This window comes from bacterium, assembly GCA_019695305.1.
Taxonomy (GTDB): Bacteria; UBA10199; UBA10199; order UBA10199; family JAIBAG01; genus JAIBAG01.
Window position 1 is genome coordinate 1 of record JAIBAG010000017.1, and the last position, 51,978, is coordinate 51,978.

At 40.6% G+C, this 51,978-nt stretch carries 53 protein-coding genes and 1 other RNA gene; 16 read left to right on the top strand and 38 right to left on the bottom strand.

The annotated features are described in order from the left end of the window. On the bottom strand, positions 1 to 919 hold a 919-nt coding region (locus K1X76_08565), incomplete at its 3' end, for a TIGR01212 family radical SAM protein (GenBank protein ID MBX7149127.1). A gap of 456 nt (positions 920 to 1,375) precedes the next feature. On the opposite strand from K1X76_08565, the gene K1X76_08570 reads away from it, so the two are divergent. The 5 genes from K1X76_08570 (at position 1,376) to K1X76_08590 (ending at position 7,589) form a co-directional block, all read left to right on the top strand. Further along, positions 1,376 to 2,965 (top strand): hypothetical protein, encoded by a 1,590-nt coding sequence (locus K1X76_08570; protein MBX7149128.1) that lies wholly within the window; start codon positions 1,376 to 1,378, stop codon positions 2,963 to 2,965. 153 nt (positions 2,966 to 3,118) lie between these two features. Further along, positions 3,119 to 4,465 (top strand): deoxyribodipyrimidine photo-lyase, encoded by a 1,347-nt coding sequence (gene phrB, locus K1X76_08575; protein MBX7149129.1) that lies wholly within the window; start codon positions 3,119 to 3,121, stop codon positions 4,463 to 4,465. 30 nt (positions 4,466 to 4,495) lie between these two features. Next, positions 4,496 to 4,801 carry a DUF962 domain-containing protein gene (locus K1X76_08580; GenBank protein ID MBX7149130.1) on the top strand — a complete coding sequence of 102 codons (306 nt, stop codon included), beginning with the start codon at positions 4,496 to 4,498 and terminating at the stop codon, positions 4,799 to 4,801. A 6-nt stretch (positions 4,802 to 4,807) separates the two neighbouring features. Further along, complete coding sequence (locus K1X76_08585) at positions 4,808 to 5,608, top strand: DUF3142 domain-containing protein (GenBank protein MBX7149131.1); 801 nt, start codon at positions 4,808 to 4,810, stop codon at positions 5,606 to 5,608. Continuing rightward, complete coding sequence (locus K1X76_08590) at positions 5,583 to 7,589, top strand: hypothetical protein (protein ID MBX7149132.1); 2,007 nt, start codon at positions 5,583 to 5,585, stop codon at positions 7,587 to 7,589. Before K1X76_08585 ends, K1X76_08590 begins: the two co-directional genes overlap by 26 nt. On the opposite strand, the gene K1X76_08595 is transcribed toward K1X76_08590, so the two are convergent. Beyond that, the gene (locus tag K1X76_08595; protein MBX7149133.1) at positions 7,586 to 8,332 is read right to left on the bottom strand and encodes a cyclase family protein; all 747 of its coding nucleotides are present in this window, start codon (positions 8,330 to 8,332) and stop codon (positions 7,586 to 7,588) included. The two genes, K1X76_08590 and K1X76_08595, sit on opposite strands and share 4 nt — an antisense overlap. Before the next feature lie 27 nt (positions 8,333 to 8,359). Between K1X76_08595 and smpB the strand changes: the two genes are divergently transcribed. Next, on the top strand, positions 8,360 to 8,815 hold the full coding sequence (gene smpB / locus K1X76_08600; GenBank protein ID MBX7149134.1) for an SsrA-binding protein SmpB: 456 nt from the start codon (positions 8,360 to 8,362) through the stop codon (positions 8,813 to 8,815). 43 nt (positions 8,816 to 8,858) lie between these two features. Then, positions 8,859 to 9,365 carry a hypothetical protein gene (locus K1X76_08605; GenBank protein MBX7149135.1) on the top strand — a complete coding sequence of 169 codons (507 nt, stop codon included), beginning with the start codon at positions 8,859 to 8,861 and terminating at the stop codon, positions 9,363 to 9,365. A gap of 1 nt (position 9,366) precedes the next feature. Here K1X76_08605 and K1X76_08610 read toward each other — a convergent pair whose 3' ends face one another. Both K1X76_08610 and K1X76_08615 read right to left on the bottom strand, forming a co-directional pair. Further along, on the bottom strand, positions 9,367 to 10,029 hold the full coding sequence (locus K1X76_08610) for a site-specific DNA-methyltransferase (protein ID MBX7149136.1): 663 nt from the start codon (positions 10,027 to 10,029) through the stop codon (positions 9,367 to 9,369). A 41-nt stretch (positions 10,030 to 10,070) separates the two neighbouring features. After that, positions 10,071 to 10,688 (bottom strand): glutathione S-transferase family protein, encoded by a 618-nt coding sequence (locus tag K1X76_08615; protein ID MBX7149137.1) that lies wholly within the window; start codon positions 10,686 to 10,688, stop codon positions 10,071 to 10,073. 180 nt (positions 10,689 to 10,868) lie between these two features. On the opposite strand from K1X76_08615, the gene K1X76_08620 reads away from it, so the two are divergent. Next, entirely contained in the window at positions 10,869 to 11,972 is a 1,104-nt protein-coding gene (locus K1X76_08620) for a hypothetical protein (protein MBX7149138.1), read from the top strand. Positions 11,973 to 12,366: 394 nt separating this feature from the next. Here K1X76_08620 and K1X76_08625 read toward each other — a convergent pair whose 3' ends face one another. The 3 genes from K1X76_08625 to lexA are packed head-to-tail and all read right to left on the bottom strand — an operon-like array spanning position 12,367 to position 14,601. After that, positions 12,367 to 13,017 (bottom strand): hypothetical protein, encoded by a 651-nt coding sequence (locus K1X76_08625; protein ID MBX7149139.1) that lies wholly within the window; start codon positions 13,015 to 13,017, stop codon positions 12,367 to 12,369. After that, entirely contained in the window at positions 13,014 to 13,925 is a 912-nt protein-coding gene (locus K1X76_08630; GenBank protein MBX7149140.1) for a nucleotidyltransferase, read from the bottom strand. The genes K1X76_08625 and K1X76_08630 overlap by 4 nt, the downstream gene beginning before the upstream one ends. Before the next feature lie 46 nt (positions 13,926 to 13,971). Beyond that, positions 13,972 to 14,601: a transcriptional repressor LexA gene (lexA, locus tag K1X76_08635; GenBank protein MBX7149141.1), complete on the bottom strand. Its 630-nt coding sequence runs from the start codon at positions 14,599 to 14,601 to the stop codon at positions 13,972 to 13,974. 242 nt (positions 14,602 to 14,843) lie between these two features. Here lexA and K1X76_08640 point away from each other — a divergent pair, with 242 nt between their 5' ends. The 5 genes from K1X76_08640 to K1X76_08660 all read left to right on the top strand — a co-directional run bounded on the left by K1X76_08640 (position 14,844) and on the right by K1X76_08660 (position 19,852). Next, positions 14,844 to 15,656 carry a HEPN domain-containing protein gene (locus tag K1X76_08640; GenBank protein ID MBX7149142.1) on the top strand — a complete coding sequence of 271 codons (813 nt, stop codon included), beginning with the start codon at positions 14,844 to 14,846 and terminating at the stop codon, positions 15,654 to 15,656. Between the two features lie 46 nt (positions 15,657 to 15,702). Beyond that, positions 15,703 to 16,599, top strand: coding sequence for a hypothetical protein (locus K1X76_08645; GenBank protein MBX7149143.1), 897 nt, complete (start codon positions 15,703 to 15,705; stop codon positions 16,597 to 16,599). After that, a complete protein-coding gene (locus K1X76_08650; GenBank protein MBX7149144.1) occupies positions 16,596 to 17,492 on the top strand; it encodes a DNA adenine methylase in 897 nt (298 codons plus the stop codon). The genes K1X76_08645 and K1X76_08650 overlap by 4 nt, the downstream gene beginning before the upstream one ends. Positions 17,493 to 17,830: 338 nt before the next feature. Continuing rightward, positions 17,831 to 18,292 carry a hypothetical protein gene (locus tag K1X76_08655; protein ID MBX7149145.1) on the top strand — a complete coding sequence of 154 codons (462 nt, stop codon included), beginning with the start codon at positions 17,831 to 17,833 and terminating at the stop codon, positions 18,290 to 18,292. A gap of 24 nt (positions 18,293 to 18,316) precedes the next feature. Continuing rightward, positions 18,317 to 19,852 carry a recombinase family protein gene (locus tag K1X76_08660; GenBank protein ID MBX7149146.1) on the top strand — a complete coding sequence of 512 codons (1,536 nt, stop codon included), beginning with the start codon at positions 18,317 to 18,319 and terminating at the stop codon, positions 19,850 to 19,852. A gap of 71 nt (positions 19,853 to 19,923) precedes the next feature. Here K1X76_08660 and K1X76_08665 read toward each other — a convergent pair whose 3' ends face one another. The 10 genes from K1X76_08665 to K1X76_08710 are packed head-to-tail and all read right to left on the bottom strand — an operon-like array spanning position 19,924 to position 26,143. Next, positions 19,924 to 20,607, bottom strand: a complete 684-nt coding sequence (locus tag K1X76_08665) for a DUF4145 domain-containing protein (protein ID MBX7149147.1) — start codon at positions 20,605 to 20,607, stop codon at positions 19,924 to 19,926. Between the two features lie 40 nt (positions 20,608 to 20,647). Then, positions 20,648 to 21,820 (bottom strand): hypothetical protein, encoded by a 1,173-nt coding sequence (locus K1X76_08670; GenBank protein ID MBX7149148.1) that lies wholly within the window; start codon positions 21,818 to 21,820, stop codon positions 20,648 to 20,650. Positions 21,821 to 21,873: 53 nt separating this feature from the next. Next, on the bottom strand, positions 21,874 to 22,401 hold the full coding sequence (locus K1X76_08675) for a hypothetical protein (protein ID MBX7149149.1): 528 nt from the start codon (positions 22,399 to 22,401) through the stop codon (positions 21,874 to 21,876). 2 nt (positions 22,402 to 22,403) lie between these two features. Then, positions 22,404 to 22,709: a hypothetical protein gene (locus tag K1X76_08680; protein MBX7149150.1), complete on the bottom strand. Its 306-nt coding sequence runs from the start codon at positions 22,707 to 22,709 to the stop codon at positions 22,404 to 22,406. Between the two features lie 7 nt (positions 22,710 to 22,716). Continuing rightward, positions 22,717 to 23,016, bottom strand: coding sequence for a hypothetical protein (locus K1X76_08685; protein ID MBX7149151.1), 300 nt, complete (start codon positions 23,014 to 23,016; stop codon positions 22,717 to 22,719). Positions 23,017 to 23,057: 41 nt separating this feature from the next. Beyond that, positions 23,058 to 24,368 (bottom strand): DUF3987 domain-containing protein, encoded by a 1,311-nt coding sequence (locus K1X76_08690; protein MBX7149152.1) that lies wholly within the window; start codon positions 24,366 to 24,368, stop codon positions 23,058 to 23,060. After that, on the bottom strand, positions 24,368 to 24,682 hold the full coding sequence (locus tag K1X76_08695) for a hypothetical protein (protein ID MBX7149153.1): 315 nt from the start codon (positions 24,680 to 24,682) through the stop codon (positions 24,368 to 24,370). The genes K1X76_08690 and K1X76_08695 overlap by 1 nt, the downstream gene beginning before the upstream one ends. Next, the gene (locus K1X76_08700; protein MBX7149154.1) at positions 24,670 to 24,912 is read right to left on the bottom strand and encodes an AlpA family transcriptional regulator; all 243 of its coding nucleotides are present in this window, start codon (positions 24,910 to 24,912) and stop codon (positions 24,670 to 24,672) included. The genes K1X76_08695 and K1X76_08700 overlap by 13 nt, the downstream gene beginning before the upstream one ends. A gap of 53 nt (positions 24,913 to 24,965) precedes the next feature. Continuing rightward, complete coding sequence (locus K1X76_08705; protein MBX7149155.1) at positions 24,966 to 25,559, bottom strand: hypothetical protein; 594 nt, start codon at positions 25,557 to 25,559, stop codon at positions 24,966 to 24,968. Positions 25,560 to 25,603: 44 nt separating this feature from the next. Further along, the gene (locus K1X76_08710) at positions 25,604 to 26,143 is read right to left on the bottom strand and encodes a hypothetical protein (GenBank protein MBX7149156.1); all 540 of its coding nucleotides are present in this window, start codon (positions 26,141 to 26,143) and stop codon (positions 25,604 to 25,606) included. Between the two features lie 105 nt (positions 26,144 to 26,248). Between K1X76_08710 and K1X76_08715 the strand changes: the two genes are divergently transcribed. After that, entirely contained in the window at positions 26,249 to 26,461 is a 213-nt protein-coding gene (locus K1X76_08715) for a helix-turn-helix domain-containing protein (GenBank protein ID MBX7149157.1), read from the top strand. 67 nt (positions 26,462 to 26,528) lie between these two features. After that, positions 26,529 to 28,214 (top strand): hypothetical protein, encoded by a 1,686-nt coding sequence (locus K1X76_08720; GenBank protein MBX7149158.1) that lies wholly within the window; start codon positions 26,529 to 26,531, stop codon positions 28,212 to 28,214. Positions 28,215 to 28,223: 9 nt separating this feature from the next. On the opposite strand, the gene K1X76_08725 is transcribed toward K1X76_08720, so the two are convergent. The 10 genes from K1X76_08725 to K1X76_08770 form a co-directional block, all read right to left on the bottom strand. Continuing rightward, the gene (locus tag K1X76_08725) at positions 28,224 to 29,465 is read right to left on the bottom strand and encodes an integrase arm-type DNA-binding domain-containing protein (protein ID MBX7149159.1); all 1,242 of its coding nucleotides are present in this window, start codon (positions 29,463 to 29,465) and stop codon (positions 28,224 to 28,226) included. A gap of 175 nt (positions 29,466 to 29,640) precedes the next feature. Then, positions 29,641 to 29,993: a transfer-messenger RNA gene (ssrA, locus tag K1X76_08730) on the bottom strand. 183 nt (positions 29,994 to 30,176) lie between these two features. Further along, positions 30,177 to 30,740 (bottom strand): heme-binding beta-barrel domain-containing protein, encoded by a 564-nt coding sequence (locus K1X76_08735; GenBank protein MBX7149160.1) that lies wholly within the window; start codon positions 30,738 to 30,740, stop codon positions 30,177 to 30,179. Between the two features lie 14 nt (positions 30,741 to 30,754). Further along, a complete protein-coding gene (gene hemL / locus K1X76_08740; protein MBX7149161.1) occupies positions 30,755 to 32,044 on the bottom strand; it encodes a glutamate-1-semialdehyde 2,1-aminomutase in 1,290 nt (429 codons plus the stop codon). Between the two features lie 3 nt (positions 32,045 to 32,047). Then, entirely contained in the window at positions 32,048 to 32,389 is a 342-nt protein-coding gene (locus tag K1X76_08745; GenBank protein ID MBX7149162.1) for an endonuclease domain-containing protein, read from the bottom strand. A gap of 115 nt (positions 32,390 to 32,504) precedes the next feature. Next, positions 32,505 to 33,131 carry a DedA family protein gene (locus tag K1X76_08750; protein ID MBX7149163.1) on the bottom strand — a complete coding sequence of 209 codons (627 nt, stop codon included), beginning with the start codon at positions 33,129 to 33,131 and terminating at the stop codon, positions 32,505 to 32,507. Then, positions 33,128 to 34,639, bottom strand: coding sequence for a GMC family oxidoreductase (locus K1X76_08755; GenBank protein ID MBX7149164.1), 1,512 nt, complete (start codon positions 34,637 to 34,639; stop codon positions 33,128 to 33,130). Before K1X76_08755 ends, K1X76_08750 begins: the two co-directional genes overlap by 4 nt. 2 nt (positions 34,640 to 34,641) lie before the next feature. Next, a complete protein-coding gene (locus tag K1X76_08760; protein MBX7149165.1) occupies positions 34,642 to 35,043 on the bottom strand; it encodes a hypothetical protein in 402 nt (133 codons plus the stop codon). Further along, complete coding sequence (locus K1X76_08765; protein MBX7149166.1) at positions 35,043 to 35,804, bottom strand: SDR family oxidoreductase; 762 nt, start codon at positions 35,802 to 35,804, stop codon at positions 35,043 to 35,045. The genes K1X76_08760 and K1X76_08765 overlap by 1 nt, the downstream gene beginning before the upstream one ends. 1 nt (position 35,805) lies before the next feature. After that, the gene (locus K1X76_08770) at positions 35,806 to 36,828 is read right to left on the bottom strand and encodes an NAD(P)-dependent glycerol-3-phosphate dehydrogenase (protein MBX7149167.1); all 1,023 of its coding nucleotides are present in this window, start codon (positions 36,826 to 36,828) and stop codon (positions 35,806 to 35,808) included. 285 nt (positions 36,829 to 37,113) lie between these two features. On the opposite strand from K1X76_08770, the gene K1X76_08775 reads away from it, so the two are divergent. Then, positions 37,114 to 37,482: a PilZ domain-containing protein gene (locus K1X76_08775; protein ID MBX7149168.1), complete on the top strand. Its 369-nt coding sequence runs from the start codon at positions 37,114 to 37,116 to the stop codon at positions 37,480 to 37,482. Between the two features lies 1 nt (position 37,483). On the opposite strand, the gene K1X76_08780 is transcribed toward K1X76_08775, so the two are convergent. The 11 genes from K1X76_08780 to K1X76_08830 form a co-directional block, all read right to left on the bottom strand. Beyond that, a complete protein-coding gene (locus tag K1X76_08780; protein MBX7149169.1) occupies positions 37,484 to 38,218 on the bottom strand; it encodes a ZIP family metal transporter in 735 nt (244 codons plus the stop codon). After that, positions 38,215 to 38,847, bottom strand: coding sequence for a class I SAM-dependent methyltransferase (locus tag K1X76_08785; protein MBX7149170.1), 633 nt, complete (start codon positions 38,845 to 38,847; stop codon positions 38,215 to 38,217). The genes K1X76_08780 and K1X76_08785 overlap by 4 nt, the downstream gene beginning before the upstream one ends. Before the next feature lie 15 nt (positions 38,848 to 38,862). Beyond that, the gene (locus K1X76_08790; protein ID MBX7149171.1) at positions 38,863 to 39,138 is read right to left on the bottom strand and encodes a 4a-hydroxytetrahydrobiopterin dehydratase; all 276 of its coding nucleotides are present in this window, start codon (positions 39,136 to 39,138) and stop codon (positions 38,863 to 38,865) included. A 54-nt stretch (positions 39,139 to 39,192) separates the two neighbouring features. After that, a complete protein-coding gene (locus tag K1X76_08795; GenBank protein MBX7149172.1) occupies positions 39,193 to 39,594 on the bottom strand; it encodes a PilZ domain-containing protein in 402 nt (133 codons plus the stop codon). 52 nt (positions 39,595 to 39,646) lie between these two features. Beyond that, complete coding sequence (locus K1X76_08800) at positions 39,647 to 46,564, bottom strand: hypothetical protein (protein ID MBX7149173.1); 6,918 nt, start codon at positions 46,562 to 46,564, stop codon at positions 39,647 to 39,649. Positions 46,565 to 46,727: 163 nt separating this feature from the next. Beyond that, positions 46,728 to 47,642, bottom strand: coding sequence for a quinolinate synthase NadA (gene nadA / locus K1X76_08805; GenBank protein MBX7149174.1), 915 nt, complete (start codon positions 47,640 to 47,642; stop codon positions 46,728 to 46,730). Next, a complete protein-coding gene (tatC, locus tag K1X76_08810) occupies positions 47,643 to 48,353 on the bottom strand; it encodes a twin-arginine translocase subunit TatC (protein ID MBX7149175.1) in 711 nt (236 codons plus the stop codon). It lies immediately after the preceding gene. Continuing rightward, positions 48,350 to 48,598, bottom strand: coding sequence for a twin-arginine translocase TatA/TatE family subunit (locus tag K1X76_08815; GenBank protein ID MBX7149176.1), 249 nt, complete (start codon positions 48,596 to 48,598; stop codon positions 48,350 to 48,352). The genes tatC and K1X76_08815 overlap by 4 nt, the downstream gene beginning before the upstream one ends. Before the next feature lie 68 nt (positions 48,599 to 48,666). Beyond that, entirely contained in the window at positions 48,667 to 49,572 is a 906-nt protein-coding gene (locus tag K1X76_08820) for a cation diffusion facilitator family transporter (protein MBX7149177.1), read from the bottom strand. Positions 49,573 to 49,634: 62 nt separating this feature from the next. Further along, entirely contained in the window at positions 49,635 to 50,357 is a 723-nt protein-coding gene (locus K1X76_08825; GenBank protein MBX7149178.1) for an arginyltransferase, read from the bottom strand. Continuing rightward, the gene (locus tag K1X76_08830; GenBank protein MBX7149179.1) at positions 50,290 to 51,897 is read right to left on the bottom strand and encodes a radical SAM protein; all 1,608 of its coding nucleotides are present in this window, start codon (positions 51,895 to 51,897) and stop codon (positions 50,290 to 50,292) included. The genes K1X76_08825 and K1X76_08830 overlap by 68 nt, the downstream gene beginning before the upstream one ends. Positions 51,898 to 51,978: the final 81 nt, after the last annotated feature.

Sequence of the window (51,978 nt, forward strand, 5' to 3'; positions counted from 1 at the left end):
CCCGCCCCGCCCCAATCTTCTTCCCCTGCCAAGTATCCAAGCGTTCCAACTCCGCATGAATAGCATTTAAAGCATTCCACTTATTCACCGACCACTCCGGCGCTACCGTTAACCGCCGCGGCCCATGCGCCACCAAACGTTGAATCACGATATCAGGCCTTAAATGCTCCAAAAAATCCACCGCTATTTGTGTATATTCCTGTAAATCTAATGGCTGATAATGGCCCGAAGCATAAATTTTTTCGAGCGCTGTATCTTTAAACACCACCATGTTGTGAATTTTAATGGCATCAATTGGAAAATTATTCATAAACAACGCTTTTTCTTTAGAATCTTCAAAGGTTTCACCCGGCAAACCCATAATCACATGGGCACAAGTTTTAATGCCGGCCGCATGTAGCTTTTTTACCGCCTGCGCAAAATCATCATTAGTATGGGCGCGATTTAATCGGCGGTTAACATCTTCGCGGTGCGACGGCATACCCAGCTCTACCCACACGTCGGTTTGAGCGTTAAATTCTTGGAGCAAAGTAACAATGTCATCCGTCATGCAATCGGGCCGGGTAGAAATCATAATGCCAACAACTTCGGGGTATCTTAAAGCCGCTGTATAATAGTCTTTAAGCTTGGGGATGGACGCATAAGTATTGGTGCCATTTTGGAAATACACATAAAAGCGAGTAGATGGATAACGACTTTTTAAATAATCCCGTCCTTTTTTAATTTGTTGAGCAATGGAGGGAATGTCTTCCTTAATGGTGAGCCCTTCATAAGAAGCATCCGAACAAAAGGTACAACCACCCCGCGCTTTAGTTCCATCTATATTAGGGCATGTCATGCCCGCATTAACAGTAATGCGATCAATACGATGACCGTATTTCTTTTTTATATACTCGTGGAAAGCATGGTAACGCATCATTAAGACAGCTCTAACGAGAATGACATGCTTTTACAAGTACTAGCACCCACTGTAAGTGGGTACCAGTACTTGTAACAACACATGACAACTGTGTTGTCATGTGTTTAACAAGTACTAGGCAAAAAGGGACAGTTCTTAAAAAGATTTTCATTTTGAAAATAACCTATCTCAATAACTTATTTTATACCCCCTTGTTTCCCAACACATAAAAAAAACACCTACTTTTCATGACTTAAATAATATGGGTCAATTTTACATCAGTTTTTTACCTAATTTACCCTGGTATTTTAGATCACCCTCCTTTTTTATGGGGTAAATAATTACCCTATAAATATATTCTACTATTTTCTAAAAAACTATAAATATATGAAAAATAACATTTTTTATTAAAAATGATCTTGGCACAGCCCTTGCTCATTAAGGCCTTACAACTGAAGTCCCTTGAGGAGCAAAGGCATGCAATTGATCAAAAAAATAACCCCAACCATCCTAACTATCACCAGTCTTTTTGTATTATCTGCCTGTGGAGGGGCTGCCGGTGGAGGATCTAGTAGTTCCGGTGGAGGATCCTATTCGGGTGCCAATTTAGAAGGTGGCGCCGTAACTCAAGTAACATTAGATAGTAACAACACTGGTTCCATCACCTTCCCCGACTCCTCCCCAACAGCCGAATATGTTTTAGCCATGTATTCTTATGATGATAGCGGCTCCAGCAGTGCCTTTGAAATTGCCAACAGTTTATCAGGCCCTGATGCCTTGGAACAAATTATAACCCGCAGCCAAGATAACAATGAAAACATGACCGAAGATTTTCACGGTTGGTTGCGAGATCAAGAAAGCCTCCTTCCTCCCAACGAAGACAACAATGCTCAAACACGCAGCGCTGGCATTACCCGCGCTGTAGAAGAACCAATTGGCAATATAAAAGATTTTGAGGTGTTAAGCTCACTCTCATCGGGCTCTTCCTTTACCACGGTAGAAGCTGAACTAGTTGCCAAAACCAATAACGTTTATTGTTATATGGACACAGACGATTTAGGATCTTTAACAACAGACGAAGTAGAAACCCTCGTAGAAGAATTTGATTCTCATATCGCCGACGAACGCTCGCTATTTGGAAGCGAATCGGATGAAGACAACAACGATCATTTTTATATCTTGATGACAAATCAGGTTAACTCATTGGGCGCTTCACAAGGTGGCATTATTACCGGCTTCTTCTACGCTGCCGATGTAATTGACCGTGACATTGAAGTTTTTTACACCTTAGTTCCCGATCCTAGCGGCCATTACGGAACCGCCATTTCTAAAAGTTTTACCAAAACCAATATTTTACCCAGCGTGTTTTTGCATGAGTACCAACACATGATCAATTTTAACATGCACTATTATGTAAACGATAGCTCTACCGAAATTTCAGCTGTTAACGAAGGGCTGTCACACTTAGCCGAAGATCTTCCCTACAATTTTGAAGAGCCTAGTTTAGAAAACCCTGCCCGTGTAGAAACATATTTGGAACAAACCGATAGCATTTGCATTACCTGCGGTTCGTCACTCGCCCAACGTGGCGGCATGTATTTATTCCTCAAATATTTGTATGAACAAGCCGATAAAGGCAATTTGTCGGGAGTGAGTAGCGGTACAGAATTTATAAGTACAATGCTCAATTCAGGATTACGCGGGGTAAACAACATTGTAAATGCGGCCTATGGCACCACCTCACAAGCCAGCGAACGCTTTGCTGATTTATTGGGGCAATATGGTTTGGCAGTATTTATGAGCAATACCAGCTTATCTGAAGACAATAGATTTAATTTTGATGGTATTAACTTAAGAGATTCACAAGACGACAATCGTGGTACCACATTAAATGGACCCGCCATGTACACTTTAGGTAATTCAGGATTGCAAAGTACAATGGCTGGCACTTCCGTAACCTATGTTTACATCACAGCCGACGATGTTGAAACGCTTGGTGGAAGCTTAAGTGTTCAACTCTCTGATGAAGCCGTTGCTGGTGCCTATTTAATTCAAACAGGCTTATGAAATTCTCGGGAGCAAGCTCCCGAGTTTCATGCCGAAAAAAAACAATCTAAATTTTTGGCCCCATCCTTAACAACGGGACTGCAACGCTGAGGGGCCGAGTTTTTTTCGGTATAAAAACTTGAAGTCGATTTGTAATTCGGTTACTGAACCCACATGACGCACCATCTTGTTTGGTTAAGAAACGATTTACGCACACTCGATAACCCGGCACTTTATAAAGCGTGTGAGCAACGTCCTCAAAATGTTACTGCTGTTTTTTTTATCACACCCAGACAATGGCAAAAGCACAACTGGGGATCTAACAAAACCTATTTTGTTTTAAGAAATTTACAATCCCTTCAGGAAAATCTTCAAAAACTCAATATACCCTTACTTATTATAACCACGCCTCTTTTTAAAAATATTCCAAAACTTATTTTGGAACTATGTTTTAAGCATAAAATTACGTCCGTTTTTTGGAATCATGAATACGAAATTAACGAACGAGAACGCGATAAAGACGTGCAAGAACTTTTACATCAAAACAAAATAGAAACGCGCCGTTTTCACGACCAAACTATTTTACCACCTACAACTATTAAAACTCAAAAGGGAGATTTTTACACCGTATTCACACCCTTTAAAAATGAATGGTACAAAAAACTGGAAGGTTTTAGGCCAATGGCAGAATATCCTGTTCCTAAAAAACAAAATCTTAACTCTATAAAACCAAGCTCTGTTCCCAAAACCTTGGATGATTTTCTCATTAATGAAGATATTCAAAAACTGTGGCCAGCCGGTGAAAAAGAAGCCCACAAAATGTTAAATAATTTTTGTGATAAGCTCATAACCAACTATCAAAATAATAGAGACTTTCCGGCTAATGACGGCACAAGCAAAATTTCTCCTTTTCTTGCCGTGGGAACTATTTCGGCCAAAACATGTTTTATAACGGCCGAAAAAAGAGGAACACAGCATGCCGGTGTTAAAACATGGATTAACGAACTCATTTGGCGTGATTTTTACCGGCATATTGTTTGCGGATTTCCCCGTGTATGCCAAAATAAACCCTTTAAACTTGCTACGCAAAAAATTCCCTGGGAAAATAATAAAGCCAAATTTAAAGCCTGGTGCGAAGGCAAAACCGGCTTTCCTATTGTAGATGCGGCCATCAATCAACTGTTGCAAACTGGCTGGATGCATAATCGTTTGCGTATGATTGTGTCGATGTTTTTAGTAAAAGATTTACATGTAGATTGGCATTGGGGCGAAAAATTTTTTATGGAGCATTTAATAGACGGAGATTTTGCCAGTAACAACGGAGGCTGGCAGTGGGCGGCCTCTACCGGTACCGATGCGGCACCCTATTTTAGAATTTTTAACCCCAATACGCAGGCCAGCCGGTTTGATCCTCAAAATAGTTTTATTAATAAGTACAGCCCTGCGCTAAGCCCAAGCCCCATTGTAGACCACGCCATAGCCCGCGAAAAAACCATACAGCTTTTTAAGAAATATTCTTGACCGGTCCTGTCAAAAATTGAATGATGAATTATGTCTCAAAACCTAAACAATTTTAGCGAATTTTATCGTTTTTATTTGTGCGAGCATAAAAACAAAATTTGCCGGCGCTGGCATTTTTTTGGTTCTTCTCTTGTTTTACTGGGGCTTACTCTCATCATTATCACGGGTCAGTGGAAATTTTTTCCAATATTGTTTGTTTTAGGTTATGGCCCCGCCTGGATTGGCCATTTTTTTTATGAAAAAAACAAACCCGCTACTTTTAAATACCCCTTCTATAGCCTTATGAGTGATTGGGTGATGTATAAAGATATCTTGATAGGAAAAGTTAAAATTTAACTTATTATGAAAACCATTTTTACGGTTTTTATTTTTATATTTACCCTCTGGGGAGGGCTTCTCTACGCCATGCCTATGGGGCAATGGATCTGGACTTTAAAAGACCGGGATATTTATGTGGAAAGTCAAAAAAAAGTTCCACACCTCATCCCCACAATATGGGCCGGTACTTTATTTTACAAGAATGGTAAAATCACCCCTCAACTTTCTCTCTCACCCTCTATCGTTTCAACGTCACAAACAGTTGTAATCCGTTTGGATAATTCGCTGCATGGCGCCTTTAAAAATTTTTCTCAGGATGAACTCAATCACAAATTGGCTGATGCTCTATCATTTATTTTAAATCATCTTCACACCATTTCTGAAATCCAACTTGATTACGATTGCCCTATAGCTCTTCTTAAAAAATGGAGCGATCTCTTGTCCTTTTTAAAAGAGGATCTCTTAAAAAAGAAAACTCTCTGGATTACAAGCTTAGCTTCCCACATAAAAGAACCTCAGTATGGCGAACTCTTTAAAAATAAAGTGGCAGGGCATATTTTGCAATTGTTTGATACCGGCGAAGATGTAGATGCACAAAATGTACTCGATTGGGCCGAAAAAGCCCATATTCCTTACCGTATTGGGCTAGGCGCTTTTGAAAGAATTGAGCCACATAACAAGAAAACCATGCATTCTTTTTGGTTTTCAAAAATTCATTTTTTTAAAACCAGTCCCCTGTTTTGCGGCGTTTGGGTTTTTCCAAGCGCCCATCCATGGACCCAACTTTTAGAGATTTTTTATGGAAAAAATTACAAAGCTCTTTAGCACTTTTTTTCTTATTGCATGCCTCATTTCCCCTCTTAAAACTTATCCCTGTGGAGGATCTGCCTACGAAGTAATTGATTCTCCCTTACTACCTCTAAATAACTATTTGAGTGACACCCTCATTATTGCACCCGATTACTTTTCATATAGTACCCGTAAAGAATACGTTTTTTTATACCCTTTTTACAAAGGCTCTCCGGTTTCATTTTATGATTTATGGGTCAACCTGTACCGCACATACTGGGAAACCATGGATGAAGCCCCGCTAGCCAAAGAAGAGATAACACTGACTCCGTTTAAAAAACTGATTGATAGTGAAAATTTTGACCAAGCCGAAATAGAAGCTAAAGCCCAAATTGAAAAAATCATCAGCCTGCCCCTTGTAAAAGCCAATGAAAATAAAGAAGAATTAAAACAACTGGTGGAGTATGTTGATTTAAAAAGCGCCCTTACTAATACTGATCCCGATGTTTTAAAAGCTTATTTTATAAACCATACACTGCCCGCTGTGCCTTATGGATGGGTGAGTCGCTGTTGGAGTACTATAAAAACCTGGTTTGGTTTTAAAACAGCGCTCATTCCAGATCTGTTAAAAAATGCCCAAGAAATAAGACTTGCTGGCCCTGATGCCGCTTTAAACCTCATTCAAAAATACCCCAGCACACCAAGGTTAGCCTCTTTGGAATTTACAGCCTTGAAAAACGCCATGAAAACCCAAATTCCGGATGGATATCGGGATGAAATTCAAAATCAAGTAACAGCTAAAACCTGGCAAACTCTAGAAAACCAACATACACAATGGATTGAAAAATACCCCGCTCATCCTTTGGCTGTTTTAGCCAAGCTGTCCCTTGTTCATCTCTATTATCTTAAAGGAGATATACAAAAATCGTGGGATATCTTGCTGGATATTTACCCGCATCATTTGCCTCGTGTGTTGGGAGAAATGCGTTTTCTTATTTACCAAGGTCATATACCACCTCCTATAAACGACCCTCGTATAGATGCCCAACTTTTATCGAGCTTTGTTCCTTTTACCCACTTTACTGCCGAGGAATGGAGCAAGACCTGGGAGATAGCCGAACAAAATTTAAATCAACCGTGGGGCCTTAATATGGAGCAACGCTTACTCGCCAAACTTGCCGAAGAACCACTCTCCGCCCTGCCCCGTGCTTTTCCACAAAACGACAATAAAAATGGGTTATGGGGCTTGCTTAAGGCAATCAATCTTTTAAAAGTGGGGGAGTGGGAGAAAGCCGAAAAACAACTAAAGGTCATAGAAACTCAGGACGAACACGATCTTCCTCTTATTGGGCGCCTTAAAGCCCGTATTGATCTTAAAAATGGAAAACTTGTAAACGCTGTTTTAAATGATGGCCTGGATGCCGATTCGGCAAAATACTTGGTACGTGTGTTAGCCAACGATCAAGAGTTAGACGAGATCATTAAAATAAATGCGGGAAGTACTATGGGGCAAGAAGCCCTCCTCACTAAAGCCATCCATTTAAGTGCTAAAGGACAATGGGAACAAGCCGATTGGGATAAGGCCAAAACATTGGAAGCCGATAAATCTCCCCCAGGCTTACTTAAATGGGCTCGTTATTTGGTAGAAAATGATAAAATGCTTTTTTACCCCGAAGACAGAGAATGGTACATTGCCTTAAGTTCTCGTTATAGTGAGTTGGAAAATACCTCTGATCCCTCCCCTTTTCCTTGGAGTGCCCAGGAAGAAAAGGAAAAAATAAAAAACCATCTCTTGTATTCCAGCGAACTTTATTTAGCACTGAAGGCCTATACCACCTGGCTTAAGCAAGCCTCGCCTGACGATGCTGAATTTAAAACGGTGGTTAAGGAAGCCGATAAAACTTATCGTCACTTGATTGATTATGCCAATTGGTCGGCTAGCTTGTGGCAAAATTTTTTGGAAAATAGTGAACAGGCTCAAATTATCCGGATAGCGGGAAAAAAACTGAAACACTAATCATCTTTTATCCATGCTAAAACCCGCACAGGAGCACCAGTACCGCCTTCAATTTTCATGGGCGCCACAATAAGCTTAACTCCTCGAGCAGGTAACTTTTCTAAACCTGTTAAATTTTCAAGCCCATAAATATTGGCGCCTAATAAAATACGATGGGCCCAAAACTCGTGAGACATGCCTGGATCTAAACTTGCCGTATCAAGCCCAACCCCTTTTATTTTTTTACTAGCAAGATACTGGGCTGCTTCTTTAGAAAGACCTGGAAAAGAAAGATGCTCGGTATCTCCTGCCTTATCACTTCCCATATAAGCCTTTTTATCACTCCATTTTTTATCCCAGCCTGTATAAAACAAAACAATACAATCTGGCATAAGCGGCCCGTTTAACTTTTCCCAATCAGTAATATCTTGAGCGGCGATTTCATTTTTTTCAAACACTTTGATCACACAAGCCTCGCCGGTTAAGTGTTCTACCGGAATTTTTTCAACCGTCCATCCATGTTCATTAAAATGATAGGGCGCATCCATATGGGTGCCACCATGCTCGGGCGCATCATATGTATTCCCCGCATAAAAATAACCGCGGGCGCTACTACCTGCATACACCTTATGCAGGGTAAACCCCTTATTGGTGGGCCAATAAATGGTTTTTTCATTAAAAGGATGAGTTAAATCTATAAGAGTTTGTCCGGCCCAGGCAGGGTTTATCCATAAAACAAAAAACAGGAAATAAATTGATTTCATGAGTCCCTCCACTATACTCAAAAACCCATGTCGATCAAGATTATTACCGAAAACCGCAAAGCGCGTTTTAACTACCAAATTTTAGAAAATTTTGAGGCCGGCTTAGTACTCACGGGCAGCGAAGTAAAATCTATCAAAAATGGCGAGGTGAATTTAGGCGATGCCTATGGTTCTATTAGAAATGGGGAAATTTTTTTACTTCAAGCACATGTTAACCCCTACAAACAAGCCGTGTATACTAACCACGAACCTCTGCGCCCCCGTAAATTATTGTTGCATAAGCGTGAAATTCAAAAACTGATTGGTCAGGTATCCGAAAAAGGACTTACACTCATTCCACTAAAACTGTATTTAAAAGAAGGAAAAATTAAGGTAGATTTGGGTGTTGCCAAAGCTAAAAACACGGTAGACAAGCGTGATACCATTCAAAAACGTGAGTCGGATCGCGAAATTAGAAGAGCCCTTAAAAACAGGCAAAAATGAATGTTAAAATTACCGTTCTATGGCATAATATGACCCGCTTTCTATGAACATTATTCAAGCTCCACGCAAAGATAAAAAACAACATTTTGAGCGCCTTATGGAAAAAGGCACGGTGATGGTGTTTTTAGATTCCCGAAAAACAGGGGTAAAAGTACCCGATGCTCATTTAGCTAACCCACAGCTTTGCCTTAAATTTAATTACGCTTTTGAAATTCCCGACTTTAAAATTACCGACGACAAAATTGAAGCCAGTTTAAGTTTTGGAGGCCGCCGTTTTTTTTGTGAGCTTCCTTTTGATGCTCTTTTTGCCGTAACCCTTGAAAATGGCGGTGAGGTTGTTTTTTTCCCAGAAGATTTACCCGGTGAATTTACATTGTATGCTGCCGGTAGTGCCATTAAAGCAAAAGCCCCTGAAGCACTCACAGCAATTGAAAACGACAAAAACGCCCCTCGTCCTGCCTTTACCGTAGTTAAAGGAGAAGGCGAATTAGCAGGATCTAACGAAACGCCAACCCCGCGTAAAAAACCTAGTTTAAAATTGGTAGAATAGTCTATTTAATATCGTGCACGCTTAACTTTTGAGCGCGCTCGGCTCTCTTGCGGCTTAATTCAATACCAATGGCATTAAGCCCCATATCATTGGCTACCGCCAGCATCGTCCCTAATCCGCAAAAAGGATGCACCACTGTTTTGGTTTCTGTAAAACGAAGAATAAGATCACATGCCAATTTACAAGCTTCAACTCCCATCCCGCGTATCCATACTTTTTTTCCGCCATTAATCACATCCGGCAAAGATGGGCTTACAGGAAAACGAATATTTTTTGAAAAGCATAAAAGGTGAGAAAAAGCCGGACGACTAAACGTAGTGCTATTTACCGGAGTGCGACAGATAATTTTATGAGCAAGAAGTTGATGCCCGCTTTCCCCAGCTGCTTCCTGACACAAAAAGCTTTTATCTACCCAGGTACCTTCATACTTGATATCGGTTTGAAAAAAAAGAGCCAGTCCGTCGTCGGGGCAAGAATTGAGCACCACACGAACCGCTTCTTTAAGCCAGTTTTTCCATTGATCTAACGAAAATTGAGAAAACTCGGAGATATCGGGAATAGAAGCTATAAACGAGCACCCTGGCATAACACCTTGCTCTTTAAGCCAGGCGATAGCATCGGTATTATGCACCACCCTGCTTGTCTCGCTTTTTATATCATTCATTCCTTGTCATCTCATGCTCATGCAAAATTTTTAACAAAGCTTTATATATTTTGTGCGTTTATTTTTTTTACAGAGGGTAATTGCGCAATTTCGCCCGCCCATCTTTTTAAATGGGGATAAAGAGAAAGATCTACCTTAGCAATAGGAGCCGTTTCTACATAAGCATAGGCAAATAAATCGGCAATGCTCAAATTATTGCCCGTTAAAAATTTATTTTTAGCCAAGTGATCATCCACAGTTTTTGCCTGCATGGCAATAAACTTATTGGCTTCTTCGCACGCTTTATCGTCGGGGGCTCCCAAATTTAAAAAGGACTTGATGCCATATTCAAAAAACAGGGTTGTCAGCCAGCGGCCCAAGTGATTGGTAAAGTAATCCATCCATTGTTCAACGCGCGCCCGCTTCAATTTATCGGCAGGATACAAAGGAGAGTTTTCAACACTCGCCAAATAGCGACAAATGGTGGCCGATTCAAACAGGAGCTCATCATCATGCTGCAACACCGGAACTTTTCCGGCAGGGAGTTTAGAAGCGTACTTACCCTTTTGTTCCCCCTTGGCCAAATCCACTTTTTCAAATTCGTAGGGAACATTAAGTTCACTTAAAACATACAGCACTTTTTTTACATTGGGGGTGTTAAAACCGTATAGACGATACATAGAGCCTCCTGGTGATGAACATTCATAAAGAGCTCCCGGGCAAAAGTCAAAGAAATGGGTTTGTTGATACCACGCTTAGACATAAAAACACTTATATTTCAAATACTTATAAAAAGTACTTTTATTTGCTATAAGCAACTTATACTCCCAAAATGCCGATAATAAAGGTGGGCACTCGTTATGTCGGAACTGAAAATTCATAGTAAAGAAACTCTCCCTCCTCACGAGACAGCTTCGCGATATGTGCGTGTGGGAGAAAATCAGTTTGAGCTTATTGAGCAAGCGGCTCAGCTAACGGATACACAATTTGAAGCCCTTCAGGATGTTTTTAATTTTTATTTGGGCACGCAAAATATTTATTCCGATGGCCCCGCATTAGGCCAGGCCTTGGCGCATGGTATAGGTAACCGGCCACCTTTAAAAATTAGAGTTCTTCCCATTAAACAGCTACAACAACGCATGATGGCTGATGCCAGTGGATATTATAACCCTGTTAATAACACCATTGTGATATCTCCCGATTTTTTCATACAGCGTAAACAATCCGAGACAACCAGCATCGCCACATTTATCAATATTGCCGGGCACGAATTGCGCCACGCCATCGATTCGTTAAAAGGATCGGAAGATAATCCAAAAAGGATTTTTGCTTACTTCAGCAACACAAATGAAGACGTAAAGGATTCTTTTATTCATGATTGCTCCTCAGATCCTAATCATAAAGAATTTGTAAGACTGAGTCGCAGCCACATGTCGCACTTTGGGATTTTATCTAAATCAAAACAAGATCGCCTCGATGAATTAACACAATACTTTAATCAAAGATCGCCACACGGATCTTACAGCTGCATGAACGAAGTTGAATATTATGCCGAAAATAATTTAGACCAGGATCAACTCGATTTATATCTTACCGCACTCGAAAAACCTGATCTAAGCGACAACGATCTCATATCTCTATTTGATACCATTTTAAAAGCAGGGTTCTATGATCAACAAGGTCAAGTAAACAAAGAATTAGTGAACCGCTTAGAAGCCTCTCTTTTGAAAAGACAGGGGCGCAATTTTGTGATTGCCATAAGCACTTATACAACGGAACTTTCTAATTTTGTAACAGCAGGCCCCGGGCAATCAAGTGATGTAAGGCCTGTTTTGGAACATTTGTTAGCAAACGAAAAAGTACAAACACGCTATACCGAAGGTGCTGATTATGTTTTACCCGCTGGATTTGTAAGATATGCACTAGACAATTTAGAAGAATGGGACAAAAATAAAGGAATATAAAACTGACTAACGACACACAATTTCTAAGTTTCTAGACGCGCCTTACAGATTTTTTTATTCAAATTTTGGGTATTTTAAATTTGGGGTTTTACGTTGAATGTGGACCTGCTGTGTAAAAGTTGGAACCAATTTCAGGATACCGTCTACTCTTGGGCGGAAGAGCTTGAAAGTATGGCGGCTTAGGCGTTTTGGCCTTTTCCCGCTTTGTAATCCCATTAAAATTGAGAATCACTTGAGCCTAATGCCTCTTTTGCTTGATTTATGGGCGTTTGGGGATGCTTTTGCGTGGCCCATTTCTCACCGTATGTGAATAGAACCCTATCTCTATGTGGCGGGCGGCAAATAGTTTGGCAAAGGGTTGCCGAAAGGGTTTGGGGAACTGTTTCGGGAAGGGTTACTGCTTGCCACTTACAGGATGGTGTAACATCGTCTGATCCAAATCATCACGTAGTTCTCTACTGACAAAATTTAAGGTGACTTTTCCGGTTGTTTTCCTATCGGTCCAGTATTCGCCAGAAAGTTTTCTCGTAGAATTTCCACAGATATCCAAAACCATAGTACCGTAATGCGGTTCACTTCTTTGACGTACTGTAGCAGAGGGCTTGCTTAAATACGAATAGGATACCTGTTTAATTTGTCTATCTGGGTTGATCTGAAACCCTTCCAGAAAGCTGTGACTTGTCATCTCTGCTGTTCTCATGACACAACTGAGCTTGGTAAATGATTGTTGAATGGTCAGCATCACCGGGATCGGGCCCGGCACGTTTCCTTTTTCATCCTGCCAAGTCGTTTGTATATGTCCCGACCATGTTCCATTCAAATCGGGGAATTTAATGAGCCAACCTTGAAAAATCTTCCAACACCACATCCATTTTGAAAAGATCCAAAATAGAAATAAATCGATTGTGACGATAGTCGGTACTGGTTTGATGAAATCAGCCACCTGATTGAAATCTAAGCCATTAAGCCGACCCAATATAAGCCAAGCAATGACGGAGACAATCAGCCCTACCCAGACAAACGCTTTTATATTTATGGTTTTCATTGAAGTCCTAAATAGGCCCAGACAGCCACGACAAACTCATGGGCTTGCTGCCTTGTCCATGGTTGCTGCCAACGAAACAAATATTTTAGTTCATTGATCTCGCCCCATTCAGAACATTGGGCGTCATCTTTTGTACAGCTGTAAAGATGCAAAAGAATATTTTTTAAATCATCGGTATAGGATTCATTCCCAAACCTGTCATTGGGCACATTCCAGACTAAACATTCAATTAAATATGATGGTATTGGCTTTGCTGCCGCCATGCCATTGGCTTCCATGTTGTGTCGCACATTTTTCAATATGCGGACTAATTTTTTGAAACGAAATCCTGTTGCCTTATTTTTATTTACACCGTTTTCATAATTTTGGTGGGGCCAGTTTATAATCTTTACACCATTGTCCGGATGAATCTCTGTTCCTGAAATATAATTTCCAAAATTGTCGTATCGGCGATGTTCAAACGCCGGGACAACATCAGCGTCAATGCGATATGAGTTTGCATGCAAATCAAAGGCTTTATTGCCACGATTCACAACATTTGTACCTAGGTACTGTCGAAGTGCTCTGTCTACATCGTTTTTAAATTCTGAATATCGATATGTTGCTGGGCTATTGCCGAAATCATTATCACCCATGCCTTGTGGGTAATTGGCAAAAAATACATCCATGCACCGCACGCAAACATCAACGTCACTTTCAGCTTTCACATTCGTACCGTTCCGATAGGAACCTTGTGCAAAAACCTCGATACTTTTGTATTTGAATGGCTCATAGTCATCGATTGCATTTTTGATGACTTGGACAGCATTTGTACAGCGTTGGTCTTCCGTGGCAGAAGGCGGTTCAGCCCAGCTAATCAGTAGATTTTCCAATTCGTAAGTTTTCACCAGCTCTTCCCTTAGTCCCATACTTTCTTCTCCATTTTGAAGACACCATTAATGGTGCAAGAAACATTTAGTCCCCCAATGAAGTAACAACAATACCTTGAATCCGAAAATCACTATGCAGAATAATCGGCTTGTGGATTGGATCCGTAGATTGTGGCTCTAAGAAAATTGCGTTCTCGTTTTTTCTGAACTTTTTTATGGTGGCCTCGGAATCAATCAGAGCAACCACAATTTCTCCGTTCTTAGCGCAATCTGTTTGCTTGATGAGGACAATGTCACCATTATTGATACCCGCAGCATTCATGGAATCCCCATGTGCCCTTAACAAAAAATATGTATGAGGTGACCGGGCCAATTGGGTTGATACTGGAATCATCGCTTCTATATTTTGTTCTGCAAGAAGGGGTACCCCACAAGCCACTCGGCCAATCAATGGAACGTCTACAGTAGATGCGTTTTGAGTATGACTTTCAGGGTCTTTGATGATGATAAGCTTTTTGTCAGCTCTTCTTTTCACGATACCCTTAGACTGCAGATGATCCAGCAACTTGGTTACTGATCGTGGTGATTGATACTTCATCAGGTCCTGCAGATCCCTTACGGAGGGAGAATCACCTTGATGGACAATCGAATTTCTAAGGTGTCGAAGCAACTCCAACTCTTTAGCAGTCAACACTTTTTCAATTCTTGACTTCATGAATCCAAACTGTATACTCGTGGATGTATTCAAGTCAAGATTTGATTAAGACTAAAAAGGAGAAGGAAATGACTTGGAAATTAAGAAAAGACCCCAACGGCATCTTCGCTAAACCAAAAATCCCGAAATTGCCTCGCTTACCCAAGCCCCATAAATTAGCCAAGTTGCCAAAAGCCCCGCGTCCACCGAAGCCGCCGGCTCCTCCTGGATATAAATATTATTGGAAGGATTGATAAAATTTTATGGAACAAGAAACGATGAATGATGAAATCGGCAAAAGACTTTGTAAACAGGTTTTTTCTCTGTGGATAAACCCGGAAATTGAGCGAAGAACAAAAGAGAATCGACTACCCCATGGCTTTAAACTTTTAATGGCTCAAATTGTAATGAACGTAGGACAGGCTCCAATCGTTCGACTCAATGATGAAATCAAAGCCACGATGGTAGTTCGGGTAACTCGTAACGTTACACCTGATGACAATGTTTATTTGAGTGACTTTGATGCTATTGAAAAAATAAGTCTAACTGACAGTGATCCCAATGCTGCCCATATTACCATGATGTTACATAAGCGAAGATGGGTCATCTCTTTCAATTTTCATTACAATTCGGAAAAAGTAAAAGCACATCTAGAAGCGGCGCATGAATTTTTGTTGGTAGCCCACGATTGTCTATTAAACAAACGGTTCAGATCATTTTATGAGAATTTATTTTCTGCTGTGGAACTTACTTCCAAATCCTGGCTGTTGAGAATGCCGTTGCCAACTGTTTTAAAATCCAAAAATCACAAACATATAGGGAATCACATAAACAACCATACGAGGTTGGGAAACGTCTGCGAGAATTTTAGTAAGCTGCTCAATCATCTAACGGATTCAAGAGGCACGGCTCGGTATCTTGATGGTGAATTTAGAGCAAATGAGAAGACTTGCGAAGCCATGTGGAAAACAGCAGAACAGATGCACGAATTTGTGCGGGCTCCGGGGATAGTAAACCATGTCTCGCATAAAGGTCAGAAACCAAATGCAGGAGATTTAGTTCCTGCACAAATTTGAAAACATTGATTGTTTAATTCATTAAATATCAATAGTTAGGTGTTATATGGAACCCAACAAAACTGGCAAAAATCCATTGGCGGAGGTCTTTGGATTTACGACAATAGACTTCAGCTCAAATGCAAAACGCCATCGAGACAAACGACTTTGTCCCTATAACAATAAAATTCCAAATTGCACCAAAGACAAAGCTCAAGATCCTCTTGGTGTTTGCAGTGTTTTTCACAATGGGGACGTTGTGATTACCTGCCCGATTCGATTCAGACAGAATTGGTTAATTGCCGATGATGCGGCCGACTTCTTTTTTGGGGAAGGGGCCAAGTGGACGACTCTAACTGAAGTTCGCCTCAAAGATGCCGATGGTGGTTCTGCAGGTAACATTGATGTCGTTTTGTGTGCCTATGACAAAGCGGGTAAAGTTTATGACTTCGGAGCGTTAGAAGTTCAGGCAGTTTATATTTCGGGAAATGTTCGCAATCCATTTGAGTCATACATGAAAGATCCTAAATCAAATCAGAATATTGATTGGACAAACGAAGTCAATTACCCTCGCCCTGATTATCTTTCATCTTCTCGTAAAAGGCTGGCACCTCAACTGATTTTCAAGGGCGGAATTTTGAATGCGTGGGGTAAAAAATCTGCGGTTGCCTTGAATAAAGGTTTTTTTGAGACACTGCCTCATCTGCAAGAAGTCAAAAAAGACAAAGCTGATATTGTATGGCTCATCTATGACGTAAAACCTCCTATGCAAGAAGGTCAACACTATGAACTGTTTCGTGAGAGGATTGTTTATACAAAATTTGATTCGGCACTTTCCCAAATTACCAAGCCTAGAGTTGGAAAAGTAGAAGACTTCCTACGCCAAATTCAATCCAAGGTAGATGCAAAACTAGAAACGCCACCAAATAATCAAACCATAGAAAACCCATTTGAAAAATCATGACGATGATGGAATTACAATTATTCGAAGAATTTAAAACGGAAGAAACCGTCAAACCCGTTAATGTGGCTTCGGTACCTCAAAGAAGCCCATTCCGTTACCCTGGTGGCAAGACGTGGTTAGTGCCTTTGTTCCGTCGTTGGATGAAAAGTTTTGATGCTCAACCAGAAACTCTCATTGAACCTTTTGTTGGTGGGGGGATTATTAGTTTAACTACTGCTTTTGAAAGGCTGGCTAATGAAGTCATTATGGTTGAACTAGATGAACAGATTGCGTCTGTATGGGAATCAATTCTGAATGGAAATGCGGATTGGTTAGCTAAAGAAATTCTTTCTTTTACCTTGAATCATGAAACAGTAAAAACAGTGCTGGCTCAACGTTCCACATCAAAACGTAAGCTGGCTTTTCAGACAATTTTGAAGAACCGGATTAATCATGGGGGTATTCTCGCGGAAGGATCGGGAATTATCAAAAATGGCGAGAATGGAAAAGGGATCCACTCCCGTTGGTACCCTCAAACAATTGCCAAACGAATTCAAAATATAGAATTTGTTTCAAAATATATCCGCTTTTACCATGCCGATGCCTTTCAAGTTATGGCTGAATACTGTAGCAAACCCAATATTGTTTACTTTATAGACCCACCCTACACTGCTGGAGGTAAAAGGGCTGGTTCACGACTATACAAATATAGTGAAATTGATCATGAGAAATTATTTGGGTTCTGCAAGGCACTTCGTGGAGATTTTTTGATGACCTACGATAACGCTGAAGAAGTACATGAACTGGCCAATAGACATGGTTTTCAGACAAAGCCAATTGCCATGAAGAATACACACCATGCACAAATGACCGAATTGTTGATTGGACGAGATTTAAGCTGGTTAACTAACTGAATTTATTTTTTAAAATTTTGATTTTGATTTTTCAGATCCAAACGTAACGCCACTTTTCGGCCAAATCATAAGTAAAGGTGAATCATGAAGTCATGGGGACTTCTGATCACTCAACCGGCACTGCAAATGCGATTATTATTCGCTGCAGTGCTAGGGATTATGATTTGGAATGTCGCTGGATCTGAAAACATGTCGGCGCTTACTCGATGGACTCGATTTGACCGACGAAGAGGTTATCGAAATTCGTGATGCCATTGAAGGTATTGCTAGCAAATGCGTCGATGATTTTTTTGAGGAGGTGTTTCAGAACAGCGATGCGATTTCAAATCTGATTTCTTATGACAGAAGTAAACAAGAAACAACAGATCGCCAACCAACAAAACGCTCTCAAAGGAGGCGTTAAGAGCGAAGAAGGCAAGGCTACCGTGCGTTTCAATGCTCGCAAGCACGGCATATTGGCCAATCTTGTTGCAGACTATGAAGATAATGTTTTCAAAAACTATGTTGATGCCTTGTTTGAAGAACTCAAACCTGAGTCTTGTATCGAAGAAATCATTATCGAACGAATCGCTTTGCATTATCTCAAATTGTACCGACTCAATAAAGCAGAGTCTCATTACATTCATCATGGCATGACGGAATCCAAAAAGAAGGGATGGAGCCCACTGATTCGTATTGGACATATTGAGGAATGTGAAAAAATTTTTGAACGTTACTGCACGACGGTGGAAAATCGCTTGTATCGTGCTTTTAAGGAATTGAGACAATGCCGTGAGCCGTTACCGGTGACGGAAAATTAAAATGGGTTTGTTTGGCGAAATCATATGGGTAAGCAAAAGGCAGTCATTTATTGTCGTGTGTCATCGGATAAACAAGTCCGCGAAGGCCATGGTTTGGAAGGGCAAGAAAAAAGCTGCCGTGATTTTGCCTTAAGTAAGGGCTATCAAGTCATCCATGTTTTTCGTGACGAAGGCGTATCAGGGGGCATCACCGATCGCCCTGGGATGCAGGCCCTTTTAACATTCTTAGAAAACACGACTGAAGAAATCGTTGTTGTCATCGATGATATCAAACGCTTTGCCCGCAATGTTGAAGGTCACTTTGAATTGAAAGCTGCTGTTTATTCACGGGCGGCACGTCTGGAAAGTCCCTCCCACCGTTTTGAAGACACCCCTGAAGGAAAACTTGTCGAAACCGTTTATGCGGGTGTCGCCGAATATGAGCGCAATTCCAATCGTCTTCAGGTGGTCAAACGCATGAAGGCCCGCATGGAAATGGGTTATTGGGTTTTTGAAGCGCCACCTGGTTACAAATACATCAAGGATCCGGTACACGGAAAAATCATCGCACCTGATGAACCCAAAGCAACGATTATCCGTGAAGCCCTTGAAGGTTTTGCAAAAGGTCGATTTTTATCTCAAATCGACGTGCAAAATTACTTGAATGCCAAAAGGTTTTGCCATCGCGGGAAATTCAGAAAGGTCTATCTTGAACAGGTCAAACGCATCTTGGTCAGAACACTTTATGCGGGTGTGATTGAACGACCAGAATGGGGCATTGAACGCATACAAGCTAAGCACCAGGCATTAATCACTTGGGCCATGTTTTTGAAAATTCAAAAGAAGCTCAAAGAACAGGCGAAAAATCCTTTCCGTAAAGATTTAGATGAAGATTTTCCCCTGCGTGGCTTTGCGCTTTGTCGCTGTTGTCAAAAGCCACTGACGGCCAGTTGGTCAAAAGGTAGAAATAGGAAATATGCTTTTTATCGCTGCAATAACAAAATAGGGGAATGCCCCGAGGCCAATAAAAGTCATCGTAAAGAAGTTATCGAAACTGTTTTTGAACAAGGTCTCAAAAAGGTGATTCCGAGTCCGCAAATCTTGGCACTGACAAAAGAGATCACTAGCGAGATCTACAGTAATCGATTGGAAAGTATGACCCAATATTCCTGTGAAATGGAAAAGAAAGTAGCCATAAAACAAAATGAAATTGAGAGCATTATTGACCGAATCACTAAAACCGAAAGTCCTACAGTTCAAAAGGCACTAGAGGCTAAAGTTGACCAACTGGAGACTGAAAGAAAAGAAGCTTTAGTTGAATTAGAAAAACTACAGACCCGCCGTGCTGATTTTGGAACCGCTTTAGATCGCGTGCTTGAATTTATGAAAAACCCTCATCAAATCTGGGTCAGCGGTGATTTTTCTCAAAAACAAAGAGTTCAAAGAATGGTTTTTGCCCGTCCGATTGTAATTGACCCTGAAACAGGCGTTGGAACCGCAGGACTCTCGCTCCCTTTCAGGGTTTGCGCCGAATCCGACGGCCAACGTTTCAAAATAGGGCGCCGGGAATTGAACATTTAAACTATCTTACCGGTATCCTTAAAGAATTCGTAATTCAATTTTTAGAGGTGCCCCCAAAGTTGCCCCTAAATTTATCCTTTTAGCTCTTTTGAATCATCAAGTTTACTTCTTTTTTGAGATACTGCGTTTTCTGCCATTTGCGCATAATAAGGAGCGCTATACACATATTCAAGAACGGCATTAGATAGTGAACTAAGTATAGGTAAGTCTGCTTGAGAAAGCTCACCTATGCTTGGATGCGCACCAATATTTCCTAAAATGCGCAGTTTATGAGAAACATCAACGAGATTTGCCGGTATTTCACCTTTAGAAGACAAATCTTTTAGTTGCTCTTTTAAATCCTTTCCGCTTGCGCTTCTATCAATACAAACTAGTTCAAGTAGTCGTCGGACCAGCACACCAAAAGCATTAGCATCAATATTTCTTACTTTTTCTGCCGCGGCTAATGCACGACTTATGTGTACTGGCAGTCCCACAGGAATTTTTTTGGGAGATGGATATAAGTGTATATATTCCACTGTATGCTCACCCGGCTCCATATAGCCATCATGCCAAAAGTATTTTCTAATGGTCACTTCCTTACACACGGGGCATTTAAGTGTTTCATATGTATCCCCGTATTCATAGGGAGCGCAATCAATTCCACCTTCTATTTTCATATCCTCTACACTACCAATAAATTGCATAATAGGCGCATTTCCACAATGATGACACTCAATATTCTCATCTGTATATTTTATCTCTTTTTTTGACATAGAAAAGCTATATACCTTTCTTAAATACATATGTAAATTGTTACCAGTCCATATTTGCGGCTACATCATATTCATGCGAAAGATATTCGATTAACCTTTCCATTTCTTCTAATGAATTAAGAGCATTTTCGTAGGTACTGTCTTGAGCCAATGTAAGCATTAAAGGCAGTCCTGCATCAACAATATATAGTTTGGCCATTTTTCTTTTTCCTGACCATAAATATTCAATAAAATCAGAAATAATATGTAATGTTTTTGACTCATCGAAATCTAACGAACCATTTATTCTATACACATCTTTATTTGAGTGGTGGGGTAAAAAAACAGGGACTGCTCCTACGCTTGAGTGAAATTGAAATGCTTCACCTTTCTTTCCAAAAGCGCCATGAGCAATATAATTTCTTACTTGCTCCCTAATACTGGTAAATGAATCATAAAAATTTTTACTTTTTTCATCTGATAAATCGAAAGCGGCTCTAAATTTATCCCTCCAATTACTAGTGGCTAACCTTGAAATATCTTCGCCAGTTTTAAGCCTTCCGAATAAAATACCGATGAGTATAAAAATATGCTCCGTCCAGCTAAAGAAGGCGTCTATAGTAGCCATAGCCATCCACTTTGCCTTTCTTTCTGTCTCTATTTTCTCATTATATATACTAAAATTTATACCATGCGGCGTACTGCTATTATGACGGGTCTCCTGTTCTAATTCCGATATTTTATTGACAAGACTTTCGTATTGTTGACGAAAAAAATCATACCTAAAAAATAAATCATAATTATTATTATGTACATTAAGCTTAGATTCCTTGACGGCTTTATCTGCAATCCAGTCATAATATATTTGAGCAACTTTCACGCCTCTATTTATCAGACAAACAATTTGTTCTGCATGAATTTTACTTTCTTTAGTTTCATCTCCAAAAATACCGACACCAAATTTTCTATATTCGATAACATAGCCTTGCCCATGAAAATCAATAGGAATTGACCACGCAATCTTTTCAAATCGCCCATAATTTTTAAAACCTAAAAAATCTACCAATAAAAAATAGATTAAATAATGATTTGGTAGTTTTTCATGGGTAGCTAATCTTACGACCTTCAAAATATTTTTAATGGGTTTCGTTGTTTTGGTGGCTGGCTTAATTGGAGCCATTTCTTTCTGAACTTTGTTTTTTAATTTTTCGAATTCTTTAGGTACTTTTTCCATAATAAACAATTATTCCTATTCCTTTTAAGAATCTCCACGAATTTTAATTTAGTTTAAGAACTATTTTCTATTCTACCTAGAGGTAAGCATTTGAGTAAATATGAACTCATTTCTTCCATATATTCAATATTTGAAGGAAGGCCTGGGAAGACGGATGCAAATTTTTCTGTATCAGCGACTCTTCTAATCATCGAAATATCTAATCTATGTACCTCGCACACTTTTTCTAAAGCTTTATCAAGGGCTAGCAAACACGATTCTATTAAAATAGCTTTTTCCGATATATTATCGATCTCTTTGTTTTTGCTTCGTTGATTTAAAGAAAAGTATAATCCCCACGTTGCGGCCTGTTGAGTACGTAACTTCCAATGTTCAATAGCCCAAAAACTTGCCATATGAAAAATACCATCAAGCCAATTGCGATATTCAAAGTCTAAACAATCATAACGCTTCCATGGGGTGGCAGACTCAATACGTTGGTATTCAAGCTCATTTTCTTCGCAAAGATGATGCAAAGCTAATATGGCTCTTTCTTTATTTGTAAGCCCTTTATATCCCCTTGTAATGGAATCATCCCTCATAGCTATAGCCTCCTACTATTTAAAGTGCGCTCTACTAACTCAAGCCTTTCTTGAAGCTCTCCGGTATCAAATGCTTTGCGAAGCATGTCGAGAATATAAACAAGCCGACTAGCCTCTTTAGAATCAAGCGTTCTTGCCCTAGCATCCCGATAAACGCTTGCCATCTCACGGCGAATAGCATGAGCATCACGTAAATCAATTTTAGAAAGGGGGGTGGGGTTAAGTATATTATTCGATTTATCATATAGTTCTACTTCAACTTTTCCGTCGGATTCTTTGGCAAAAGTATCTTTGCAATTTTGAACCATAGTGAGTTTAATTTTTAAGTTTGTGGTCTATAAGCGTTGAGCCACCAAAGCCGCTTCGTTTTACTAGAAAAACACCCTTGATAGACTTTTCATCCATTTTTTGAAGAACTTCTATTTCATCAGGCAAAAATGTAACTGCACTTTCTCCAAGGCAGGTACGTACATTCATATTGGGGATAATCCAACAATCTCCATATTTATTGGAGGTTAGTAAAATAGCCACCCCAAGCTTACAAAAATCATCGGACGTGATATTTTTATTCGGTATATTTTCTTCAAATTTTTTTGCTAATTGTAAATAACTCATGCGTGTTAAGCGTGAAAAGCGTAAAAATTACTTTTTACGCTTTATACGCGTGCCCAGATGGTTTTTGGACAGCCTCCTGTATCTTCCATGCGCTTTCTTATTTTTCCCTGTTGTTCCAAATATTTGAGAGCGCGCTCTCTTTCATGAGATGCTTTATGTTTGTTAAACAGATTGTAAATTTCTGTCTCTGTCATTGGCCCCTTAATTAAGGCTTCCATTATACGGTCAGCAGTAACATCTCCTGTTTTATTTCCAAAAATCCGGTTCACCGAAGCTTCTGAATAGTCCCAAAGAGCTAAAGCGGCTTTAAGATGAGCTGGTGCAATCTCAGCCCTGCCCTCAAATAATGCATATAAACATGCAATACGCATGACTTGTGCCTCAGCTCTACCTAGAATTGCTCCCACTATACCAGGCTTTCCTTCACTTAATTTAGGATAAACTTGCTCCCATAAGGTTTCTGCTTCTGGAGTTCTTTCCATATATGTAATGTGACGAGCTCTTTCGAATGCTTGTAAGGTACGGTGAGTAAGAGAAGTAAGAATATCGGGTGGAGTGCCCTTGGGATTCGAAATTATTTTAGAGCGTCGAATTGAAAACCAAATAAACCTGTTTGCAAAACCGTTAGCCATTTCAGTTTCTTGCAAATACCTCAATAGTTCCTGGCTGGTAATATGCCCAATTATTGAAATATGAGCTCCTGTGGCTTTAATTGGATTATTTTTAGTTAAAGGATGAAGATCGCCAGTGTCCCATCCTTCTCTCATTATACCGCTTAATATATTTCCTTCCCTGCGCATCATTTTTAAAACTGATGCTAACTCTTCTTCTACAATCAGAAGCCGCTTATCAGTTACGCCTTGATCAACGATTTCGTCCTGATAACCAGTGATTATATTATTTTTTTTAATTGGTCTTTTTTCGACTCGCGGATCACGCACATGATAAATTAAGCCTTCGCCTGATGAAAGGCCGGATGTAATACGCTCAGGCCAACTAGGATCAAGTTGTGTCATTAAATATTTAGGAGTAGACCAGCTAGTTCCCTTGCGACCTTTAGATGTTTCCCCAACGAGGGCTATAAATAAGCGAGGTGAATGTTTGTGGCATTCTACTTTAAAATGAGGACCAGCTCCTATCAGATTACCAAAAGCCGTAAGAATGTTAACTAAAACAGCTACTGGGTCTGCTTCGGTAAACGGGTCAATAGACCGAACTATTTCACCAGCTAAGCCATATAAAGCTTCCGGGGCCAATATTGGCCAATCTGAACTGACATATGTGTTTTCTAACAAAGAAGCCTTATTTTTCACAATATCAGAAGCTTGGATTTCGTTAATTTGCAAATTCATTATTTTGCCTCCTTTAATTTTTGAAGTATTTCATTAAGATATTGCTTCACGTAATATTTGTTATGTTGCCATGCGACCAAGTGCTGATCCCATTTACTTATCTTGGCATCTATGATTCGATATTGTTCTTGTTTTTCTCTTTCGGTAATTTTTTTAATTTTAAAATCTAAACGGACAAGTTCAGATTCAATATAAAAAACACGAGACCATAACGAATTGAGTAGATTGTAATAACAATCCTTATTTTTAAGAAAAAAATTCAAGGCATATGCCGATAAACGGGCGCAATTATGAGAAATATTTATTTCCCGCATTCGTTCTCCACCTTGGCCTCATACGTATGATTTCTAGAGAATTGAATGCGAGCATCAATCCACTTGCAAACTTCGTCTGAAATCCAAGCTGTTGAGCGTAGGCCAATTTTTATAGGCTGGGGAAAAGTACCCATAGCTATATAAGAATAAATACTGGATTTGCTTAGCCCCGTTAAACGGCAGACAGCTGGGAGACGTAATAATTGTTGTGGTTCTTTATTGATTGTCATTGGACCAATTTAAATCTAGTTGGTCACAAGATGCATCCTGAACGTTACTAGGACTAATTTTTAGGGGGATTTGAATTGTAAAAAATAGACTCTAACGCCTTGTAACTTAAAGGCATCCTTCGTTCTGATAATACTTTTTTGACTATACTAATGGCAGAAAATTGAGGGATATTTCTTTTGGTTGCGTGATTATGCCCTATAGTTAAACCAGCTTTATGTAATGCTTTGATCGCTCCAACAATAATATCATTACGCAATGTATTCTGATTTTTTGCCTTCCCATGTTGTCTTGGGCGCTTTATCCGTTTATTTTTAGGAATACTACTCCATCCTGCCTGGCTTCTTAAAGCTAATGCCGTCCAACCAGATAGCGACGCAGGTAAAGAAAATCCATCTTCAATAAGTTTTGCAATCAGCTCAAGAGCAAGATCAAAACTATGTGGGCTTTGTTTTTTAATAACATTTTCTAATTCAATTTCTGCCGCTTTTATTACTGCCTCATGCCGAGGCATTTTGTCGTTAGTCAGGTATTTAAAAGAATCAGGAAGAAAATCAGGGCTAATGGAAATTCCATCACCATGAATAAAATCAAGGTACTTTAATTTTTCTCTCGCTATCTCATAATATTTTTCATCTTTATTTACCATGGACTAATAATTTAACAACTTATCATATCTGGCAATAATAATATTTATGATTTTGTAAGGGTTAACCAATGCGTTTCATTGGCTCTAATATTCATTTTTGTGGAGCTTATGGCATCGATCGATAAAAGAATTTTGCTTGAAGTTTGGGTTAACACAATAACATTGCCAAGCACATCCCATGAAACTGCTTCATCGCACGCTGTGGTGTCGTTAAAAAAATCACCAAAACCATTATCAATAGTGCATGAGTAAGAGCCATTTTCGTTAAATGTTAGAGTGGCGGAATCGGAGGTGATTTCAGCGAGATCGTCAAAAACATAGTATGTGCCACTCCAAGTTCCGACAAGGGTATCGGTTAAATCCGTTGGTTCTTGGCGGTCAAGTCGGTTATCCAGCTCATCAAGCGCGCTTTGCGTATCCGTTGCTGTCATACCCGATCCTGAATTATCAAAAATTACATCGGCGGCGTTGCCGATGGCATCGGCAATCGCACGACTTACCTGCGTACCGCCCCCACATGCCGTTATATAAAAAATTCCTGAAATAAACCCTACAATAATTAGAAAAAATGATCTTTGTTTCATAAATGTTCCTTTCAAATAATAGCTATTTTTAAAATCGGCCCCCTTTAAAAATGATACTTATAGTCCGTAGACCTATAGTCGTCAATGCTTTTAGATTCTTTTACGATGAGAAAGCATCCTCTTTTAGTTTCTATAGGGAAAAAGATTAGGGAATTCCGCTTACAACAGGGGTGGTCCCAAGAAGAGCTTGCCGCTCGCGCAACTTTGGATAGAACCTATATCGGCGGAATCGAAAGAGGGGAAAGAAACGTATCCATTATAAATTTATCTATAATCTCAAAATCATTAAAAGTTTCTCTTAAAGAATTGTTCGAATAATTTCCAAAATCAACATTACCAATAATAAAACTTGGCATATTTATGATTGCTTATTATTTGTAGTGGCATGGAAGAATTACCATTAAAATGCTTACTTGGCTTAGAATGTAATGCCACAGTAGATGCATTGCGTGTAACAGGGCAATATGTTCGTTGGATCGAAATTTTAAGTTTTGCAGTTTTCGTTATGGCAATAAGTGAATTTATTGACCGTAATTTATTTCATTCTTATATTCTGAAAAGGTCAAAAATTGTAAAGCCTCTCTTTATTGCACTTTCTTTTTCAATTTTGGCAGTTGTTGTCGCAAACATCCTAACAATCCCCTTAATACCCGGAACCCCGATCCCCTTTATTTCATATCCTACATTTTGGGAATTACTAAGTCTTTTAGCGGCAACTTTTGTGCTTGTTGTTATGATTCCTATATCTTTTTTCCCGAAGAAATTTATCCCGAAATTTAATAAACGAAACTATAGAGATGTTTGGAATATTGCCTGCAAAGCAATTTTATATGATGGAACAACAGAAGCGTACTTCGCTTTTAGTAGAGTGATAGACTACAATCTCGAACGAATTATTAAGTATGCTAAAAAATACGATTCCCATTATAAACCGGGCCCTGCTAAAAGTGCATATGAACGCTATAAAGTTAAAGAGAAGGATAAGCCAATTATTGAGCATGCTATACGTATTTTGGACCAGATGTGTTCCGATGAAAAATTTTGTAAATATTTGGCCTGTAATAACATTCGTTTAGTATCTAGGTTAATTGGATTGGCAAATGAAAATCAGCTTTGGACATCGTGTGGGTACAGTTTGTATCAAACCTTATATAAAAATTTATTCGAAAACGATGAGAGTATTCTCTCCCAAGAATTATCCTATGGAGGATTAGGCTATAGTCGTCCTCTTTTTAGTTCAATTTTTAACTTCCCCGCTCTTACTTCAAATTATAATATTTTTCAGCCTTGTACTCATGGGGCGCTTAAAAATATCAGCTCTCTAACAATAAGAAAGGTCTGTGATGCTTTAGAAATCGCAATAATAGATTATTTTTCAAATGAACAAATAAACTGGCATAAAGACTGTCCTGCTTCGGCTTTAAAGGTAGGCCTAACAAGCCTTACAAGCATCATAGGCACAATATGCAGAGAGCTAAATTACGATAAGGTTGAATTTTATAGAAGCCCATATCAGGATTTAACAATTCAAATTTTAATGCTTTTTGAAACCATCTCAAAACTATTGCCTCCCAAACTTGATAATCTTAGTGATGACGAAAAAAATATTACTATTAAAAGTTTAGGTAACGGCATTGTAGATTCCGTCTTTCAAATATTAGAATCTCTTTCTTTAATTCAAAACAATCAAACTTCAAGGGCATATACTACAAATCTTTTTTGGATTTTATTTTCATACAAAGAGGGGGAATATTTAGATGTTTTGCATGATAAATTATATGAAAAAATCTCTAAAAGAATTGATGAAAATAAAAAGAAAAATTACGTATCAATGTCTCGTCTTATGCTAAGTGTATATGGCTCTAGTTTCCCTAACGCTCAAGAAAAAGAGGGGAAAATTGCTAGCTATATTCAAGATGAATTTTATAAAGAAATTGCACAACTAGGGTTGGCTAATGATGAGTCTGCTGAATATTTTTTCCCATCAAATTGGAGCTGGGATATAATAAAAAAAGAAATTAAAAATCATCGTAATCAAACAATATATCCAATGCCTCCAATTAAAAAATGATTATTACCACTATGGAACTTTTTGTAATTGAACAATCTGCGTAGATACTCTCAACTTATCTAAATAATCTGCCCACTGTTGCATCATCTTTCGCCGCTCTGGTAAGTGAGTCGCACGATTATAGGCCCTCCCTAATGGGTCGCTTACTTTATGTGCTAATTGCTGTTCAGAATATTCCCCCGGTACATGCAATACTTGCGTGAGCATTGTTTTAGCCATAGCTCTAAAGCCATGCCCACACATTTCATCTTTACCAAACCCCATACGTCTAAGCGCCGCCAAAACTGCGTTATTGCTCATAGGGCGAGTTCTTGTTCTTTCTCCGGGAAAAACATATCGCCCACTGCCTGTTACAGGGTAAATCTCCCTTAAAATATCTAAGGCTTGTTTAGAAAGCGGAACAAGATGGGCCTCTTTCATTTTCATCCGTTCGGCTGGAATATTCCATTCGGCAGTATCAAAGTTAATTTCTGCCCATTCAGCTTGCCGTAGCTCACCGGGACGTACAAATACTAAGGGAGCAAAGCGAAGAGCACATTTAGTTACGAAACTACCTTGATAACCATCTATAGCTCTTAATAGCTGGCCTACGGCGTTAGGCTCAACCAGTGCCGCATAGTGCTTTACCTTCGGAGGTTTTAGCATTCCTTTTAAATTAGGAGCAGGATTACGTTCAGCGCGTCCGGTTTGGATAGCGTAGCGAAAAACTTGTTCACAATTTTGGAGTAATCGATGAGCCGTTTCTAAAGCCCCACGATTTTCCACTTTTCTTAAAACAACACTTAATTCGGGAGTAGTAACTTCGGAAATTGGTCGACTGCCTATCCACGGGAAAATATCAATTTCTAATCTCCGAACAATATTTTTTTGGTGGGCTTCACTACACCTGCCGGATGGTTTTGAAAAATACTCACGCGCAATCACTTCAAAAGTGTTGGCTGATTTCTCGGCACGGGCGGCTTTCATCGCATAGCGGTTTTGTAATGGGTCAACCCCGTTACTCCGTAGTTTCCGTGCTTCGATATGCTTTTCTCGGGCTTCCTTTAAAGTAACATCTGGATATACGCCAAGAGAGAGGCGTTTTTCTTTCCCATCAAAACGATATTTATATCGCCACCACTTCCCACCAGTGGGGGAAACTTCTAAATACAAACCTCCACCATCAAAAAGACGATCAGTTATTTTTTCTCCCGGTTTTTTGGGATTATCTTTAGGCTTGGCTGTTTTAACCTGAATATCGGTAAGACTCATTTTGGGGGCAACTCACTTTCTAAAACTATAGTTGCCCCCACAAATGCCCCCAAAGAGGGGTGGATGTCAAGAGTATACTTTGGACTACCTTGAACAAGTAATCATTTTAAATCAATTACTTACGTATTTTTTAAAGACTATATTGGACTGCTTTGGATGTCTTTGGTCTTTGAAAAAGTGGAGGCGCCGGGAATTGAACCCGGGTCCGAAAAAGTTCACTATAAACGTCTACAGGTTTAGCTTTGGTACAAGTTTTATTTGAGCCTTTACCCCAAAGCGGGTGTACCCAAACGAGCCCATGTTTAGTTTAACTTTTGATCCCATAGACAAAAACCAAAAGCGATCCCAAATTGTTTACGCCCATGAACCCGACTTGGGAGACCAAATCCATGAACGGCAGCCTAATTAGGCAGCAGCGCGAGCGACATCGTCGTTGGCGTTTATTGTTTTTGAAGTCGTTTAGCGAGAGCCTTCAACTCGACCTGCAGCTTACGGGTATTACAATCCCGTCGAAACCGTTACGCCCCCATGTCAAAGAACAACCATTACAGTGTAACTTGAATAGACGGGAAAACCTAGTACCTTAGCCAATCTATTTTTAACGGTCTTTGCATAAGCGCTTGTAATCAACTTAAATCATTACACTTATTGGATTTAAGTTGAACAAGCCCTAATGGGTAAATAGAAAGATGTCAATGGGGCTAAAATTGCTTAATTACTCACTCTTTTCAAAGTATTTTTATCGATATGCTGAAAAAAGGAGTCCTGACCCGCAATTTTTATCTGCGTATTCTGTTCGTAACTAAAACAATTGCTATCGTGTATGGTGAGAGTTTGATCAAATTGAACAATTTGAAATTGAGCTTCTAAAAATAAATTGGACGAGATCCCGTAGCAATTAGAACCGCGCTTGGCACCCAAAGTCCATATTGTTGAATCCATCTCCACCGTGCCTCCGGCTATCAAAGCAATACCACGCGGGATGGTAAAACATCTTAAAACCTGCTTATCACTGGGATGCCACAACCAATACCCTACTTCTTCATGAAAACCATCCACTTCACCCACACGCGTGGCCACCGTACTGTAACGCAAACCATACAGCATTTGCTCGTGATTTTGCACGGGGGATATGGGCTCAAAAACCATGCGTTCTCTAAACTTATTTTTTTCTACCCCACGATCATCGGAAGGAGCCGTATCGTCACCTTTATCACCTTCCCAAACACCAGCCAAAACAGCCAAAGGCCCCAAATTTTTAATATCCAGAGTCATCGTAAACCTCCCAATTATTTTTTTAACTGAGTTAAAACCTGATCAAAAGCAAAAATTGTAGCCTCAATATCATCCGGCGTGTGTGTGATGGAAATAAAACCAGCTTCAAAAGCCGAAGGCGCCAAATAAATGCCTTGATGAATTAAACCGTGAAAAACTTTCTTAAAAAATGCCGAATCCGCATTGCGAGCACTGGCCGCATCGGTCACGGGTTTATCCGAAAAGAAAAAGGAAAGCATAGAACCCACACGATTCACCACAAGAGGAATGTTATGCTGAGCCGCTACTTTTTTAAGCCCTGCTTCCAATGCAGCTCCCAATTTTTCTAAAGTGGCATACGCTTTTCTATCTTCCAGCTCCACCAGTGTAGCTAGCCCCGCCGCCATAGCCAAAGGATTCCCGGATAATGTGCCCGCTTGATACACCGGACCTACGGGAGCCACTTTTTCCATGATATCCTGACGCCCTCCATAAGCCCCCACGGGTAAACCACCACCAATAATTTTGCCCAAACAAGTGAGATCGGGTTTTAAGTTATATAATTCCTGCGCCCCGCCCAACGCTACTCTAAAGCCCGTCATCACTTCATCAAAAATAACAAGCGCTCCATTTTTATGGGCCAATTCAATTAAGTTTTTTAGAAAATCAGGTTTGGGAGGGATGCAACCCATGTTGCCAATGATGGGTTCTACAATCACACAAGCAATTTGATCTTTGTGAGCCTCAAAAATTTTCTCTACCGAGTTGATATTGTTATAATCAGCCACAAGCGTATGCTTGGCAAAATCAGCCGGAACTCCGGCACTATCGGGCTGCCCCAAGGTTTGTGCCCCCGAGCCGGCTTTGACTAATAATGAATCCGCATGTCCGTGATAACACCCATCAAACTTAATAATTTTATCGCGCCCGGTAAAACCACGCGCCACACGGATAGCGCCCATGGTGGCCTCGGTGCCCGAATTCACAAAGCGCACAAGTTCCATAGACGGAAAAGCATTTTTAACTTTTTTTGCCAGTTCAATTTCGGCTGTGGTAGGCGCACCAAAACTGGTGCCATCTTTCATGGTGTAATGAATAGCCGTAATTACTTTGGGATGGGCATGCCCCAAAATAGCCGGGCCCCAACTCCCCACATAATCCACATATTCATTGCCATCGGCATCGTAAACTTTAGACCCTTTAGCCCTAACAATAAAAAGTGGATGGCCCCCCACCCCTTTAAAAGCACGGACGGGCGAGTTAACACCTCCTACTAAATGCTTCTGGGCTTCAGTAAATAATTTTTCAGATATCTCGTGTTTCATATCTTAATGTCCCCCCTTTGTAAGGGGGACTACAGGGGGTAGTTCTTCAAGTATTACTTTTTGATACAAATCTTCCATAACCCCATCAATATTGTTTAGCACATCATCATTGCAGTAACGAATAATTCTTAAACCCAATTTTTTCAAATACTCTTCTCGAAAATTATCTTTCACAACCTGATCTTCTAAACCATGAACATCACCATCTATTTCAATAACCAGGCTTTTTTCCGGACAATAAAAATCTACTATATAAGGACCAATGCCATGCTGCCTTCTAAACTTAAGATTATTGAATTGTTTTATCCTTAGTTTTAACCACAGACAATTTTCTGCCGGTGTCATTTCACTACGTAGTTTACGTTTAAAAGGGATATTTTTAGAATCGCCTTTAAGGAAATACTTGATGGCCACAAGAACTACCCCTCCTGACCTCCCCTTACAAAGGGGAGGAACTTAATTACACACTTTTTCTTTTGGCTTTAATAAATTCTATCACTCCCGGCAACATGGATATAATAATAATAGCCACAATCACAATATGAAAATTTTCCTTAATGGCCGTCATATTTCCAAAGTGATAACCTAAAATAAGAAAACTTAGTACCCAGGCTAATGCTCCCACCACACAAAAGAAAAAATACTTGGCAAAATGCATATGCCCCATACCCGCCACAAATGGGGCAAAGGTGCGCACAATTGGCATAAAACGCGCTAAAATAATGGTTTTGCCACCATACTTGGCATAAAAGTGTTCTGTTTTTTCCAAATATTCCTTTTTAATAAAACGACTTCTTTTAAGCCTTTCACCAGACCATCGGCCAATGGTGTAATTTACAATATCGCCACATAAAGCAGCTAATATAAGTAACGGGGCCAATGAATAGGGCGACAAAATTGAATCGGGCGTAGCCGATAAGGCTCCCAACGCAAATAAAAGAGAATCGCCAGGCAAAAAAGGCGTAACAACAAGTCCCGTTTCGCAAAAAACAATAAGAAATAAAATGAGGTAAATACCGGGGCCAAAGAGGGCAATCCATTCGTTTAAGTGGGTATCTAAGTGCAGTATTATATCGATAAAATTCATTTTGTATTTTCCAAGACTCTCTTTGCTCCTAACCACGAAAGTCCCATAATTGGCAACTGGGGATTAACGCCTGTATTCGTGGGAAAAACCGATCCATCGAGCACATAAAGGTTATCCGTGCCATGAACTTTAAAATTAGTATCCACCACACCATCACGGGGATCGTTACTCATGCGGCATGTTCCAAACAGATGCGACATGGTTCCTGTAAAGTAACTGGGTTTTTGCGGATACTCATCCAAAATTTTAAGTTCATCAACCGAATACACTTCGTCGGGCAAACCATAAACACCCAGCGAAACAGATTTAGCTCCCGCTTCAAATAGCATAATAGCCGAATTTTTAATCCCCTGACGCATACTCACCGTATCCTGCTGTGAAAAATTAAAAACTATATCATGACCAAACGGGATATCCTTGACGCGTCCACGCCCACTGGCTTTCATTTGTACAGCCCAGCTTGCAGTATATGGCAATTCTTCAATCCTTTTTTTCCATGTTGGCCCCACACCGGGAAGCCGCACCATGCCCATCTCAGGTGGAAAGGCCAGAGACTCAATTTTATAGGGGCCCGATCTGGCAAACTCATGCATATCGTAACCCTGCATGGCCCCAAACCACATGTTTACCGGTTTATCAAAAGTAGCCGTTAACGCACAACCCGGATGTGCCTGAAAATGTTCACCAAGATGACGGTTATAAATACCACTCCGTTTTAAAATTCCCGGAGTTTGAATAACAGAAGCCGAAACAATCACCGCTTTTTTTGCGCGTATATAAAAATTTCCTTTTTTACTATTTGTCTGCGGAATAACAAACGATCCCTTCACACCCACAGCCCGCCCGTTCTCCATCACAACCGAACGAACTTTTGCTCCTGTAAAAAAAGTAGCCCCGCGTTTTTCGGCATAGGGAATAAGGTTAAGATGCAGCGCTTGCTTGGCATCGTTAGGACAACCAAGTAAACAACGCGACGCTCCCTGACAATTCCCTCCCGCTCTCTCCATCACCTGAGCTTCCCATCCCAGCTTATCGGCAGCCACGCGCATCAGCAAATTATTTTGGCCCAAACTTTCTTCTGGAACAGCTTTTACATCGAGTTCCTTTTCAAGAATATCCCAATACTGATGCAGCTCTTTCCTGGGAAACGCATGCCCCAAGCCATAAAGCTTTTCCCAATCATCAAAAATATAATCGGGAATACGATACATGATGGCACTATTGATGATGGTACTGCCACCCAAACCCAATCCTTGCAACACCGCGTATATAATATTGCCATGCACCAACAACCCACCCATCTGACGCATGGTTTTTTTAAGCATGGGATAAAGGTTGGATGAAAAATCGGTACGATCGACTTTGTAGCCTTCTTCTAAAACAGCAACGGAGGATGAAAACTCGGAAAGCACACGTGCAGCCGTAGCACCACCCGCACCGGAGCCAATGATCACGTAGTCGAATTCGCAATCGACATCTTTATTTTCTTTAATGCCGTCAAAATACATTTTTATCCTTCTAGCTTGGCAAAGCTTTCTTTGTACGGGTAACCAAGGGCCTCACGCACACGGCTATCGGGTGCGTAAGCCAGGCTAGAGACCAGTTTAAGCATAATCATCAATTGCCTAAAAAGATTGATGGGGGCTTTATAGAGCGCATATAAAATTTCGGTACGTTCGGGGGCATCATAAAGAGAAATGGGAGGAATTTTACGGCGTAACAAAGGGGCAATCCAAATCGCAATAAAAAGCGCTAACTTAAATGTAAAACGAAATTGCCAGATGGAGGTTTGCTCAAAATTTTTATAAAAATTGCCAAACGCCACATCTTCAATACCGGGCTTAAGCTTCTCATCCGGTGTCGAGGGCAGCAGTGTTTCAAGAACAAGTTTTTGTCTTTTGGTAAGCGACATTAAAATACGAAAAGCCCTAAACCACCATCCACATGAATAACTTGCCCTGTCACGTAGCTGGATTGTTGCGAACACAAAAATGTTACCGTATCGGCAATTTCATTTAATTCACCAAACCGACGCATGGCAGTGGCCTTTTTCATTCTTTCAAGCATATCACCACGCAAACCATTCATAGCCATCTGGCTTTTAATAACACCCGGCGCAATCACATTGGCCGTAATACCCAAGCGCGCACCTTCTAAAGCTAACGTTTTGGCCAAACCAATAAGCGAGGCTTTTGTAGCCGAATAACTACTTTGCCCCAATCCGCCATAAGTTCCAGCAATAGAGCTCATCATCACAATACGACCCCACTGCGCTTTTTGCATGTCGGGCCATACCGCACGCGTTACATTGGCAGTTCCCATGGTGTTAATTTCTACATCACGATTCCAGCGTTCGGTGGGAATATCTTCAAATTTACCTACGGTGGTGAGGATGGATGCATTATTCACTAAAATTTGGATAGGGCCTAAGTCGGATCTGATTTTTTCAATAGCAGCTTTTACCTGGTCTTCTTTAGAAATATCGCAGGTGTAACTTTTAGCAGTAGCTCCCAGCTCGCTAGCAAGCTTTACCGTTTCATCGGCGGGGTTGATGTCGACCACAGCAATTTTAGCACCGCATTTAGCTAACGCCAACACATCGGCACGTCCCAAACCATCACCAGCAGCACCGGTAACAACAGCTACTTTTCCTTTTATCCCATAATCAATCATATTATTCCTCAATTCCTTCTTTTTCTTCTTTTAACTCACGCGCCAGTAATCCTCTTACAGCTTCTTGCGGAGTTAAGTTTTTGTACAAAATTCTATAAACCGCTTCGGCATTGGGCATATCCACTTTTTCGCGTGCAGCCAAATCGTGTACGGCCTGCGTGGTATAAACCCCTTCCGCCACACTTGTCATATTTTTGAGTATTTCATCAAGCTTTTTCCCACGGCCTAGTTCTACCCCCACATGTCTATTACGAGACAAATCGCCCGTACAGGTTAAAATAAGGTCTCCTACGCCCGATAAACCCGAAAATGTAAGCGGATCGGCCCCCATTTTAACACCCAGCATGGTCATTTGATGCAAACAGCGCGTGATAAAGGACGCGCGTGTGTTAAGGCCCAAGCCCAAGCCCTCGATGATGCCGGTACCAATAGCCATCACGTTTTTTAATGCGCCACCTAATTCGCAACCAATGACATCGCTATCGGCATAAAGACGAAACGCACCATGAGAAAGTGTTTGTTGCACTTCTTCGGCAAGTTCTAATTTTTGAGATGCCACCACAGCTGCTGTAGGAAAATCTTGAGCTATCTCTTCGGCAAACGTGGGGCCTGTTAACACCACAAAACGTTCTTTTATTTTTTCACCCAATACATCACTCACAATTTGAGAAGGCAACATCAGGGTTTTATTTTCAATACCTTTGGAGGCGTTAATAAAAATAGTTTTTTGGGGCAAAACATCTTTTATTTGCGTCACAATGTCGCGCAAAAATTGAGTGGGAATGGTAGAAATAAGATAAGTAGCATGCGCTACCGTATCATTTAATGAGGGTGTGGCTTTAACACCTTTAAGTGGAAAGCCTTTAAGATACTCGGGATTTTCTAATGTTTGGTTGATGGTGTTCGATAAGACTTCATCACGGCTCCATAGGAGTACATCATGTCCCATACGGCCAAATACCAAGGATAAAGCCGTTCCAAAACTGCCGGCTCCTAGAATTCCTATTTTTATTTTTTTCACCATTCCCTCTTTATTCTCTCTACACCAACAAACTCTTTAACACTTATAATAAAAAATCTTGTTTTAATCTTGGAACATTTTGATTTTTTTAAAATATGCAGCCTACCTATAAGCTTTCACCCTACAAGCATATAGCTTATCTTTACAAAACTTGTGAAAGCGTCATTTTATAGATGGCTTTCATATTTTAAAAAAAATCAAAATGTTCCAAGATTAAAACTCGTATTTAACGCACCATGTTACATTAAAAATTTGACAGCCCAAGCGTTTTTTTTGTAGAGAATATACATGGGCAACTTCAAAGACGATCAAATTTTATCACGACCAGAACGCCGCAATTACGAACGTTTAGACACCAGTTTAGACGTAGAAATTGTCATTGAAGGCAAACGTATTAATACAACAGCCACCAATTTAAGCTGCGGCGGCTTGTTTTTGCCCATTGGCAAAGCAGCTCTTAAAGAGCGCACCGATATGGAAGTTATTTTAAGCATTCCTAACATACAAAAGCCGGTAAAACTTATTGGTGAAGTAGCGCGTATTCAAAACAAATCGTTTTTTGGAGGCCGCCCTGAAGGTGTGGGGATTCAATTTACCGGTTTATACGATGATAATATGATGGCCATTGATAAGTTTATTAAAAACAATGTTCATTAGCCTAATGATGAGCTACCTGCTTAAGCGCTACCATCACTACAATTCCAATTAAAAAGAATACCAAATTATGAAAACGTCGGTTGTGTGCGCGATGCACTTCTGGCAAAAAATCGGATGTGGAAATATATAAAAATGTTCCCAAGCTTAACGCAAAGGCAATGCCTACACCAGGCCCTTGTACGCTTTCTAATAAATAGTGTGACGTAAAAGCCCCGGCCGGAATAACCGATCCAAAAACAAGCAAAAACAAAATAATTTTAACAGAAGGCCACCCAGCCTTGCGCAAAATACTACCCAATGCAAAACTAGATGGAATTTTGTGTGCCATAATACCAAAAAACACAAGCGGGGCTAAATGCGGCACCAAAAGAGAAGCTCCCAAAATAAGTCCGTCAAAAAAAGTGTGCGTAAGCATACCAAAAAAAGCGGTAAGACCCACAGTGTGATAATTACAATGCGATTCTTCGCACGGATGCAGCATCACAAATTTTTCGATGATAAAGAGAAGTAAAAAAGAACCCAAAATACAAAGTCCGGCTTTATCGGCAGGTAAATGCTCCATGGTTTCGGGCAGCATATATACAAAGGCAATGGCAATTAATACACCGGCCGAAAAACTCACAAAGCCGTGCAAATGATCATCTTTCCAGCGGTTTAAAAGGGGAATAGCACCACTGATCAGTGTCAGTGAAACAGCCAAAATACCATAAACAAAAAACTGTGATAAAAAACTCATTTTTTCTTTCCGTTTTTAGTAGCCGATAAAATAATCATCCAGGTAGCATCGTTTTGATGAGTAACGGTAAACCCGTTTTTTTTGAGATAAGTTAAAAGTTCAATTTGGTCAAACATCATGTCGTAAGGGTGTTCCAATACTTTTTGCAAAACCATACCCAAACCCGGAAGCGCAAATGTTTCAATGCTGTAATCGCGTATCCATAATTTGCCGCCATCTTTTAACACCCGATGCGCTTCGCGGATGGCTTTTTTCCAATCGGGCAGGTGATGGAGTAAATCCATAATCATCACCAGATCAAAACTATTTTTTTCAAAGGGTAAATTTTCGGCCTGGGCCACCTGAAAAATAATGGAGTTATTCGACTTTGTTTTAGAATCGGCCCGGGCCACCATTTTGGGATCGTTATCAATAGCCGTATAATGTTTGCATTTAAGACGTTTGGATAAATGATGTGACAGGTCGCCCTGGCCACACCCCACTTCCAGCACAGAAGAGCCACGGGAAATTTTGGTCCAGTTGAGCAGTACCGGAATATCCAAAAAACGATGCCCCCAATAACGCACTGGTAGCCCAGATTTAAAGGGACTCATCATTTTAAAAGCATGGAGGGCGTCTGTTTTTACCATATTCTTTTTAAAAACTTATAATTGATCAATTAAACGGGCCAGTTCCAAATCCTTTTTGGTAATTCCGCCTGTTGTGTGCGTATAAAGTTCTAATTGTACCCGGTTGTAATTAATGGAGATCCCAGGATGATGATCTAAATCTTCGGCCGGGTTTACCAAACGGTTTACAAATACGATGGCCGTTGGAAAATTGGAGAATATATACTCTTTATACAATCGACCGTTTTTAATTTCCCAACCGGGTATGTTTTTTAACTCCAAACGCACGGTATTTTCGGGGAGATTAGCCATAAAAGGCAGTATAGGATTATTAAAACAGAAGTTTCAATGGGTTTTTAATGCAGATTAAATACGATCGGCGGTGTCGATATTGATGAGCTTTACAAAAGTTTCCAGCGCTTCTTTGTTTTGAGTGGTGCGGTCTACAAACGAACAGCCAATTTCGTAAATAGGAACAGCCTCGCCGCTGATAAATACGCTCCATTTAACCTCTGCCATTACATAGTTTCCGGCTTTAATTACTTTGGCCTTGTTGATTTTTAAATCTTCAATTTGGCCGTCTTTTAAATGCACCAAAATAATGCGGCCAATTTTGTAAGGGTGCGAGGCTCTAAAGCAAAAACCAGAAGCAGACATATTGCGCGAGATAACAACATTTTTAACAATTTCGTTTGCAGACGAAATATGCACCGTACGGTGTTGTTTGCGAAAATTAAAGCGCGTATGCTGGCGTTGTTCTATTCCCATCTTTTTTATATATAGCGATTGTTTTTTTTTGAGGCAAGGAGGTTTTGATTTTTTACAACATTTTTTCTTCTATCATCTCACGTGCACTTAAGCCCGCTTGTACGGCCATCATAATAGTTAACAAATATCTTAAACCCGATAATACGGTAAGCTGCCTATTCCCTTGCAACTCAGGGAAAAGCTGATGCGCCAGGGCGACAGCTTCGGGGTCGGCGGTTTGTACCTGGGTGCGTGTCCATAAACCACGTATTTGAGCATAGCTTAAGCCACCATTGAGCTCAATTAAGCTCCTGGATTGTCCATCAATGAGCCCTGATTCAAACACTCTATCGGGAATAGCATCGTTAGGTGCCACTAAAGTATCTAAACCCGACCAATAAAGCCCGGTATCGCGCATGCCGTAAAGAGCATCTAATAAACGTGCTCCATGTGGAAACTGTGCCAGCTTGGGTCTATCGTAAAAATAATATTCGGATAACACCGCAAAATATTCGTAGGGGTTTAAATAACCGTAATCCATAGAACGGCCATCTAACACAAATGAACGCATGATGAGATTAGCAATATCAGGATTTGTACGTTCTAAACCATGGCCCGATACCTCATGAGTAATAATGCGCTTTAAAAAACCCTTTTTCCATTCTTGCGGGTTTTCACCCACCTCGCCATACAGAGTCATCACATTCTGCAGTTTTCCACCATACATGCCTCCATACTCGCGGCCTTCATAAATTTCACGCGCCGCATAATATTCAATTTCATCCAGCATCAAACGATGAGATGGGGGAAGCACATCAAGAATATGACGATGCAAACGCAACACATCCTCTTCGGTTTGAGGAATAAAAAACTGATTACCCTCTAAGTTACGTGCCTCGCTGGGTGTATAAATACGGTAGGTATAGGTATGCCCGTTTTCCGTTACATAAAAAGTATGTAGAACAAGTTCATCAATTTTAACCCTGTTATAATCATACAAATCACCACTCACACCATTTTTACCCGTTTGTACCAGTTGACTACTGCTATACTCCACTCGTGCTTCTGCATCGCTATTATAAGAACTGGGCGGTGTCCTTATATAAAAATCATCCGCCAATTGAGGTACGCTGTTAAAACTTTCTTCCAATTCTGTACGGGTGGCCATGCGCACACCGCCACGTTCTTCGTCCTCTACAAAAATGGCATACTGTGCCGGATCTAATCCGCGGCTGGCATCACTTCCCAAATAACGTTCTGGATGCATATGATAACCAACCATACGTTTTGTTACATCCCATACATATCCATGACGAACAATAATTCTAAAAAATTCTCCATCCTCATCTTCCCATTCAAAAGAACCATCTTGAACCTTCTGCCAATCACCATTATCGCCCTTAACAAAAAGAGTAACGGGAGTTTCGCTTTCATCAGTTCCAGTAACACTGCCCAAACAATAATCATGCCCCTCAAACTTAAAACCTGTATGCCATGCCCAGGCATGACCCGCATAATCAAAAGTATTTTGCGGTACTACGCGCCCTTCTTTAAATACAGCGGGATATTTTTCCAACACAGAATATTTATAGCGTCGTGAAAAATAATCGCTCATATCCCAATGTTTGCGCCCCACATTCACAAACGGATTTGCGGCCGTTAACTGAATAGTCTGGTAACTTACAGGATTATCAAGATTCACATACACAGCGCGTGCCTGTTGCAAGGGAGTGGGCTTTAATATTATTTTATCGTTGTGATACACCACCTCATAATCCTGTCCATTAAGCCAGGCATGTGTGGCATCGGGATACCTCATATGGATTTCACGTTTTAGCCATACGGGGTTTATAAAATTAATTTGTGGGACACCCTCATTGTTGTAAGTAACAACCGGTAAAAGAAAATTGGGGTTTAGCTTTAGCTTGTCTTCTATAACTTTTTTATTAAAAACAATTTGGCCTTCACTATCGCTAAAAACAAAATCGGTAGACGCTACAATGTGTCCGCCCATTGACTGGGGCATATGAACTATAAAGGGCATACGGCCACTTTGGGCCAATTCCACAATTTTTTTCTGTAAATCTATATCATGCGGATCAAAAAAAGCTGCTAATCCCTCCGAGGTTTTTTTAAAATAAACCCCTTGTTCGCTTGCAAAATCATCTTTGGTCATGATGTTATGAGGAGTACTCACCGTCATGAGAGCGCGACCATCAAAGTAGTAGGCTCCTTCAACTGGATCACTGGGGGGCAAATGAGTGTAGGGCTCAAAACCTACAAAATTTCCGTTGTGGGCGTAGGCTTTTATATAAAAACTACCCGTGCCAAAAGCAACAGACTTATGGCGTCCTCTATTTTCGTAGGTGTACAAGTCGGTGTAAACACCCTTTTGTAACTCAACCAACACACGGCCATTCCATAAAAAACGATCATGGGCCAAAGGAATGGGCTCAGCATTTCTTACCGGCGCACCCTGTTCATCAAAAAGCAATCCCGAATTTTTATCAGAATAATAAATGGCATCGTTATTTTTAATAATTTCTGGCTCAATGTAAAACTCTCTCTCAAAAAATAAAACAGTAGCCCTGTTATCGTCATTTTTTTCTACAATATGGCCAGATTCCGAACCACGACTTGGCTTTAATAGAAACGAACCATTTTCCCGTTTCCCCACATACACCAAACCACTCGCATCACACATCACACACACTTCATCGCCATCGGGGCTTGTGAGTCCGTAATAAGTATTGCTCTCCCAAAAAATTTCAAAAGTTGCATTGCGTCCTACGTACTCTTCCACCATATGATCCAAAAAAATCATAGTAGCACCATGGCCGGGATAAATTTTAACTCTTTCACCGTGCGCTTGATGAACCATGGGAATAAAAACAAAACTGTCATTTTCTTTAACTATTTTTCCAATTACTCCATCCATTAATGCCACACGGCCATCATCAAAAATAAAACCATCATGCTCCTTTGCAAACTCAATAGCCCACTCTAAATGAGCCCTTTCTTGTTCTAAGCGCTCAGTTACTGAACTCTCAACGCCGGGTTGAGACGATGCAATCAGCAACAGACGATCTATTTGAGCCACACGACTACGCGCCCTTTCAAGAGAGGGCACTTTATCGGCAATTGATACCAGCGGAGTACGCGCACCTTCTAAAACAGGCCTAAAGCCCGCCACATCACCATCGGGCAAGGTTTCGGCCAATGAGCTTGTTTCATCAGTTTGGTTTAAATTTTCTGTATCTTCTGGAACATCAGGCAAACGAGGCGGGGCTACGTCATAAATAGCAGCCTCTAATCCATTTTCAGCTGTAACACGATCAATGCCATGAGGCGGCATTGCACGCCGGGCATCTTCGGCATCCAAAAGAATATTCTCATCAACAGACACCCCGTGAGTAATAAGCACTACCCATACATTTTGTTTATTTCCCTCCTTATCAACAACCACAGCTTCAAAAGTTGTTGTAAAATTATCAACGTCTAAAACCCGTCCCGTAAAATAAAGTTTTTGTCCGTTTGTTGTATGATATTCTTTAGCTACATCTACATAGTCGGCCATGAAGCGGGGCAGATAATTATTTTCAAAAAACAATACTTCATCTTGCGGCCCTGATAATGCTGCCATTTCACTTTGTATACGCCCGTTTTGATAGGCCAGGCGGCTTTGATTAAAATTTCCCGGTGGCGCAACGGGTGGCTCGTAGGGTTGCGGCCGCAACACCTGATAATAATGCCCTAAAGCATAACGGGCCTGCCTCCCATAACCATCGGTACGGCCAGCGGCCGCACTTAATTCAACCATTGCTTGCTCATTCCCGCTTTGCGCCATTTGCATAAGCGTTAAAAAATCGCCCCGCATATGGAGCCATTTGCACAGGGGCCGGCTTAAAGCACCCGTTGTACCCACTTGGCCCAAATGACCCAGAAAATCTTGCACATCAAACAAACTTTGACCTTCGGTAACGGCTGCCAGTTCACGCCCTCCATCGGCACGATGCACAATATCAAGCGCGCTGTTGGGCACTACAATGGTAATACTGTCTTCACCGCGTGTGAGCGTAAAAATGGTTTCTGTTTCGCCCACCTCGGCCGGCAAAATGGTAAAGCCCATTTTTTTTCGTAAAAACTCCGAGGTAAGCGACCATTTATGTTTGGGATCTAGCTTTAAACGAAAGTAAGGTTCTATATCTGCTGGAGTCGTATAGTTTTGACCTGCTCGCACCAAGGTAAAACGGGAACGTGGAGGAGTATACATTTCACCAGTAATTCCCCATTTATTCTCCAAAAATTCTAGCGGGGTTTCGCTATCGATATCGCCATCACCAACACGGGCACGGGAAATAGCTTCGCGCAATATAGCCGGCGTTTTGCTTGGCTTATACACATGACGGATAGTGCGTCCACTTAGTACCTGCGTAATAACATAGTTATCTCCCTCATGCGTTAATGTAAAATCACCCTGCCCACGGTACACACTTGCTAATTCATCTTCAAACAAATGTCCTGGGCCAACAATATCTTGATCGGCTCCTTCCGTAAATTCAAACTCCACTTCCAACACATTACCAGTACGTGTTGCCTTATACACCGTGGGCGAACCGGGCAAGGCACGCGGCGCATGGGAACAGGTTAAAATACTCCATAATGTGCCTAAGGGTTGAGTAAACGTGTTCCCGTTTAATGCCGCTTCCACAGCACTTTGCAAAGATTCCTCAATCAACTCATCTAAAAATTTTCCAATGGCTGTTTTATCGAAAAATTTGAGAGATTCAAAAACCCCGTGCATTTTAGATGAAGTCTTAAGAATGGATTGCCCCAAAAGCTTGAGTGCACGGTTACTGGATTCATTCCAGGTAATGGCTTTAGTGGCCAAAAGATTTCCCAAACGCAAAAATAAAAATGTGCTTAAGGCCGATGCTCCCGTTTGAAATGCATAGTTATACATCAAATCGGGGCCGCTTAAGGTTTCAAAATCGGCTTTTACTCCGGTACCCGCTCCATGCGTTAAAACATGTCCCGAAAAATAGCGCGCGCCCTCAACGCCCATTACCCCACCCACGCCACTGGCTAAGGCCAAAATCATTTGACCTCTTGATGTTGCCAGTGCTGCACCTCCAATAATACCACCCACACCTGTAGCCGCCGCCACACCACCAATAAGCCCTCCCACAATTTGCATCCCATCGTTGGCAAACCAGTTATCAAAGGTATCGGCATAAAACGTGGGGCTTAATACTTCATCACAAAAAGCATCCATTTTACCGATAATATCGGTAACGCCTTCAAGCCTTTTACAAAATAAACTGAGCACCTCTCCGGTTTCAGAATTATATCCGGAACAAAACGATAACGACTGAATAAGAGAAACTAAACCTTGTGCATCCGCAAACACCTGCGTCATTTCTGCACGGTTACTCCTGATAAAATCTTTTAGTTTTTGTGCTGCTTCTTTAACCACGTCTACATAATATTGGGTATTGCGCCCGCTGGCTCCGGCTTCCATCAAGGCCATAAGCGGCTCCACCAAAGGCTGCGCCCTTTTTCCCCACTCTTGTATTTTTTGAAGTGAGGGGTTTGTAGAAACAACCCGCAAAACATCTTGCAAAAAATCTTCACTTTTAGCGTCTAACTGGGACATGGTTCTATCATCAAAACTTACATATTTTTCCGGTTTTCCTGTTTCGCTCAGTTTAAAAACAGTGAAGGTTAAATCATTTTTTTCAACAAAAAACCATGATGACGGAGATTTTAAATTGGTCCCGGCCTGAAATGGAATCCATCCGGCGGGAGGATGTCGTACAATTTCAGGGGCATCTTTATGACGATAGTGTTCGCCCACAAGCACCATGCTGCCCGTCATTTGAATATCGTCACCTTTTTGATAAACTTCGTAGGCTAAAAGAGGGATAAGATTTTTTAGAGATTCATCAAGAGCTGCTTCATGTTTACCCGTGTAAAACAAGTTATCAAAACTACCAACAGACGCATGAGATGCCATCCATATTCTTGCCAACTGTACTTTTGGTAAAAGCTTAGGGGGCACTTGCGCTGGGCTATCTCCCAAACGCGCTAAAAAATCATTGAGTGTAGCCTCATCCACTACACCACTATTCTTTAAACCAACCAAAATTTTATAGGTATTTAATGCAATGCTTTGAGCACTCTTGTTTATATCGGCATCAAGGGCCTCTATATTACCATACGCTGTTTGTTCGGCTACCGTAATGGCCCGAATTGCTTCTATGCGTGCTGCCACTGGTTCATCGTTACTAGTAACCCACGGATTATAAGCAACCGAGTTTTGTGTATTGAGACCATGAATCTCTTCATAAAAACTTTCTTTTTGCCTGGCAAGAAGCGGCAGGCTTACTTCTAGTTCGGCTTTCTTTTGCGCATAGCGTTCCATTTTACCGGCTTCACTTTTAATTTGAGCTTTAAACGCTTCATTATCTAAACCTGACGACATCGCATCTACTTGGCTACACTCGCCATTAAGTGCGCATACAAGAGCGTTTTCAAAAATTGTATCTTTATTCTCAACGGGTATTTTTAAAGTAACTTCCAAATAACGGATGATATCGCACAAGCGACCAATAGAACGTGAGGCTTCGGCTATTTGAGAATCTATGGATGAGAAAGATTGTTTTTGTTCCAGCAAACGATAAACAAAAGACTCATAATAAAAAATTTGAGTTTGTTCAGACGGCAAATATTCTTTAGGAATTTTTTTAAAAATATTTTTAAAATTTTGGGGCACATCAGCCCATTCCAAAGATGGGGCAAAATCAAAACCTGGAGAATCAACAAAAAGAGGATGACGTAAAGGGATAACTTCTTGCGATGTGGAATGCGGAACTAATGAATCAAGCGGAACTTGAGAAGACGCACCAGTACCTTGCGGCGTTTCTGCCGCTCCCGAAACTTCCAGAGGTATTTCCAATGCGCCACGCCCAGGTGGTGGTATGGGTGCCATAAAGCTCTTTCAACTTATTGGATTCAAAGGATTTATCAGCAAAAAGGATGCCCAAAACGCCCGTTTTTATTAAAATAAAACACTGTAATTTCAATAACTTAAATGCATACAAAGCCCATCAAGAGACTTGATAGCGTCAAAAAAGCTTTAATAGGCAAAAATTTTAAGCAGCCATCTCAATCATGCGGTTTAAGGGGATAAGTGCGCGGGCGGCAAGGCTAGGCTCAATATGAATTTCGGGGCTTTCGTTTTTTAAGCAATCGTAAAGTTTTTCTAAGGTATTAAGCTTCATGTGCGGGCAATTATTACAGGCACAACCATCCAAATCGGGACCCATAATAAAAGTTTTTTGAGGGCTTAATTTTTTCATCTGATGCTCAATACCCGCTTCGGTGAGCACAATAAAAGTTTTTGCTTCATCCTTTTGCGTAAATTCCAAAAGCTGACTGGTAGAACCAATAAAATCGGCCATGTTTAACAGTTGTTCTTCGCACTCGGGATGCGCCACAATTTTAGCTAACGGATGCTCTAATTTTAAACGTAAAATTTCTTTAACATTAAACGACATGTGCACAAAACAGCTACCCGGAAACATCACCATATCGCGCCCCAACTTTTTAGCCACATGGCGCCCCAAATGTTGATCGGGTCCAAAAAGTATTTTTTGATTTTGCGGAACTTTACTCGCAATTTTAACAGCATTGGCCGAGGTACAAATTACATCGCTTAAAGCTTTTACTTCAAGGCTTGAATTAACATAAGTCATCACAAAACTTCCGGGATGCTTTTGTTTAAAATGCTCAAACACGGGTGGCGTGCACGAATCGGCTAACGAGCAACCGGCATTAACATCAGGCAAAAGAACCTTTTTTTCCATATTATAAACCTTGATGGTTTCGGCCATAAATTTTACGCCACACACCACTACAATGGGATTTTTTTGCTTATTGGCGTAAAGCGCCATGCCGTAGCTATCGCCCACATAATCGGCCAAATCCTGAATTTCGCCGTCTTGATAATAATGCGCAATAATGAGCGCGTTTTTTTCTTTTTTTAATTTTTTAATTTCTTCAAACATTTAATTTTTATGTTTAATCAATTTTAAACTAAGCCCGCCGGCCTCAAATAAAATCCACATAGGAAGCGCCAATAACACTTGCGAGATCACATCGGGGCCGGGAGTTAACACAGCGGCCACCACAAACAAAATAACAATCACATAACGTCTGTAAGCTTTAATATGGGCCGAGGTTAAAATGCCCAATTTGCCCAGTAAAAAAATAAAAAGAGGCAGTTCAAAACATACTCCAAAAGCAACCAGCAAGGTTAACGCTACCCCCAAATAATCTTCCATACGGGGCAACATCACAATGCCCGTTCCATCTAAAATGGCATTCACATAATAAAAGCCAGCAGGAAAAACCACAAAATAGCCAAAGAGTGCTCCACCCGTAAACAAAACTCCCGACAACAATGCAAACGGGAACACCATTTTTTTTTCGTTATCTTTTAAACCCGGCAACACAAAACGCCAAATTTGATAAAACACAAAAGGCGATGCAATAAAAAGCCCTGCAACAAGGGCAATTTTAAAATAAGCCACATACGATTCAAATGGACTGGTTACAATAAAATGACTTTCGGGCGGAAGCGCCTTGAGCATGGGCACTTGCAAGGCATGATAAATATCTTTACAAAAGATAAGACTAACAACGGCACCCGCTGCAATAAACAAAAATGACCGCACCACTCGATTGCGTAATTCGGTTAAATGTTCCACAACCGTCATGCTTTATCTCCCTCGGTAGAATTTTGAGACGTATTTTGAGGAGGAATTTCGGGGCGCTTTACAGGAGGCGCATTATCAGCTTTTAAACCATCTTTAAAACTACCTTTTACTTCTTCAAGCGAGCGCTGAATAGTGCGCACATAACGCCCCAGTTTAGTTGCCACTCCAGGTAATTTTTCGGGCGGAATTAAAATAAGGGCTAAAATACCCACCACAATTAACTCGCCCCCACCCATGTTAAACATAAGCACCTCTTTAATATGATACGACGAGAGGTCTAGAATATTTTTACAAAGGGCACAAGAGCGTAAATTTAGCGGTCATCGGTAACGCCGTCGGTTCTAAAAGAGGGTTCGGTATGAATGAGAACATCCTGTATTTCGGGCTTTTGCTTTTTAATAGTATCAATCACCACATGGGTTAAAGAATGTGCCTTTTCAAGTGTCATGAGAGGATGCACATAAATATGCAAATCTACAAAAACTTTTCCCAATGTGCCGCGGCTGCGTATTTTATGGCATCCTTCTACCTCTGGCACGCTCATCACCATAGTCTCTATTTCTTTTGGATCAATAAATTGCTCGTCTAAAAGCGAACTTAAGCTATGCACAATAATTTCGTAGCCTGCATGAACAATGACCAGCACAATAAAAAAAGCTACCACTAAATCAATCCATACCCAATGGAGCAAAACACCCACAAAAGAAGCCATTACAGAAATAGAAACCAAAACATCGGTATGCGTGTGAGCCGCATCGGCATGCAAAATTTCACTTCTTAGCTCGTGCCCTTTTCTTTTTTCGTAACGTGACACACCAAAATTAATTGCTAATGTTACTATCATAATGGCAAAACTCAACACATCTACATGGGGCACAACGGGGTGATAATAACGCTCATATAAATCGGTTAAAATTTCGTAGCATGTTAAAAACAACATGAAGGCAATGCCCATGGACGCTAAGGTTTCAATTTTACGATGCCCGTAGGGATGTTTGTCGTCGGCTGGTTTTGAGGCAAAATAAATACTCACCAAACCCACCACGTTAGACGCGGTATCAAATAGAGAATGAAATCCATCCGACTCAAGGCTTAGTGATTGGGTATAAATGCCGTAAAAAAGTTTGGCCAAACTCACAGCCAAATTAAGCCACAGCGTGTAAAAAAGCACGCGCATCACTTGCTTGTCGTAATTTGTAAAATGGGCATGGCCTTTCATAAGTTTATATTTTCCAACCCCGATAAACGGGATAAGACTCTAATAGATTTCTCAAAAATGCATCAATCTAATTTGCTAGGCTCTAAAATTTCGTAAGGTTCAAAACGTGTTTTATAATTCATTTTGCGACATTCTTCCACATAATACCCCATATAATAATAGGGAACACGGTTGCGCCGCGTGTACTCAATACCCCAAAGAATATTATAGGTGCCCAAACTACGCTTTTCGTACTCTAAATCGTAATAAAAATAAACAGCACTTACGGCTTCGGGTTCCAAGTCTAAAATACCCACACCTATCAATTTTCCATCTAGCCACATTTCTAATTCACGCGTTTCAATAGGGCTTCCATACAAAAAAGCCACAAAGTCATCATAATCGGCGCTCATGGGCTTTTCGGAATGGCGGGAAACAATATATTTTTTATACAATTCATATTTTTGATGTGTAGGATTGGGCGGCACTAATTGTACATCAATATCCCTATTTTTTTTAAAAATGCGACTTTGTGTACGATCGGGTGTGAACTGATCTACCGGAATCCGAATGGGCCGGCAGGCCGTGCAGGCCGAACACACGGGTTTATAAAAAATATCGCCACTACGTCTAAATCCCAAATCCATCAAGCAATGATAAACACCGGGTGGCAGCATATCGGCCTTAAAAGCTATTTCTTTAGACCAATTTTGAGCAATATAAGAACACGGATGGCCTTTACCGGGCGTTAATTTCATTCCCTGTACAATCTCGCGCACGGCCTTGAGTTTGTGTTTGTCCATCATACAGAGTATCCCACACACGCTTAAAAACGTCATACTTAAATTTGGTGTTTGGTTGAAAACCTAAAGGCGTATCGGCAAAAAGTGTTTTTTCGGCAAGGAGGCGAGACAGCAACATTTTACCGCGTTCGTAGCGAGTTCCAACCCGCTCACCCTTCATAAAATTGAGAATGCGGGTGGTTACAAACAAGGTATAAATATCATCCTGTGTAAAATGAGGCGACGGTGTGGCAAACGCTGTAAGCCGGGCTTTAAAAATATCATTAGCGCCAGAAGTGATATTAAGCTCGCGCGCCAGCGGCGCATTGGGAGTTAAATAAAAGGGAGAAGCCCCCAGCAAAACAGGAAGTTTGGCATTAAACGAAAGTGTTTGAATCATGGAATCAAGAGTTTCACTGGGCAATCCCAAAATTTGATACGAGGTAATTTTGAGCCCCAAGGCATGTGCTTTTTCTACAATGGCTAGATATTTTTCTAGCGTGTGCGGACGCTTGGTCGTTTCGCGCACACTTTTATCGGAACTAACAAGCGCCAAATTAAGATGCGTAAACCCGGCTTCTTTCATAAGGCCCAACAGTTCGTCATCTAAACTTAAATACGAAATCCCGTTCATAGCCACCAGTTCCACATCTTTTTTAGGAAAAAGACGCATAATCCCCAGCAGCAATTCCTTCATTTCTTTTTTATAAAAGGTCAGATTATCGTCTTCAAAATCAAATACGCGATAGCCTTGATGATAGCGAGCTTGTATCTCTTCTAAAACGAGTGGCACACTCCGGCGGCGATACGAAAAACCAAAAGTTTGATGAACCGAGCAAAACGAGCAGCGGTGCGGGCACGAGCGCGAGGTAATCACAAAGGCCATGGGTTTTTTACCGTAACGATAGGTGGCCGGATTAAAATCAGATAAATCGGGCATGGGAATTTCATCGAGCAGATAATTATCTGCTTTTTGATTAGTGATGACTTGTCCGTCTTGCTTATAAATTAAATTGGGAACGCACGAATAATCAGAAGATCCCTCTAAAAAAACTTTCATCCATTCAACCAGCGGTTTTTCTCCTTCGCCGGTAATGGCAAAATCAACATACGGGCTTTCTATCATGCTTTGCGGATGCGCCGACACATGCGAGCCTCCCACGATGACGGGAATATTAGCCACACTTTTTACCACACACGCAACTTCTAGTGCTTCGCGGTAGTAAGGCGAAAACAAGCAAGAGATCCCCACCACATCGGGTTTTTCTTTTTTAATCCAACTGGCAATTTGTTCAAACGAAGCCCCAAAATGATAGTAGTGATGAAAAGTACAAAACGGACTTTTATCGGGATGAGCGTAGTAGTCTTTAAGATAAGCAAGTTCTTTGGGAACGGGGATTGTTTTTTTGCCATGCCCATGATGTGCATCAATAATTTTAACAGTAAGCATGGGCAAATGCTTGTGAAGTGCTGCTTTTAAAAAACTAAGGCCAATGGGTTGCAAGCGTACGTCGGTATCGTAAAAATCTTGGACAGGCGGCTGAATAAGGAGCAGTTTGGCCATGGATTATTCTTGAAATGTAGAAGAAGGAATGTAAAGTAAATTATCTATGACCGAATTAAAAGAAATTGCTCAAAAATTAGG

Coding starts and splice junctions, on each gene's coding strand:
- K1X76_08660 (MBX7149146.1), top strand. CDS start 18,317: ATGGGTAAGCAAAAGGCAGTCATTTATTGTCGTGTGTCATCGGATAAA.
- K1X76_08775 (MBX7149168.1), top strand. CDS start 37,114: ATGGGCAACTTCAAAGACGATCAAATTTTATCACGACCAGAACGCCGC.
- K1X76_08780 (MBX7149169.1), bottom strand. CDS start 38,218: ATGAGTTTTTTATCACAGTTTTTTGTTTATGGTATTTTGGCTGTTTCA.
- K1X76_08670 (MBX7149148.1), bottom strand. CDS start 21,820: ATGGAAAAAGTACCTAAAGAATTCGAAAAATTAAAAAACAAAGTTCAG.
- K1X76_08735 (MBX7149160.1), bottom strand. CDS start 30,740: ATGACTCTGGATATTAAAAATTTGGGGCCTTTGGCTGTTTTGGCTGGT.
- K1X76_08640 (MBX7149142.1), top strand. CDS start 14,844: ATGGAACAAGAAACGATGAATGATGAAATCGGCAAAAGACTTTGTAAA.
- K1X76_08770 (MBX7149167.1), bottom strand. CDS start 36,828: ATGGTGAAAAAAATAAAAATAGGAATTCTAGGAGCCGGCAGTTTTGGA.
- K1X76_08570 (MBX7149128.1), top strand. CDS start 1,376: ATGCAATTGATCAAAAAAATAACCCCAACCATCCTAACTATCACCAGT.
- K1X76_08800 (MBX7149173.1), bottom strand. CDS start 46,564: ATGGCACCCATACCACCACCTGGGCGTGGCGCATTGGAAATACCTCTG.
- K1X76_08645 (MBX7149143.1), top strand. CDS start 15,703: ATGGAACCCAACAAAACTGGCAAAAATCCATTGGCGGAGGTCTTTGGA.
- K1X76_08695 (MBX7149153.1), bottom strand. CDS start 24,682: ATGCGGGAAATAAATATTTCTCATAATTGCGCCCGTTTATCGGCATAT.
- K1X76_08715 (MBX7149157.1), top strand. CDS start 26,249: ATGAGAAAGCATCCTCTTTTAGTTTCTATAGGGAAAAAGATTAGGGAA.
- K1X76_08830 (MBX7149179.1), bottom strand. CDS start 51,897: ATGGCCAAACTGCTCCTTATTCAGCCGCCTGTCCAAGATTTTTACGAT.
- hemL (MBX7149161.1), bottom strand. CDS start 32,044: ATGAAACACGAGATATCTGAAAAATTATTTACTGAAGCCCAGAAGCAT.
- K1X76_08675 (MBX7149149.1), bottom strand. CDS start 22,401: ATGAGGGATGATTCCATTACAAGGGGATATAAAGGGCTTACAAATAAA.
- tatC (MBX7149175.1), bottom strand. CDS start 48,353: ATGACGGTTGTGGAACATTTAACCGAATTACGCAATCGAGTGGTGCGG.
- K1X76_08585 (MBX7149131.1), top strand. CDS start 4,808: ATGAAAACCATTTTTACGGTTTTTATTTTTATATTTACCCTCTGGGGA.
- K1X76_08655 (MBX7149145.1), top strand. CDS start 17,831: ATGACAGAAGTAAACAAGAAACAACAGATCGCCAACCAACAAAACGCT.
- K1X76_08790 (MBX7149171.1), bottom strand. CDS start 39,138: ATGGCTAATCTCCCCGAAAATACCGTGCGTTTGGAGTTAAAAAACATA.
- K1X76_08650 (MBX7149144.1), top strand. CDS start 16,596: ATGACGATGATGGAATTACAATTATTCGAAGAATTTAAAACGGAAGAA.
- K1X76_08580 (MBX7149130.1), top strand. CDS start 4,496: ATGTCTCAAAACCTAAACAATTTTAGCGAATTTTATCGTTTTTATTTG.
- K1X76_08825 (MBX7149178.1), bottom strand. CDS start 50,357: ATGATGGACAAACACAAACTCAAGGCCGTGCGCGAGATTGTACAGGGA.
- phrB (MBX7149129.1), top strand. CDS start 3,119: ATGACGCACCATCTTGTTTGGTTAAGAAACGATTTACGCACACTCGAT.
- K1X76_08625 (MBX7149139.1), bottom strand. CDS start 13,017: ATGAAAACCATAAATATAAAAGCGTTTGTCTGGGTAGGGCTGATTGTC.
- K1X76_08700 (MBX7149154.1), bottom strand. CDS start 24,912: ATGACAATCAATAAAGAACCACAACAATTATTACGTCTCCCAGCTGTC.
- K1X76_08685 (MBX7149151.1), bottom strand. CDS start 23,016: ATGAGTTATTTACAATTAGCAAAAAAATTTGAAGAAAATATACCGAAT.
- K1X76_08590 (MBX7149132.1), top strand. CDS start 5,583: ATGGAAAAAATTACAAAGCTCTTTAGCACTTTTTTTCTTATTGCATGC.
- K1X76_08630 (MBX7149140.1), bottom strand. CDS start 13,925: ATGGGACTAAGGGAAGAGCTGGTGAAAACTTACGAATTGGAAAATCTA.
- K1X76_08750 (MBX7149163.1), bottom strand. CDS start 33,131: ATGAATTTTATCGATATAATACTGCACTTAGATACCCACTTAAACGAA.
- K1X76_08680 (MBX7149150.1), bottom strand. CDS start 22,709: ATGGTTCAAAATTGCAAAGATACTTTTGCCAAAGAATCCGACGGAAAA.
- K1X76_08720 (MBX7149158.1), top strand. CDS start 26,529: ATGGAAGAATTACCATTAAAATGCTTACTTGGCTTAGAATGTAATGCC.
- K1X76_08795 (MBX7149172.1), bottom strand. CDS start 39,594: ATGGGAATAGAACAACGCCAGCATACGCGCTTTAATTTTCGCAAACAA.
- K1X76_08690 (MBX7149152.1), bottom strand. CDS start 24,368: ATGAATTTGCAAATTAACGAAATCCAAGCTTCTGATATTGTGAAAAAT.
- K1X76_08615 (MBX7149137.1), bottom strand. CDS start 10,688: ATGTATCGTCTATACGGTTTTAACACCCCCAATGTAAAAAAAGTGCTG.
- K1X76_08815 (MBX7149176.1), bottom strand. CDS start 48,598: ATGTTTAACATGGGTGGGGGCGAGTTAATTGTGGTGGGTATTTTAGCC.
- lexA (MBX7149141.1), bottom strand. CDS start 14,601: ATGAAGTCAAGAATTGAAAAAGTGTTGACTGCTAAAGAGTTGGAGTTG.
- K1X76_08745 (MBX7149162.1), bottom strand. CDS start 32,389: ATGACACCGGCAGAAAATTGTCTGTGGTTAAAACTAAGGATAAAACAA.
- K1X76_08620 (MBX7149138.1), top strand. CDS start 10,869: ATGTCGGAACTGAAAATTCATAGTAAAGAAACTCTCCCTCCTCACGAG.
- K1X76_08665 (MBX7149147.1), bottom strand. CDS start 20,607: ATGTCAAAAAAAGAGATAAAATATACAGATGAGAATATTGAGTGTCAT.
- K1X76_08595 (MBX7149133.1), bottom strand. CDS start 8,332: ATGAAATCAATTTATTTCCTGTTTTTTGTTTTATGGATAAACCCTGCC.
- K1X76_08785 (MBX7149170.1), bottom strand. CDS start 38,847: ATGGTAAAAACAGACGCCCTCCATGCTTTTAAAATGATGAGTCCCTTT.
- K1X76_08765 (MBX7149166.1), bottom strand. CDS start 35,804: ATGATTGATTATGGGATAAAAGGAAAAGTAGCTGTTGTTACCGGTGCT.
- nadA (MBX7149174.1), bottom strand. CDS start 47,642: ATGTTTGAAGAAATTAAAAAATTAAAAAAAGAAAAAAACGCGCTCATT.
- K1X76_08705 (MBX7149155.1), bottom strand. CDS start 25,559: ATGGTAAATAAAGATGAAAAATATTATGAGATAGCGAGAGAAAAATTA.
- K1X76_08820 (MBX7149177.1), bottom strand. CDS start 49,572: ATGAAAGGCCATGCCCATTTTACAAATTACGACAAGCAAGTGATGCGC.
- K1X76_08605 (MBX7149135.1), top strand. CDS start 8,859: ATGAACATTATTCAAGCTCCACGCAAAGATAAAAAACAACATTTTGAG.
- smpB (MBX7149134.1), top strand. CDS start 8,360: ATGTCGATCAAGATTATTACCGAAAACCGCAAAGCGCGTTTTAACTAC.
- K1X76_08725 (MBX7149159.1), bottom strand. CDS start 29,465: ATGAGTCTTACCGATATTCAGGTTAAAACAGCCAAGCCTAAAGATAAT.
- K1X76_08710 (MBX7149156.1), bottom strand. CDS start 26,143: ATGAAACAAAGATCATTTTTTCTAATTATTGTAGGGTTTATTTCAGGA.
- K1X76_08610 (MBX7149136.1), bottom strand. CDS start 10,029: ATGAATGATATAAAAAGCGAGACAAGCAGGGTGGTGCATAATACCGAT.
- K1X76_08755 (MBX7149164.1), bottom strand. CDS start 34,639: ATGTATTTTGACGGCATTAAAGAAAATAAAGATGTCGATTGCGAATTC.
- K1X76_08760 (MBX7149165.1), bottom strand. CDS start 35,043: ATGTCGCTTACCAAAAGACAAAAACTTGTTCTTGAAACACTGCTGCCC.